Source organism: Solirubrobacter deserti, from assembly GCF_027587175.1.
GTDB lineage: Bacteria > Actinomycetota > Thermoleophilia > Solirubrobacterales > Solirubrobacteraceae > Solirubrobacter > Solirubrobacter deserti.
The window spans coordinates 52,430-105,888 of record NZ_JAPCID010000009.1; the positions used below are offsets into that span (position 1 = coordinate 52,430).

64 protein-coding genes and 1 pseudogene (2 of these 65 running past the window's edge) are annotated in these 53,459 nt (G+C 71.9%); 40 read left to right on the top strand and 25 right to left on the bottom strand.

Annotated elements, in window-relative coordinates:
- Positions 1 to 342, top strand: the 3' portion of a protein-coding gene (locus OJ962_RS07735; RefSeq protein WP_202955714.1) for a MarR family winged helix-turn-helix transcriptional regulator. 96 nt of this gene lie to the left of the window's left edge; 342 of the gene's 438 nt are visible here — the last part of the coding sequence; its start codon lies beyond the left edge, outside the window; the stop codon is at positions 340 to 342.
- Here the strand turns inward: OJ962_RS07735 and OJ962_RS07740 are convergent.
- On the bottom strand, positions 325 to 1,161 hold the full coding sequence (locus tag OJ962_RS07740; RefSeq protein WP_202955715.1) for an amidohydrolase family protein: 837 nt from the start codon (positions 1,159 to 1,161) through the stop codon (positions 325 to 327). The two genes, OJ962_RS07735 and OJ962_RS07740, sit on opposite strands and share 18 nt — an antisense overlap.
- Before the next feature lie 33 nt (positions 1,162 to 1,194).
- On the opposite strand from OJ962_RS07740, the gene OJ962_RS07745 reads away from it, so the two are divergent.
- The 3 genes from OJ962_RS07745 to OJ962_RS07755 are packed head-to-tail and all read left to right on the top strand — an operon-like array spanning position 1,195 to position 5,395.
- Positions 1,195 to 1,845: a GntR family transcriptional regulator gene (locus tag OJ962_RS07745; protein ID WP_202955716.1), complete on the top strand. Its 651-nt coding sequence runs from the start codon at positions 1,195 to 1,197 to the stop codon at positions 1,843 to 1,845.
- Positions 1,842 to 3,194, top strand: coding sequence for a serine hydroxymethyltransferase (locus OJ962_RS07750; protein ID WP_202955717.1), 1,353 nt, complete (start codon positions 1,842 to 1,844; stop codon positions 3,192 to 3,194). Before OJ962_RS07745 ends, OJ962_RS07750 begins: the two co-directional genes overlap by 4 nt.
- Positions 3,195 to 3,205: 11 nt before the next feature.
- A complete protein-coding gene (locus tag OJ962_RS07755) occupies positions 3,206 to 5,395 on the top strand; it encodes a 1-deoxy-D-xylulose-5-phosphate synthase N-terminal domain-containing protein (RefSeq protein ID WP_202955718.1) in 2,190 nt (729 codons plus the stop codon).
- On the opposite strand, the gene OJ962_RS07760 is transcribed toward OJ962_RS07755, so the two are convergent.
- Entirely contained in the window at positions 5,360 to 6,580 is a 1,221-nt protein-coding gene (locus OJ962_RS07760; protein WP_202955719.1) for a GGDEF domain-containing protein, read from the bottom strand. The two genes, OJ962_RS07755 and OJ962_RS07760, sit on opposite strands and share 36 nt — an antisense overlap.
- A gap of 127 nt (positions 6,581 to 6,707) precedes the next feature.
- Between OJ962_RS07760 and OJ962_RS07765 the strand changes: the two genes are divergently transcribed.
- Positions 6,708 to 6,869 (top strand): hypothetical protein, encoded by a 162-nt coding sequence (locus OJ962_RS07765; RefSeq protein ID WP_202955720.1) that lies wholly within the window; start codon positions 6,708 to 6,710, stop codon positions 6,867 to 6,869.
- On the opposite strand, the gene OJ962_RS07770 is transcribed toward OJ962_RS07765, so the two are convergent.
- Positions 6,866 to 7,471, bottom strand: a complete 606-nt coding sequence (locus OJ962_RS07770) for an NUDIX hydrolase (protein ID WP_202955721.1) — start codon at positions 7,469 to 7,471, stop codon at positions 6,866 to 6,868. The two genes, OJ962_RS07765 and OJ962_RS07770, sit on opposite strands and share 4 nt — an antisense overlap.
- 24 nt (positions 7,472 to 7,495) lie before the next feature.
- Between OJ962_RS07770 and OJ962_RS07775 the strand changes: the two genes are divergently transcribed.
- From OJ962_RS07775 to OJ962_RS07790, 4 genes are read left to right on the top strand one after another with little or no spacing between them, the layout of a single operon-like run.
- On the top strand, positions 7,496 to 7,675 hold the full coding sequence (locus OJ962_RS07775; RefSeq protein ID WP_202955722.1) for a rubredoxin: 180 nt from the start codon (positions 7,496 to 7,498) through the stop codon (positions 7,673 to 7,675).
- Positions 7,676 to 7,685: 10 nt separating this feature from the next.
- Entirely contained in the window at positions 7,686 to 9,218 is a 1,533-nt protein-coding gene (locus tag OJ962_RS07780) for a spermidine synthase (protein WP_270006279.1), read from the top strand.
- Entirely contained in the window at positions 9,215 to 9,832 is a 618-nt protein-coding gene (locus OJ962_RS07785; RefSeq protein ID WP_202955723.1) for a fused MFS/spermidine synthase, read from the top strand. Before OJ962_RS07780 ends, OJ962_RS07785 begins: the two co-directional genes overlap by 4 nt.
- On the top strand, positions 9,811 to 10,506 hold the full coding sequence (locus tag OJ962_RS07790; protein ID WP_202955724.1) for a 3-keto-5-aminohexanoate cleavage protein: 696 nt from the start codon (positions 9,811 to 9,813) through the stop codon (positions 10,504 to 10,506). Before OJ962_RS07785 ends, OJ962_RS07790 begins: the two co-directional genes overlap by 22 nt.
- Here the strand turns inward: OJ962_RS07790 and OJ962_RS07795 are convergent.
- Positions 10,497 to 10,679: a DUF2188 domain-containing protein gene (locus tag OJ962_RS07795; protein ID WP_202955725.1), complete on the bottom strand. Its 183-nt coding sequence runs from the start codon at positions 10,677 to 10,679 to the stop codon at positions 10,497 to 10,499. The genes OJ962_RS07790 and OJ962_RS07795 overlap by 10 nt on opposite strands.
- A gap of 180 nt (positions 10,680 to 10,859) precedes the next feature.
- Here OJ962_RS07795 and OJ962_RS07800 point away from each other — a divergent pair, with 180 nt between their 5' ends.
- Positions 10,860 to 11,375 (top strand): hypothetical protein, encoded by a 516-nt coding sequence (locus tag OJ962_RS07800; protein ID WP_202955726.1) that lies wholly within the window; start codon positions 10,860 to 10,862, stop codon positions 11,373 to 11,375.
- A 47-nt stretch (positions 11,376 to 11,422) separates the two neighbouring features.
- Here OJ962_RS07800 and OJ962_RS07805 read toward each other — a convergent pair whose 3' ends face one another.
- From OJ962_RS07805 to OJ962_RS07815, 3 genes are read right to left on the bottom strand one after another with little or no spacing between them, the layout of a single operon-like run.
- On the bottom strand, positions 11,423 to 12,628 hold the full coding sequence (locus tag OJ962_RS07805) for an aminotransferase class I/II-fold pyridoxal phosphate-dependent enzyme (RefSeq protein WP_202955727.1): 1,206 nt from the start codon (positions 12,626 to 12,628) through the stop codon (positions 11,423 to 11,425).
- 55 nt (positions 12,629 to 12,683) lie between these two features.
- Entirely contained in the window at positions 12,684 to 13,436 is a 753-nt protein-coding gene (locus OJ962_RS07810; protein WP_202955728.1) for an enoyl-CoA hydratase/isomerase family protein, read from the bottom strand.
- On the bottom strand, positions 13,436 to 13,648 hold the full coding sequence (locus OJ962_RS07815) for a biotin/lipoyl-binding carrier protein (RefSeq protein ID WP_202955729.1): 213 nt from the start codon (positions 13,646 to 13,648) through the stop codon (positions 13,436 to 13,438). Before OJ962_RS07815 ends, OJ962_RS07810 begins: the two co-directional genes overlap by 1 nt.
- Before the next feature lie 211 nt (positions 13,649 to 13,859).
- On the opposite strand from OJ962_RS07815, the gene OJ962_RS07820 reads away from it, so the two are divergent.
- Positions 13,860 to 14,588, top strand: coding sequence for a lysophospholipid acyltransferase family protein (locus OJ962_RS07820; protein ID WP_202955730.1), 729 nt, complete (start codon positions 13,860 to 13,862; stop codon positions 14,586 to 14,588).
- On the opposite strand, the gene OJ962_RS07825 is transcribed toward OJ962_RS07820, so the two are convergent.
- From OJ962_RS07825 to OJ962_RS07845, 5 genes are all read right to left on the bottom strand, one after another.
- Positions 14,552 to 15,955 carry a DHA2 family efflux MFS transporter permease subunit gene (locus OJ962_RS07825; protein WP_202955731.1) on the bottom strand — a complete coding sequence of 468 codons (1,404 nt, stop codon included), beginning with the start codon at positions 15,953 to 15,955 and terminating at the stop codon, positions 14,552 to 14,554. The genes OJ962_RS07820 and OJ962_RS07825 overlap by 37 nt on opposite strands.
- Before the next feature lie 68 nt (positions 15,956 to 16,023).
- Positions 16,024 to 16,407, bottom strand: coding sequence for a cupin domain-containing protein (locus OJ962_RS07830; RefSeq protein ID WP_202955732.1), 384 nt, complete (start codon positions 16,405 to 16,407; stop codon positions 16,024 to 16,026).
- Positions 16,404 to 17,231, bottom strand: a complete 828-nt coding sequence (locus OJ962_RS07835; RefSeq protein ID WP_202955733.1) for an SDR family NAD(P)-dependent oxidoreductase — start codon at positions 17,229 to 17,231, stop codon at positions 16,404 to 16,406. The genes OJ962_RS07830 and OJ962_RS07835 overlap by 4 nt, the downstream gene beginning before the upstream one ends.
- A gap of 53 nt (positions 17,232 to 17,284) precedes the next feature.
- On the bottom strand, positions 17,285 to 20,161 hold the full coding sequence (locus OJ962_RS07840) for a M14 family metallopeptidase (protein WP_202955734.1): 2,877 nt from the start codon (positions 20,159 to 20,161) through the stop codon (positions 17,285 to 17,287).
- A 28-nt stretch (positions 20,162 to 20,189) separates the two neighbouring features.
- Positions 20,190 to 21,374 carry an acyl-CoA dehydrogenase family protein gene (locus tag OJ962_RS07845; RefSeq protein ID WP_202955735.1) on the bottom strand — a complete coding sequence of 395 codons (1,185 nt, stop codon included), beginning with the start codon at positions 21,372 to 21,374 and terminating at the stop codon, positions 20,190 to 20,192.
- 38 nt (positions 21,375 to 21,412) lie between these two features.
- Here OJ962_RS07845 and OJ962_RS07850 point away from each other — a divergent pair, with 38 nt between their 5' ends.
- The 7 genes from OJ962_RS07850 to OJ962_RS07880 are packed head-to-tail and all read left to right on the top strand — an operon-like array spanning position 21,413 to position 28,240.
- Positions 21,413 to 22,195, top strand: a complete 783-nt coding sequence (locus tag OJ962_RS07850; protein ID WP_202955736.1) for an enoyl-CoA hydratase/isomerase family protein — start codon at positions 21,413 to 21,415, stop codon at positions 22,193 to 22,195.
- On the top strand, positions 22,180 to 22,950 hold the full coding sequence (locus OJ962_RS07855; RefSeq protein WP_202955737.1) for an arginase family protein: 771 nt from the start codon (positions 22,180 to 22,182) through the stop codon (positions 22,948 to 22,950). The genes OJ962_RS07850 and OJ962_RS07855 overlap by 16 nt, the downstream gene beginning before the upstream one ends.
- Complete coding sequence (locus OJ962_RS07860) at positions 22,951 to 23,916, top strand: sensor domain-containing diguanylate cyclase (RefSeq protein WP_202955738.1); 966 nt, start codon at positions 22,951 to 22,953, stop codon at positions 23,914 to 23,916.
- Between the two features lie 6 nt (positions 23,917 to 23,922).
- The gene (locus OJ962_RS07865) at positions 23,923 to 25,434 is read left to right on the top strand and encodes an acyl-CoA carboxylase subunit beta (protein ID WP_202955739.1); all 1,512 of its coding nucleotides are present in this window, start codon (positions 23,923 to 23,925) and stop codon (positions 25,432 to 25,434) included.
- Positions 25,435 to 25,453: 19 nt separating this feature from the next.
- Complete coding sequence (locus OJ962_RS07870; RefSeq protein ID WP_202955740.1) at positions 25,454 to 26,620, top strand: diguanylate cyclase domain-containing protein; 1,167 nt, start codon at positions 25,454 to 25,456, stop codon at positions 26,618 to 26,620.
- A gap of 10 nt (positions 26,621 to 26,630) precedes the next feature.
- Complete coding sequence (locus OJ962_RS07875) at positions 26,631 to 27,488, top strand: BKACE family enzyme (RefSeq protein WP_202955741.1); 858 nt, start codon at positions 26,631 to 26,633, stop codon at positions 27,486 to 27,488.
- Positions 27,485 to 28,240, top strand: coding sequence for a thioesterase family protein (locus tag OJ962_RS07880; protein ID WP_202955742.1), 756 nt, complete (start codon positions 27,485 to 27,487; stop codon positions 28,238 to 28,240). Before OJ962_RS07875 ends, OJ962_RS07880 begins: the two co-directional genes overlap by 4 nt.
- Here the strand turns inward: OJ962_RS07880 and OJ962_RS07885 are convergent.
- From OJ962_RS07885 to OJ962_RS07895, 3 genes are read right to left on the bottom strand one after another with little or no spacing between them, the layout of a single operon-like run.
- Positions 28,179 to 29,474 (bottom strand): cytochrome P450, encoded by a 1,296-nt coding sequence (locus OJ962_RS07885; RefSeq protein ID WP_202955743.1) that lies wholly within the window; start codon positions 29,472 to 29,474, stop codon positions 28,179 to 28,181. The two genes, OJ962_RS07880 and OJ962_RS07885, sit on opposite strands and share 62 nt — an antisense overlap.
- A gap of 45 nt (positions 29,475 to 29,519) precedes the next feature.
- Entirely contained in the window at positions 29,520 to 30,698 is a 1,179-nt protein-coding gene (locus OJ962_RS07890; RefSeq protein WP_202955744.1) for an SLC13 family permease, read from the bottom strand.
- Between the two features lie 52 nt (positions 30,699 to 30,750).
- On the bottom strand, positions 30,751 to 31,380 hold the full coding sequence (locus OJ962_RS07895) for a DUF2804 family protein (protein WP_202955745.1): 630 nt from the start codon (positions 31,378 to 31,380) through the stop codon (positions 30,751 to 30,753).
- Positions 31,381 to 31,443: 63 nt separating this feature from the next.
- On the opposite strand from OJ962_RS07895, the gene OJ962_RS07900 reads away from it, so the two are divergent.
- From OJ962_RS07900 to OJ962_RS07925, 6 genes are read left to right on the top strand one after another with little or no spacing between them, the layout of a single operon-like run.
- Positions 31,444 to 32,268, top strand: coding sequence for a carbon-nitrogen hydrolase family protein (locus OJ962_RS07900; protein ID WP_202955746.1), 825 nt, complete (start codon positions 31,444 to 31,446; stop codon positions 32,266 to 32,268).
- Entirely contained in the window at positions 32,265 to 32,861 is a 597-nt protein-coding gene (locus OJ962_RS07905; RefSeq protein ID WP_202956082.1) for a TetR/AcrR family transcriptional regulator, read from the top strand. Before OJ962_RS07900 ends, OJ962_RS07905 begins: the two co-directional genes overlap by 4 nt.
- Before the next feature lie 11 nt (positions 32,862 to 32,872).
- Positions 32,873 to 33,007, top strand: a complete 135-nt coding sequence (locus tag OJ962_RS07910; RefSeq protein ID WP_255526001.1) for a hypothetical protein — start codon at positions 32,873 to 32,875, stop codon at positions 33,005 to 33,007.
- On the top strand, positions 33,004 to 33,639 hold the full coding sequence (locus OJ962_RS07915) for a hypothetical protein (RefSeq protein ID WP_202955747.1): 636 nt from the start codon (positions 33,004 to 33,006) through the stop codon (positions 33,637 to 33,639). Before OJ962_RS07910 ends, OJ962_RS07915 begins: the two co-directional genes overlap by 4 nt.
- A complete protein-coding gene (locus OJ962_RS07920) occupies positions 33,640 to 34,095 on the top strand; it encodes a phage holin family protein (protein WP_202955748.1) in 456 nt (151 codons plus the stop codon).
- Entirely contained in the window at positions 34,092 to 34,337 is a 246-nt protein-coding gene (locus OJ962_RS07925; protein WP_202955749.1) for a DUF3618 domain-containing protein, read from the top strand. Before OJ962_RS07920 ends, OJ962_RS07925 begins: the two co-directional genes overlap by 4 nt.
- Here OJ962_RS07925 and OJ962_RS07930 read toward each other — a convergent pair.
- Both OJ962_RS07930 and OJ962_RS07935 read right to left on the bottom strand, forming a co-directional pair.
- A complete protein-coding gene (locus tag OJ962_RS07930; RefSeq protein WP_202955750.1) occupies positions 34,320 to 35,486 on the bottom strand; it encodes an AI-2E family transporter in 1,167 nt (388 codons plus the stop codon). The genes OJ962_RS07925 and OJ962_RS07930 overlap by 18 nt on opposite strands.
- A gap of 77 nt (positions 35,487 to 35,563) precedes the next feature.
- Positions 35,564 to 36,436, bottom strand: coding sequence for a DegV family protein (locus tag OJ962_RS07935; protein ID WP_202955751.1), 873 nt, complete (start codon positions 36,434 to 36,436; stop codon positions 35,564 to 35,566).
- A gap of 115 nt (positions 36,437 to 36,551) precedes the next feature.
- Here OJ962_RS07935 and OJ962_RS07940 point away from each other — a divergent pair, with 115 nt between their 5' ends.
- From OJ962_RS07940 to OJ962_RS07965, 6 genes are read left to right on the top strand one after another with little or no spacing between them, the layout of a single operon-like run.
- Complete coding sequence (locus tag OJ962_RS07940) at positions 36,552 to 36,914, top strand: YciI family protein (protein WP_202955752.1); 363 nt, start codon at positions 36,552 to 36,554, stop codon at positions 36,912 to 36,914.
- Between the two features lie 32 nt (positions 36,915 to 36,946).
- The gene (locus OJ962_RS07945) at positions 36,947 to 38,131 is read left to right on the top strand and encodes an RNA polymerase sigma factor (protein ID WP_238931969.1); all 1,185 of its coding nucleotides are present in this window, start codon (positions 36,947 to 36,949) and stop codon (positions 38,129 to 38,131) included.
- Positions 38,132 to 38,150: 19 nt separating this feature from the next.
- A complete protein-coding gene (locus OJ962_RS07950) occupies positions 38,151 to 38,549 on the top strand; it encodes a hypothetical protein (RefSeq protein ID WP_202955753.1) in 399 nt (132 codons plus the stop codon).
- 12 nt (positions 38,550 to 38,561) lie between these two features.
- On the top strand, positions 38,562 to 39,407 hold the full coding sequence (locus OJ962_RS07955; RefSeq protein WP_238931838.1) for an ABC transporter ATP-binding protein: 846 nt from the start codon (positions 38,562 to 38,564) through the stop codon (positions 39,405 to 39,407).
- Positions 39,404 to 40,258, top strand: a complete 855-nt coding sequence (locus tag OJ962_RS07960; RefSeq protein WP_202955755.1) for an ABC transporter permease subunit — start codon at positions 39,404 to 39,406, stop codon at positions 40,256 to 40,258. The genes OJ962_RS07955 and OJ962_RS07960 overlap by 4 nt, the downstream gene beginning before the upstream one ends.
- 27 nt (positions 40,259 to 40,285) lie before the next feature.
- Entirely contained in the window at positions 40,286 to 40,639 is a 354-nt protein-coding gene (locus tag OJ962_RS07965; RefSeq protein ID WP_202955756.1) for a PRC-barrel domain-containing protein, read from the top strand.
- Here OJ962_RS07965 and OJ962_RS07970 read toward each other — a convergent pair whose 3' ends face one another.
- Positions 40,640 to 41,239, bottom strand: coding sequence for a class I SAM-dependent methyltransferase (locus tag OJ962_RS07970; protein ID WP_202955757.1), 600 nt, complete (start codon positions 41,237 to 41,239; stop codon positions 40,640 to 40,642).
- Positions 41,240 to 41,464: 225 nt separating this feature from the next.
- Here OJ962_RS07970 and OJ962_RS07975 point away from each other — a divergent pair, with 225 nt between their 5' ends.
- Complete coding sequence (locus OJ962_RS07975) at positions 41,465 to 42,160, top strand: hypothetical protein (protein ID WP_202955758.1); 696 nt, start codon at positions 41,465 to 41,467, stop codon at positions 42,158 to 42,160.
- Here the strand turns inward: OJ962_RS07975 and OJ962_RS07980 are convergent.
- Both OJ962_RS07980 and OJ962_RS07985 read right to left on the bottom strand, forming a co-directional pair.
- Entirely contained in the window at positions 42,151 to 42,810 is a 660-nt protein-coding gene (locus OJ962_RS07980; protein WP_202955759.1) for a response regulator, read from the bottom strand. The genes OJ962_RS07975 and OJ962_RS07980 overlap by 10 nt on opposite strands.
- Positions 42,807 to 43,886 (bottom strand): sensor histidine kinase, encoded by a 1,080-nt coding sequence (locus tag OJ962_RS07985; protein WP_202955760.1) that lies wholly within the window; start codon positions 43,884 to 43,886, stop codon positions 42,807 to 42,809. Before OJ962_RS07985 ends, OJ962_RS07980 begins: the two co-directional genes overlap by 4 nt.
- Before the next feature lie 136 nt (positions 43,887 to 44,022).
- Here OJ962_RS07985 and OJ962_RS07990 point away from each other — a divergent pair, with 136 nt between their 5' ends.
- A complete protein-coding gene (locus OJ962_RS07990; protein ID WP_202955761.1) occupies positions 44,023 to 44,733 on the top strand; it encodes a hypothetical protein in 711 nt (236 codons plus the stop codon).
- Here OJ962_RS07990 and OJ962_RS07995 read toward each other — a convergent pair.
- Entirely contained in the window at positions 44,655 to 45,350 is a 696-nt protein-coding gene (locus OJ962_RS07995) for a type 1 glutamine amidotransferase (protein WP_202955762.1), read from the bottom strand. The genes OJ962_RS07990 and OJ962_RS07995 overlap by 79 nt on opposite strands.
- Between OJ962_RS07995 and OJ962_RS34360 the strand changes: the two are divergent.
- Positions 45,349 to 46,778, top strand: a pseudogene (locus OJ962_RS34360) (amino acid permease). The gene OJ962_RS07995 and the pseudogene OJ962_RS34360 sit on opposite strands and share 2 nt — an antisense overlap.
- Here OJ962_RS34360 and OJ962_RS08010 read toward each other — a convergent pair.
- The 3 genes from OJ962_RS08010 to OJ962_RS08020 form a co-directional block, all read right to left on the bottom strand.
- Positions 46,662 to 47,270 (bottom strand): serine hydrolase, encoded by a 609-nt coding sequence (locus OJ962_RS08010; protein ID WP_202955763.1) that lies wholly within the window; start codon positions 47,268 to 47,270, stop codon positions 46,662 to 46,664. The pseudogene OJ962_RS34360 and the gene OJ962_RS08010 overlap by 117 nt on opposite strands.
- A gap of 109 nt (positions 47,271 to 47,379) precedes the next feature.
- Complete coding sequence (gene grxD / locus OJ962_RS08015; protein ID WP_202955764.1) at positions 47,380 to 47,784, bottom strand: Grx4 family monothiol glutaredoxin; 405 nt, start codon at positions 47,782 to 47,784, stop codon at positions 47,380 to 47,382.
- Complete coding sequence (locus OJ962_RS08020; protein ID WP_202955765.1) at positions 47,781 to 48,011, bottom strand: BolA/IbaG family iron-sulfur metabolism protein; 231 nt, start codon at positions 48,009 to 48,011, stop codon at positions 47,781 to 47,783. The genes grxD and OJ962_RS08020 overlap by 4 nt, the downstream gene beginning before the upstream one ends.
- 73 nt (positions 48,012 to 48,084) lie before the next feature.
- On the opposite strand from OJ962_RS08020, the gene OJ962_RS08025 reads away from it, so the two are divergent.
- From OJ962_RS08025 to OJ962_RS08055, 7 genes are all read left to right on the top strand, one after another.
- On the top strand, positions 48,085 to 48,438 hold the full coding sequence (locus tag OJ962_RS08025; protein ID WP_202955766.1) for a HesB/IscA family protein: 354 nt from the start codon (positions 48,085 to 48,087) through the stop codon (positions 48,436 to 48,438).
- A 63-nt stretch (positions 48,439 to 48,501) separates the two neighbouring features.
- Positions 48,502 to 48,753, top strand: coding sequence for a hypothetical protein (locus tag OJ962_RS08030; protein ID WP_202955767.1), 252 nt, complete (start codon positions 48,502 to 48,504; stop codon positions 48,751 to 48,753).
- 20 nt (positions 48,754 to 48,773) lie between these two features.
- A complete protein-coding gene (locus OJ962_RS08035) occupies positions 48,774 to 49,175 on the top strand; it encodes a hypothetical protein (RefSeq protein WP_202955768.1) in 402 nt (133 codons plus the stop codon).
- A 47-nt stretch (positions 49,176 to 49,222) separates the two neighbouring features.
- Entirely contained in the window at positions 49,223 to 49,936 is a 714-nt protein-coding gene (locus tag OJ962_RS08040; RefSeq protein WP_270006281.1) for a hypothetical protein, read from the top strand.
- A gap of 19 nt (positions 49,937 to 49,955) precedes the next feature.
- Positions 49,956 to 50,576 (top strand): glutathione S-transferase family protein, encoded by a 621-nt coding sequence (locus OJ962_RS08045; protein ID WP_202955770.1) that lies wholly within the window; start codon positions 49,956 to 49,958, stop codon positions 50,574 to 50,576.
- Positions 50,577 to 50,586: 10 nt separating this feature from the next.
- The gene (locus OJ962_RS08050; RefSeq protein ID WP_202955771.1) at positions 50,587 to 51,051 is read left to right on the top strand and encodes a group II truncated hemoglobin; all 465 of its coding nucleotides are present in this window, start codon (positions 50,587 to 50,589) and stop codon (positions 51,049 to 51,051) included.
- 15 nt (positions 51,052 to 51,066) lie between these two features.
- Positions 51,067 to 52,341 (top strand): hypothetical protein, encoded by a 1,275-nt coding sequence (locus OJ962_RS08055; RefSeq protein ID WP_202955772.1) that lies wholly within the window; start codon positions 51,067 to 51,069, stop codon positions 52,339 to 52,341.
- A 28-nt stretch (positions 52,342 to 52,369) separates the two neighbouring features.
- Here the strand turns inward: OJ962_RS08055 and OJ962_RS08060 are convergent, their stop codons facing one another.
- Positions 52,370 to 53,459, bottom strand: partial view of a TolB-like translocation protein gene (locus OJ962_RS08060; RefSeq protein ID WP_202955773.1) — the 3' portion only. It continues 275 nt past the right edge of the window; 1,090 of the gene's 1,365 nt are visible here — the last part of the coding sequence; its start codon lies beyond the right edge, outside the window; it ends in the stop codon at positions 52,370 to 52,372.

Here is a 53,459-nt window from a genome sequence, read left to right on the forward strand (position 1 = left end):
GCGCGGCCCGCGCACGGGTACGCGTTCCAGGCGATCGGCGCCGACGGGACGACGGCGAGCGAGCTCGGGCAGCGGCTCGGCGTGACCAAGCAGGCCGCGGGCCAGATGGTCGACGAGCTGGCGCGGCTCGGCTACGTGACGCGCGGGCCGGACCCGAGCGACGGACGGCGGCGGCTCATCACGCTCACGCCCCGCGGGATCGACTGCCTGCGCGCGTCGGCGGACATCTTCGACGAGCTGCTCGCCGAGTGGCGCGCGCGGGCAGGTGACGTGGACGCGGCGATCGCGGCGCTCGACGCCCTCGCCGCGCTCTACGGCGGCCGGCTACGACCGATCTGGTAGGCCGAGCAGCTCGGCGGCGTTGTCGTGCAGCACGGCCTGCGCGACGTCCTCGGGAAGCTCGAGCCGGTCGAGCTCGGCGAGGCACACCTCCGGGTCGAACATCGGATAGTCGGTGCCGAACAGGAACTGGCGGCGCAGGCGGCGCGGCATCTCGCGCTTGACCTCGTCGGGCAGGTAGCGGTACTTCCAGCCGCTGATGTCGAGGTAGACGTTGGACTTGTGCAGCGCCATGGCGACCGCTTCCAGGTGCCAGGGCCAACCGACGTGCGCGAGCACGATCTTCGTGCCCGGGTGCCGGGCGGCGATGCGGTCGAGCAGGATCGGCCGCGCGAGGTCGATGCGCAGGCCCTGGCCGCCGGGCTCGCCGGCACCGAGGCCGCTCGTCCCCGCGTGCGTGAGCAGGATCAGGCCGAGTTCCGCCGCGGCGTCGAAGAACGGCAGGAAGCGGTCGTCGCCCGGGTCGAAGGCCTGCAGCGTCGGGTGCAGCTTGAGTCCGCGCAGCCCCAGCTCCGGGAAGCGCGACAGCCGCTCGATCGCGTCCTCGCGGTTCGGGTCGACCGAGCCGAAGCCCACGAAGCGCCCGGCCGACCGCGCGCAGATCTCCGCGATCTGCGCGTTGTCGAGCGTCCGGCCCTGCGCGTCCCACCCGAGCAGCACGCCGCCGAGGTCCAGTCGCTCATACACGGCGATGAACTCGTCGAGCGTGGTCGCCTGTGGCCGCGACCCGAAGTAGCGCTCGATCGAGTCCGCGTAGTGCCCGACGCAGCCGCACACCCAGTCGCCCGTCGGCAGGTGCACGTGCATGTCCACTCCTCGCATCGGCGCATCCTATCTGGCATACTGATATTTCAGATGCCAGTACCAGCAGGACAGGGCCCGGTCGAGCGCGACCTCCTCAAGGACCAGGCGTACGCCGCGATCCGCGACGCGATCGTCGCCGGCACCCTGACGCCCGGCGAACGGCTGCGCGACCCCGAGCTGTGCGCGTGGCTCGGATTGAGCCGCACGCCCGTCCGCGAGGCGCTCAACCGGCTCGAGCAGGACGGCCTGGTGGAAACCGCGCCGCAGCGCTTCACGCGCGTGACGCCACTGGACCGCCGCGCGACGCGGGACGCGTTCCCGGTCGTGGCCGCGCTGCACGCGCTCGCGGCCGAGCTCGCGCAGCCCCGGACGACCGCCGCCGACACGGAGGAGATGCACGCGGCCAACGAGCGGTTCGCGCAAGCACTGCGCGACGGCGACGTGGACGCCGCGCTGCAGGCCGACGACGACTTCCACGCCGTCTTCGTCACCGCCTCCGCCAACGCCGAGATCCCGCGCGCGCTGGACCGGCTGATGCCGCGCATCCGCCGGCTCGAGCGGCTGCGCTTCGGCTCCCTGCAGGGCCGCGCCTCCGCCAGGGAGCACGCACAGATCCTCACGGCCACGCCGCAGGACGTCCCCGACCTCGTCAAGCAGAACTGGCTCTCGCTGGGAGCCCTCATCGACCGGAGCTTCGAATGACCGCCATCGCCCCGCCCGACATCCACGACGCGGAGACGCTCGGCGCCGCCCGTGCGCTGCTGGACGCGGCCGCCGATCCGGAGGCGATGCAGCAGGAGGTCCTCAAGGCGGTCCAGCGCAACGAGACCTGGCGCGGCAACGAGTGCGTGAACCTGCTCGCCCCCGAGGCGCTCGTCAGCCCGACCGTGCGCCGGCTGCTCTCCGCCGAGATCGGCCAGCGCGCGGCCGAGGGCCACATCGGGCCGGTCAACCGCTGGTTCGCGGGCACCAAGCACATCGACGAGGTCGAGGCGCTGTGCGTCGAGCTGCTCAAGCGCCTGTTCAAGAGCAACTACGCCGAGCACCGCCTGGTCGCGAGCATGATCGGCAACATGGCCGTGTACGCCGCGCTCACGCAGCCCGGCGACACGGTGATGACGATCCCGCAGCCCGTCGGCGGCCACAGCTCCAACCGCTACGACGGCCCGGCCGGCATCCGCGGCCTGAACATCGTCGACGTCCCGTTCGACGCGCACGAGCTCGAGGTCGACCTCGACGCGTTCGCGAAGCGCGCCCGCGAGGCCCGCCCGAAGCTCGTCGCGCTCGGCGCGTCCATGACGCTGTTCCCGCTCCCGGTGCGCGAGATCAAGGACATCGTCAGCGAATGGGACGGCATCGTCTTCTTCGACGGCGCGCACCAGCTCGGCCTGATCGCCGGCGGCCAGTTCCAGGACCCGTTGCGCGAGGGCGCGGACATCATCACCGGCTCCGCGGGCAAGACGTTCAGCGGCCCGCAGTCGGGCGTCGCCGTCTGGAACGACCCGCAGCTCACCAGGCCGCTGCTGGACGCCGTCTTCCCCGCGCTCGCCGCGACCCACCAGGTCAACCGCGTCGCCGCGCTCGCCGCGGCCGCGGCCGAGCTGCTCGCGTTCGGGCCCGCGTACATGGCGAACATCGTCAAGAACGCGCAGGCGCTCGCGCATGCGCTGCACACCCGCGGCGTGCCCGTCCTCGGCGCCCACAAGGGCTACACGCGCACGCACCAGGTGATCGGCGACGTGCGCGAGTTCGGCGGTGGCCTCGAGGTCGCCCACCGGCTGGCCAAGGCGAACATCATCACCAACAAGAACCTGCTGCCCGACGACACGCCGCAGGACTGGGACCGCCCTTCCGGCCTGCGGATCGGCACCACCGAGGTCACCCGCCTCGGCATGGGCGAGCTGGAGATGCAGGCGATCGCGGACATGATCGCCGGCGTGTTGGTCGAGGGTCGCGACCCCGAGCACGTGAAGGCCGAGGCGCTCGAGCTGCGCACCGGGTTCCAGACCGTGAAGTACTGCTTCAGCAGTAACACAAGGTCCTCCCTGTAACTTCCCGGGCAGTGGAGCCGGACCTGGAGACGCTCAAGCGGGTCGAGCAGCGGGTGCTGTGGCTGGCGACGAGCATCGTCCACCACGCCAACCGCGTGCGCCCGAACCCGTCGGGCGTGAAGGTCGGCGGCCATCAGGCCTCCAGCGCGAGCATGGTGAGCCTGATGACCGCGCTCTACTTCGCGGTCCTCGAGGCGCCCGACCGGGTCAGTGTGAAGCCCCACGCCAGCCCGGTCCTGCACGCGATCAACCACCTGCTCGGCCGGCTGGATTCCCGGTACCTCACCACCCTGCGCCAGTTCGGCGGCCTGCAGTCGTACCCGAGCCGCACCAAGGACCCGGACCCGGTCGACTACTCGACCGGGTCCGTCGGCCTGGGCGCGACCGCCCCGATCTGGGGCGCGCTCGCGCACCGCTACGTCGCCGGTCACTTCGACGTCCCGCGCGGCGGCCGCCAGATCGCGCTGATCGGGGACGCCGAGCTCGACGAGGGCGCGTGCTGGGAGGCGATCGCCGACCCGATGGTCGCGCGGCTGGGCGAGGTGATGTGGGTGGTCGACCTCAACCGCCAGTCGCTGGACCGCGTGGTGCCCGACATCGCCGCCGGCCGGCTCGCCGCGATGTTCGAGGCCGCCGGCTGGCACACGGTGATGGTCAAGTACGGGCCCAAGCTGGCCGAGCACCACGCGCTCCGCGCCCGCATCGACGCGATGCCCAACGAGGAGTACCAGCGCCTGCTGCGCGCCTACGCGCCCGAGCTGCGGCGCCGCCTCGAGGTCGACACGGACGGCCTCAGCGACGAGGACCTGCTCGCCACCTTCCGCGACCTCGGCGGCCACGACCTGCAGAGCCTGATCGACGGCTACCGCCAGGCCGACGCCGTCCAGGACCGCCCGAGCGTCGTCTTCGCCTACACGATCAAGGGCTGGTCGCTGCCCACCGAGGGCCACCCGGCCAACCACTCCGCGCTGCTCAGCCACGAGCAGTACCGTGAGCTGGCGGCCAAGCTCGGGGAGGACGCCGACGACCCGTTCAAGCCGCTCGACGGCGCCGCCGCCGAGCTGTGCCGCACCGTCGGCGTGAAACTGCGCCGCACCGACACCCCCACCGCGCCCGCGCCCGAGGTCCCGCGCGACGTCGGCCGCAAGCACACCGGCAAGGCCTCGACGCAGCAGGCGTTCGGGCGCTTCTTCGTCGACCTCACGCGCGAGGCGCCCGCGGTCGCCGAGCGGGTCGTGACCGTGAGCCCCGACGTCGGCACCTCCACCAACCTCGGCGGTTGGATCAACAAGGCCGGCATCTGGAACGTCGGCGACCGCATCGACTGGTTCGCCGACGACACCGACACCCTCGTGCGCTGGCGCGAGTCCGACCACGGCCGTCACATCGAGCTCGGCATCGCCGAGGTCAACCTCGTCGGCCTGCTCGGCGAGCTCGGCGCCACGTGGTCGCGCGACGGCCAGCCGCTGCTGCCGGTCGGCACGATCTACGACCCGTTCGTGTCCCGCGCGCTGGAGCCGTGGTCGTTCGGGATCTACTCCGGCGGCCAGTCGATCCTCGTCGGCACGCCGTCCGGCGTCACGCTCGGGCCGGAGGGCGGCGCGCACCAGTCAGTGATCACACCGAGCATCGGCATCGAGCAGCCCGGCTGCGTCGCCTACGAGCCGGCGTTCGGCCAGGACTTCGAGTGGTGCTTCCTGCACGCGCTCGCGCAGCTCGGCAAGCCCGGCGGTTCATCGGCCTACTTCCGCCTCTCCACCCGTCCGATCGACCAAGCGCTCCACACCGGCACGCGGGAGGGTGCGATCGCGGGCGGCTACAAGCTGCGCGCCAACCCGGACGCCAAGGTGAGCATCGCCGTCATGGGCGCGCTCGTCCCCGAGGCGCTGCAGGCCGCCGAGGAGCTCGGGAACGCGGAGGTCGTTTGCATCACGAGCGCCGACCTGCTGTTCCGCTCCCACCAGGCGCGCTCCGGCTTCGGCGACGGCGAGCCGCGCACGCTCGCCGGCCTGTTCCGGCCCGGCGTCCCGATCGTCAGCCTGCTCGACGGGCACCCGCACACGCTCAGCTTCCTCGGCTCCCCGATCACCTGCCTGGGCGTGCAGCGCTTCGGCCAGGCCGGCGACATCCTCGAGCTCTACGAGCACCACGAGATCGACGCCGAGTCAGTGGTGGGCGCTGCCCTCGACCTGATGAGCTAGCCGCTTCTCGTCGTACATGCGGCGGTCGGCGAGGTCGACCAGGTCCTCGACGTCCTCGTGGCCGTCGAGCGTCGCCATGCCGATGCTCGCGCCGAGCCGGTTGCGGCGCCCCTCGGCGGTCATCTCGCGCCCGACCTGCGCCACCGCGTCGCGCATCTCGTCCGCGACGTGCAGTGCCTGGCCGGGGTTGACGTGGAGGATCAGCGCGGCGAACTCATCGCCGCCGATCCGGCCCAGGACGTCGCTCGAGCGCAGCCGCGTCCGCAGCGCCCGGTGCACGCGCACCAGCGCCTCGTCGCCGGCCTGGTGGCCCCAGCGGTCGTTGATCTCCTTGAAGCGGTCCAGGTCGACGACCGCGATCGCCGCCGACTCGCCGTACCGCCGCGCCCGCGACGCGGCGCGTTCGGCCTCGGCGAGGAAGTGGCGCCGGTTGTAGGCGCCGGTCAGCGGATCGCGGATCGCCAGCTGGGTGAGCCGGCGGTCGTCCTCGGCCAGTCGCTCGACCGCCTTGCTGACCACGAACGCCAGCCCGGCGACCGCGGCGAGCGTCATCACCCACGCCGCGACGCTCGGTGCCCACCATCCCGCCCGGGCCGCGGCCGTCGCGAGCGCACCCGAGAGCACCGGGATGCCGAGCACGGGCGGCACCATCCGGCGCGCGAAGCGCCCGCTGAGCGTGCGGTCGAAGAGCGTGCCGACCGGGTGCGCCAGGACCACGCCGAACGCGATCAGCATCGCGCACAACGCCGCGGACCAGGACATCTGGACGGACCGCGACACGCCGTAGAAGAGCGGCACGCCGAGCAGGAAGCCGATCGTCGCGGCGCCGCCCAGCGCGCCGGCGGCGATCGCGAGGCGGCGCGTGATCGGCCAGCCGTGTCCGTCGAGCGCGATCGCCACGCCGAGCAGGACGAGCGCCGCCGCCGTGAGCGCCGATATGCGGACGTCGGCGCCGAGCAGCGTGCGGTTGACCCACGTGCCATCGGCGAGCAGCGCGTCGAGCAGCCCGACGGTTCCGGCCACGCACGCGAAGGCTCCGGCGGCGACCTTCAGGCGGGCCCGGTCGGGCATCGCCCAGGTGCCGAGCGCGGCGCCGAGGAAGCCGACGCAGGAGAGGGGCGACATCGGCGCGAGCGTGTCGGTGCGTGTGGCAACCTGCAGGCCCGCGCTCCACGCCAGGAGCATGGTCCCGGCGATCAGCGCAACGCTGCACGAGACAATTTGACGCGCTCTGGGCGCGTCAATCCAATGATTCTCCTCCAACGTCATAGACCTTCCACAAATGGGAATACCCCAGTGAGAGACGTTTGACGTGCTGCCCACGCTCCTCACCGTCATAACCGCGGCGCTGCTGGGTGGCGCGATCGCAGCCGAGATCACGGCCGTGGTGGTGCTCGCGGCGGCCGCGCTCGTGCTGATCGGGCTCGCCAACGGCGTGCGCGAGCTCGCGCACTTCTGCGACCGCGAGCGTTAGCGCTCGTCGTCGAGCACGATCCGGGCAGCCTCGCCCTGACCCTCGACGCGCGGCTTGACCGGCCGCACCTCGTGCGTCGACGCCCATTCGATCAGCGCGTCGGCGGACCCGAAGCGCGCCACCTGCTCGAGCGTCTTGATGGTCGGGAACACCATCAGCAGCTCGCCGGCCTCCGCGCCCGCGAGCGCGCGGTCCGGCTGAAACCAGCGCGCGTCGACGATCTCTGACCCGTCGATCTCGACCTCGGCCCCGTCCGGGGCGACCGCGACGAAGAACCAGGTGTCAAACCGGATCGACACCTCCTCGGGCGTGATCCAGCGCGCGAAGGGGACGAGCGCGGCGGGATCGGGCAGCGTGATCCCGACCTCCTCGCGCACCTCGCGCAGAGCCGCGGCGCGGTGGTCCTCGGACGCGTCGACAGCGCCGCCGGGGAACACCCAGGCGCCGCCCATGAAGCGCGCCTTGGGCGTGCGCTGGGCCAGCAGCACCTCCAGCCGCTGGGCGCCGCCGCGCACCACGAGCACCGTCGCGGCCTGCCGCGGCGTGGTGGGGACGCCGGTCTCGTTGAGGATCGTTCCGGGCTCGGGACCGTCTTGCGCCATCAGGCCAGCCTAATATGCGCCCGCATGAGCACGGACACGGACCGGCAGTGGATCTGCGAATCCTGCGGCTTCATCTATGACCCGGAGGAAGGCGATCCCGACGGCGGGATCGACGAGGGCACCGCCTTCGAGGACATCCCGACGGACTGGTATTGCCCGGTCTGCGGCGCCAGGAAAGCGGATTTCTCGCCCTTCGAGGGCTAGCCTCAACTCCGTGGCAGCCCTCGAGTCCCGAGGCGCTGAGCGGCGCCTGCGGCTGCCGCTCGAGGCGCTGGTCTTCTCCGTCGGTTTCAGCACCCTGGGTGCCGAGATCGCCGCGACGCGCCTGCTCGCGCCGTTCTTCGGGACCTCGACGGTCATCTGGGCGAACACGATCGCGGTCGTGCTGCTGGCGCTCGCGGCGGGCTACAAGCTCGGCGGGACGCTGGCCGACCGCCGGCCGTCCCCGCGGGCGCTGTGCCTGTGCGTGCTGGCGGGCTCGGCGCTGCTCGCGGTGGTGCCGTTCATCGCCCATCCGTTCCTGTCGCTGAGCGTGGACGCGTTCGACGAGGTGTCGGTGGGCGCGTTCGCCGCCTCGCTGTTCGGGACGCTGGTGCTGGTGGCCGTGCCCCTGCTGCTGCTCGGCACGGTCTCGCCGTGGGCGACGCGTCTCAAGCTCGCGTCGGTCGAGGAGGCGGGCGCGGTGTCCGGGCGCCTGTACGCGCTCTCCACCGTCGGCTCGCTGCTGGGCGTGTTCTTCGTCGCGCTGTGGGCGATCGAGGCGATCGGGTCCCAGCGCACGTTCCTGGTGCTGGCGCTGGTGCCCGCGCTGGTCGCGGCGGTCTCGCTCTTCGATCTCGAGCTGCTGCTCGTGCCCGCCGCGCTGGCCGCGGCGCTGCTCATCCCGCCCGGCACGACCAAGCCCGCCGCGGACGCGCGCGTGCTCTACGAGGTGGAGACGCCGTACCAGTACGCGCGGGTGGTCGAGCGCGACAGCGACCGCGCGCGGATGCTCGAGCTCAATGAGGGCCAGGCGATCCACTCGCTGGCGCGGCCCGGCACCGTGCTGACCGGCGGCTACTGGGACGGCTTTCTGACGATGCCGTTCGCGACCGGCTCGGGGCGCCCGCCGGCGCGGATCGCGGCGCTCGGCACGGCGGCCGGCACCGTCCCGCGCGCGTACGCCCGGTACTACCCGGAGACGGTGATCGACGCCGTCGACATCGACCCCGAGCTGTTCAAGATCGGCCACCGCTACTTCGGTTTGGAGGCGAGGCCGCAGCTGCGCGAGCACACGCAGGACGCGCGCCCGTTCCTGCGCCAGACCGAAGAGCGCTACGACGCGATCTTCGTCGACGCCTACCGCCAGCCCTACATCCCCTTCTACCTGACCACGAAGGAGTTCTTCGAGCTCGTGCAGGACCGCTTGAACCCGGGCGGGTCGGTGATCGTCAACATCGGCCATCCAAATGACTCGCCCGCGCTGGAGGAGGCGATGAGCACGACGATGGGCGCCGTGTTCGAGCACGTTGTGCGCGACCCGATCCGGTCGCAGAACTCGCTCGTGATGGCGTCGGACGTGCCGCTCAGCGCGGGCGCGATCGCGCGCGCGCCGGTGTCCTCTGACTTGACGCAGCTCGCGCAGGACAGCGCGGCGCGGATCGAAGGGCCGCTGCGCGGCGGGTCCGTCTTCACCGACGACCGCGCGCCGGTCGAGTGGCTGATCGACGCCTCGATCGTCTCGTACGCGGCGGAGGAGAACGGATGAGCGCGGCCGCTGTCCGGAGGGCGCCGGCGCCGTGGGGGTTCGTCGAGCTCGTCAAGTTCGTCTCCGGCATCACGACGCTGGCGGCCGAGCTCGCCGCGGCGCGGCTGATCGCGCCCGCGTTCGGGGCGTCGACGATCGTCTGGGCGAATACCATCGCCATCGCCTTGGCAGCGTTGGCGATCGGCTACTGGCTCGGCGGCCGCCTGGCGGACCGCCATCCCACCGCGCGCGCGATGGCGCGCGGCGGGCTCGCGGGCGCGGTCATGGTGGCGCTGATCCCGCTCGTCGCGATCCCGCTGCTCGGGGTGACCGAGGACTCGCTCGGTGAGTTCGGCGGCTCGTTCCTCGTCCAGTTGCTCCTGGTCGCACCGCCGCTGGTGATGCTCGGCGCGTTGACGCCATGGTCGATCCGGCTGCGCGTGGACTCGCTGGACGGCGCCGGCGACGCGACCGGCCGCCTGTACGCGCTGTCGACCGCGGGCGGGCTCGTCGGCAACTTCGCCGCCGCGCTGGCGCTGATCCCGCTGGTCGGCACCACCTGGACGTTCATCATCGCGGCGGGCCTGCTCGCCCTCACCTGCGCGCCGAAGGCATGGTCCTCCAAGCCTGCCTGAACGGGGACCGGACGTCCGGCGTCCCGCGCTCGCCCCAGGAGCTGGGCGCGGAAGCGCGGGCGTGCGTCGCGGCGGGCGCGCAGTCGATCCACGCGCACCCGCGCGACGGCGACGGACACGAGACGCTGGATGGCGCGCACATCGCCGCCGCCGTGCGCGAGCTGCGCACCTGCGGCGTGGAGATCTCGCTCTCGACCGGCCTGTGGATCACCGCCGGCGACGTCGACGCCCGCCTGCGCGCCGTGCGCGGCTGGACCGACGTCCCGGACCTCGTCTCGCTGAACCTGAGCGAGGAGGGCTGGCACGAGCTGGCCGGCGTGCTCACCGGGCACGGCATCGGGATCGAGGCCGGCGTCTGGACCGCGGCCGACGCCGAGCGCCTGCTCGCCAGCGGGCTGGACGTGCGCCGCATCCTGGTCGAGCCGCGCACCGAGAGCTCCGCCGAGGCGGTCGCGATCGCCGACGAGATCGACCTCGCGCTCGACGAGGGCGGCAGCACCGTGCGGCGCCTGCACCACGGCGTCGGCCCGGCGACCTGGGCGGTCCTCGACGCGGCCGTCCCGCGCGGGCACGACATCCGCGTCGGGTTGGAGGACGTCACCACCCTCCCGGACGGGCGCCGCGCTCCCGACAACGCGGCGCTCGTGGTCGAAGCCGTGCTGCGCTACCGCTGAACCAGCGCGCGCACCCGGTGGTAGCGGTCGTGCAGGAAGATCGCCGCCTGCTCGGCCTTGGCCTGGCGGCGGGCGGCCTGTTCGGCCTCGGAGAGGGTGGCGAACCACGCGCGACCGACGGTCCACCCGCCCGTGGTGGTGTGCGGGACGACATGGAGCTCAGCTACGGCCATGAGGACATTGAAGGCGTCCGCAGGCGGCCGCCATGTGGACCGTCGGCCAAAATCTCGCCGGAACCGCTGGACACGCGGGCCGGGGCGCCACACCCATAGGGGTGTGGCGGACCGCACAGGGCCAAAGATCGGGGAAGTTCCCCGACGCAGGCGGGCCTGGGCGGGGCCGAAGATGCGGCCATGAAGATCCTCCCCCGAATCGCTGCCCTGATGCTGGCGTCCGCGGCCATCGCGTTCACGATGGCCGGCACCGCCTCCGCCAACACGCCGATGATGATCGTCGCCGACGGTGGCTCGACGATGAAGATCCACGACGACGAGAACGTGGCCTGGGAGGCCACGATGTGGGAGTACAAGACGTTCAGCCTGAGCGGGCTCGTGTTCGGCACGCTCGGCGCCGGCAACGCCGTCTTCAACCACAAGCACGCACGCTGCTGGGGCAACGAGGTCCGCGGCGAGCTGATCGTCGACGCGCACCGCTGGAGCAATACGAACGCCGCCACGATCACCGCGCACATCGACCTCTACGAAGGCGCGAGCTGCTCGACCACCGACCACGACGGCCAGTCCCCGTTCGTCACGTTCACGCTCAAGCCGGGTGAGGCACGGACGGTGCAGCTCCGGGCGGACAACAACGACGAGGGCGACGCCGACCACGCCGCCGCCAAGGTCACCTTCCGGGCCGTCCCCCTCTAAGCGGCCCCTGTGGAACACCGGCACATCGCCCGTTCTTCAGCGACCTTCTAGGCGGCCAGCTGAACCGCCGCCACGGGCACCCCGGCTCCCGGCCGGAACCCTGCGCGCAGCGCGGCGCGGCCGAGCACGGTGGCCGCGTCGCGCAGCTCGTCCCGCTGGTGCGAGGCCATCACGGACACCCGGACCCGCGCCGTACCCTCGAACACCGCCGGCGGGCGGACGGCCTCGGCGAAGACGCCCATCTCCAGCGCGAAGTCGACCATCCGCGCCGCGCGCTCGGCGTCGCCGACCACGAGCGGGATCACGTGGGCCGCGGCGCCGCTGACGTCGAAGCCCTCGCGCGCGAGGCCGTCGCGAAGCGTCTCCGCGTTCGCGCGCAGCTTCGCCACGCGCCGGGGCTGCGCCTCCAGCAGGTCCAGCGCCGCCATCGCGGCCGCCGCGGCCACCGGCGGCAGCGCCGTGGAGTGCAGCAGCGTGCGCGCGGAGTGCACGAGGAAGCGCGCGGTCACGTGGTCGCACGCGACGAAGCCGCCGTAGGAGCCGAGGGCCTTGGCCAGCGTGCCGGTGATGACGTCGACCTCGCCCTCGAGCCCGGCCTCGGCGACGGCGCCGCGGCCGTCGGGCCCCAGCGCGCCCAACGCGTGTGCCTCGTCCACCAGCACGCGCACGTCGTAGCGGTGCGCGAGCTCGACGATCTCGCGCAGCGGCGCGACGTCGCCGTCCATGCCGAACATGCCGTCGGTGGCGATCAGGGTGGCGCGGCCGTCGCACTGGCGCAGCGCCCACGCGAGGTGGTCGGCGTCCGCGTGACGGTAAGGGACCACCTCGGCGCCGGACAGCCGGCAGCCGTCGACGATCGAGGAGTGCGCGAGCTCGTCGTGCAGCACGACCTCCCCGCGGCGAGCGAGCGCGGCGATCACGCCCATGTTCGCGAGCGCGCCGGACCCGAACAGCAGCGCCGCGCGCTGGCCGGTGAACGCGGCGAGCCGCTCCTCCAGGCGCCGGTGCAGCGTCATCGTGCCGCACGAGACGCGCGCCGCGCCCGCGCCGACACCCCACCGCATGGCCGCGTCGGCGGCCGCTTGCCGGACCTTCGGATGGTCGGCCAACCCGAGCGCGTTGCCCGAGCACAGCAACAGCACCGGCCGCCCGTCGAGCACCACGCGCGGCCCCTGTGGTCCGGAGACCATCCGCATGCGCTGGTGCAGGCCGAGCTGGTTGAGCTCGTCCAGGCGGTCCTCGAGATCCAGCATCCACGATCCTCGGTCGAGTGACGTTGCGCGGAAGCTACGGCCTCAGCCGGACGACTTAGCGACCAGGCCAGCGCGGTGGGCGTTTCTCTACAAAACTGCGCACGCCCTCGGCGAACTCCGCCGACGTGAACGCATCACGCCGCAGCGCGTCGAGCTCCTCGACCAGCACCGGATCGAGCGGCGGGATCAGCGCCTGCAGCACGCGCTTGTTCCCACGCACGGACACCGACGACAACGCCGCGATCTCGCTCGCCAGCTCGACCGAGCGGGCGTCCACGTCGTCGACGACCTCGTTCACCAGGCCCCAGGCCAGGGCCTCGTCCGCGCTGACCGGCCGCGCCGTGAGGAACAGCTCGCGCGTGCGGGCGGAGCCGATCGCGTCCACGAACCGCCGCAGCCCCGTGTGCGAGTAGACCACGCCGAGCCGCGCCGGCGGCATCCCGAGCCGCGCGCCCGGCGCGCACACGCGCAGGTCGCAGGCCACCGCGAGCTCCAACCCGCCGCCGAACGCGTGCCCGCCGAGCGCGGCCACGATCGGCACGGGCACCGCGTCCAGGGCCGCCATCGCCGCCTCGAACGGGTGGATCAGCACGTCCGCCAAGCCCTCCGGCGTCAACCCGCCGAGGTCGTAGCCGGCCGAGAAGGCGTCACCGGCGCCGGTCACGATCACGCAGCGCGCGTCGACCTGCGGCAGCTCCCGCGCCAGGCCCTCGAGGATCGAGACGTCGAGCGCGTTGCGCTTGGCGACGTTGTCGAGCGTGACCCGGACGACGCCGTCGGCCGGGAAGTCGAAGTGCAGCTCGCCCACTACTCGAGGACCACCAGCGGGTCGCCCTCCTGGACGGACTGGCCCTCGCTGACCAGGATCTCCGCGACGGTGCCGTCGTCCTCGGCCTCGACGGGCATCTCCATCTTCATCGACTCGAGGATCACGACCGCGTCGCCCTCGGACACGGCATCGCCGACCGCGACCTCGATCTTCCACACGGTGCCCGTGATGTTCGCCTCGATGCGCGTCACGGGCCGCACGATATAGACACCGTGTCGATTGTGATCGCACCGATTCCGGACGCGCGGTCGATGGGGAGCAGGACCCCTCCCCGGCACCATGGTCCTTGCTGTTCGTCGCGATCTCTCCTCCCGCGGCGCACGGCGAACCGGCGAAGGAAGCGGCGGGCGGGGCACCTGGACGGCCCCGCCCGCTGCGACCGGACCGCCATACTCTGCGTCCATGAGCCAGCCCGAGCTCGTGGAGATCAAGGAGACGCAGTACAAGGATCCGCGGCCGAAGGAGCACTTCGACCGCTTCCACGAGCGCACGCGGACCCGGCAACCCGACTTCATGTACGAGGTCGTGCGCATCCTGATGACGCTGATCGGGTGGGTGTTCTTCCGCGTGAGCCACACGCACCCGGAGCGCGTGCCGGCCGTCGGCCCCGTGATCCTGGCGCCCAACCACTTCTCGTTCCTGGACCACTTCTTTCTCGGCGTGGCGCTGCGGCGCAAGGTCCACTTCATGGCCAAGTCGCAGCTGTTCAAGCCGCCGATGCAGTTCGTCTACACGCACGGCGGCGTCTTCCCCGTGCGGCGCGGCTTCGCCGACGAGGACGCATTCATCACCGCGACCACCGTCCTCGAGCGGGGGAACACGATGGCGATGTACGCCGAGGGCGGCCGCTCGCGCACAGGGGAGCCCGCCAAGAAGGCCAAGCGCGGGATCGGGCGCCTGGCGCTGCTGAGCGGCGCGCCGGTGGTGCCCGTCGCGATCGTCGGCTCCAGCCACGTGCGCAACTGGAAGCGCGGCCAGTTCCCGAAGGTGCGCGTGTTCTACGGCGAGCCGTTCGCGTTCGAGCGCGTCGAGGCGCCGACGCGTGACCAGGAGCAGGCCACCGCCGACGCCATCTTCGCCGAGGTGCGCGCGCTCTACGAGGTCGCGACCAAGCCCGGCTCGGCGACCTGAGCCGTCGTCGGCCGCGGCTTTCCGGGCACCAGCAGCGCGATCAGCGCACCCGCGGCCAGCACCGCGGCGCCGACCCACGCGGCGGACGTCATCCCGTCGACGTACGCCTGCGGGGACGCGTAGGAACCGGTCGCGGCGAACACGGACGCGAGCACCGCCACGCCCAGCGCGCCGCCCACCTCGCGGATCGCGTTGGTCGCCCCGCTCGCCTGCCCCGCCTCCTCCGGCCGCACGGCCGCGAGCACCGCATTGGCGGTCGGCGCGAACACGAGCGCCATACCCGTGCCGGCGAGGATGAACGGCGGGACGAGCGACGCGTAGGCTGTCGTGGGCGACGAGACCGAAGCGATCCACGCGATCGCGACCGCCTGCAGCGCGAGCCCGGCGAACATCAGCGGGCGCGAGCCGATGCGGTCGCTGAGCAGGCCGGCGATCGGCGCGACGATCATCGGCATCGCCGTCCACGGCAGCGTGCGCAGGCCGGCCTCCAGCGGCGACAGGCCCTGCACCACCTGGAAGAACTGGGCGAGCAGGAAGATCGACCCGAAGACGCCGAAGTACATCGCCAGCGACACGCCGTTGGAGGCGGCGAACGCGCGCGAGCGGAAGAACCGCAGCGGCAGCATCGGCGCCGGCGACCGCCGCTCCCAGGCGACGAACGCGGCCAGCAGCAGCGCGCCGCTCGCGAGCGAGGCGAGCACGGTGCCCGACGTCCACCCGAGCGTCTCCCCGCGCACGATCCCGAACACGACGCCGAACAGGCCGAGTCCGGCGAGCACCAGCCCGGGCAGGTCGAGCCGGTTCGCGGGCCCGAAGGACTCCTCCAGCCGCGTCACGGCCAGCGGCAGCAGCGCCAGGCCGATCGGCACGTTGATCCAGAAGATCCACTGCCACGAGATGCCGTCCACGACGGCGCCGCCGATCAGCGGCCCGAGCGCAACGCCGAGGCCGGAGATGCCCGACCAGAGCCCGATCACGAGCCCGCGCTTGCCGGGCGGGAACGCTTCGGAGAGCAGCGTGAGCGTGAGCGGCGTGACGATCGCCGCGCCGACGCCCTGCAGCGCCCGCGCGGCGATCAGCGCGCCGGTCGAAGGAGCGAGGGCGGCGAGCGCGCTGGCCACCGTGAACAGAACGAGCCCGCCGACAAACACGCGCCGGCGGCCGAAGCGGTCGCCGAGCGCTGCGCCCGTGAGCAGCAGCACGGCGAACGAGAGGGTGTAGGCGTTGACCGTCCACTGCAGGTCCTCCAGGCTGCCGCCGAGGTCCGTGCGGATGGACGGGAGCGCGGTCGTGACGACGAGGTTGTCGAGCACGACCATGAAGAGGGCGACCGAGACGATCGCGAAGGTCCAAGCTGAACGCGACATGGAAGTAAGTGAAGACTCACTTCCACTCCGCGTCAAGAGCGTCGGTGCGCCAAGTTAGTGGCGACTTACTACGTCGGCTGATCCGCCCATGGCACCTCGACGGAGTCCTCGGTCGGCGAGTCACGCGCGACGACGTACTCGGCCGGCTCGGAATCCGACGTGTTCGTCACCGTGTGCGTCTCGCGCGGAGGCACGTAGAGCATGTCGCCGGCCTCGACGATCAGCGCCTGTTCGAGCTGGTCGCCGAAGCGGATCTCGATCGAGCCGGAGAGCATGTAGAGCGCGCTCTCGCAATTGTCGTGGTAGTGCGGACGGCCGCGCGCGCCGGCGGGCACGCGGAAGATGCCCATGTAGAGGTTGTGCGCACCCGTCGTGGCCTGGGAGATCTCGGTTCCGCCCACCACCCCGCGCGGGACGTCGCGCTCCTCCCCGGAGGGCTTGACCAGCTTCATGACGTCATCCCCGTGAACTGGCCGCCGGTGACGTTGAGCACCTGGCCGTGGACGAAGTTCGACCACGGCGAGCAGAGGAAGAACACGCCGCCGGCGGCCTCCTCCGGCGTGCCCGGTCGGCCGATCGGGATCAGCGCCGGCGCCATCGAACGCATCTGCTCGGGGATGCCGAGCTGCACGGTCTCGCCGTCGATCTCCATCGTGTTCTCGGCGTCCTTGGTGGCGGTCAGGCGCGTCTCGATCCACCCGAACGCGACCGCGTTGACGTTGATCTTGAACTGGCCCCACTCCTTGGCCAGCGTCTTGGTCAAGCCGACGACGGCGGACTTGCCCGCCGAGTAGTTGGCCTGGCCGGCGTTGCCCATCGTGCCGCTGATCGAAGACACGTTGACGATCTTGCGGAAGACCTCCACGCCCTGCGCGCGCTCGGCCTTGGCGGGCTCGCGCAGGTGTGGCGCGGCCGCGCGGACCACGCGGAACGGGACGACCGTGTGGATGTCGAGCATGCGCTGGAACGCGTCGTCGGACAGCTTGTGCACCGGCGCGTCGATCGTGTAGCCCGCGTTGTTGACGATGATGTCGATCCGGCCGAAGGCGTCGATCGCCGTCTGCACCAGCGCCTCCGGCGAGCCCGCCTTGGTCAGGTCACCGCCATAGACCGCCGTCTCGCCCGCGATCTCGGACGCCGCCTGCTCGGCGAGGTCGGCGTCGAGGTCGTTGATGATCAGCTTGGCGCCGTGCTCGGCGAGCAGCTCGGCCGTCGCGCGGCCGATGCCGCGTGCCGAGCCGGTCACGATCGCCACCTTGTCGTCCAGGACTCCCATGGCCCGGACGATATCGGGGGTCGGCGAGATACGCGGACCCCCGACTATCGGAACTACGGGTTCGTGGTCGAGAGCGTGAACGTCAGCGTCTTGCTGTACGTGCCCGTGCGCAGCGGATCGGTCCGCTTGATCAGCTGCTTGTAGGCGACGTCGACGTTCTCGTTGGACACCGGGCCGGTCCACGCGGACTTCGAGAGCTCCACGCGCAGCGGCTCGGCGAGCGAGAACGCGCCGTTGGTCAGATGGCCGGGCGAGGCCACCGTCAGCGTCGCGTCACCCGCCGACGAGACCACGCCGGCCTTCGAGGTCGCCGTGTAGTCCTGCTCGACGCCCGGCACGAACGGGCCAAGCGGCGTCGCCGGGGTCAGCGTGAGCGACAGCGTCGGCGCGACGGACCCGCCGACGGGCGCCGTCGTGGACGTGTACGGGTTCACGCCGAGGTGCTTCATCGCCTCGAACACGAGCGACTTGCGCTTCGCGCGGTCGGCGACGTTCTCGAGGCCGAAGCCCCACAGCAGCGTGTCGTCGGTCGAGACGCCGGCGAACGTCGTCGCACCCGAGATCGCGTGCGTGCCCTTCGAGGACGCGAACGACGGGAACTGCGCGGGCGGCAGCGCCGACGAGGTCGGGGTGAAGCCCGGCAGGTAGGACTGGTCGGTCAGGCCGAACGAGGCCGTGAATGGCGCGAGGCCGGTGATCGTGCGGGTGGCCGGGTTCGACACGCTCGCACGCTGGTTGGCGCCCATCCAGTACTGCATGAAGTCGTTCTTGACATACACGCAGTTCTCCACCTGGCCGACGGGGTCGTTCTCGGTCGAATTGGCGGGGCACTGCGGCAGCGGCGGGACGCGCCCCAGCGGGTTGTAGGAGTACTCCTGCCACGCGCCCTGGAGCGCGCGCTGGCCGGTGACGAGCACCTTGCCGCCCTCGTTGATGTAGTCCCGGACGGCGATCAGCTGGTCGTCGAACAGCTTCGCGACACCGACGGTCTGGCCGGGATCGCGCACGAAGTCGTCCTGGCCCGTGTACCAGAGGACGGCCTTGTAGTGGCTGAGCACGCCGTGCAGGTCCGCGTGGTTGCGGGTGGACGCGTCGATGTCGTAGACGTCAGCCGGGATGCCGGCGTCGGCGAGCGCCTCCAGATACGTCGCGAGGTACGTCGGACCGGTACCGGGCGCCGCGTTCGGCGACACGCCGCTGTAGTCCTCCGCGCTCAGCACCAGGACCTGGCTCCCGCGGCCGAGCGATGACGCCGCGAAGGTGAACGGCTCCGAGCTCTTCCCGCCGGCTTCGAACCACACCTTGACGCTGTCGCCCGCCTTGAAGCCCGTCACGGACCCGCGCACGTGGTGGTAGTAGACGCCGGACTCGCCGTAGCGCTCGCCGCCGTCGAACTCCGAGGTGGCGCCGCTCTGCACGGCACCGCCGTTGACCTGCCACTTGACCGTCACCGCGCCGAGCGCGCGGCGCGCGTTGACCTCGACCCGCTGCGAGCCGGCGCCGTACGACGTCGGGAACGCGTCCGTGACGAAGTCCGGGGCCTTGGCGCCGATGTGCGACGACGGCTGGTCGGGCGTTCGCGCCGACTTGGCCAGGTCGAGCATGAAGTTCTTGTTCTTGAGCCAGACGTTCTCGACGTCGGCCTCGCGGTCCTGGAACACGAAGCCGCCGGGCGGGTCGCTGCCGGGAACCTGCGTGCCGCCGACGGGCGCGCCGGAGCCGCCGTCGAGCTCGATCGTGTAGCCCAGGATGCCGTGCTGCATGTACATCGTGTCGGTGACCTCGCCGTTGGTGATGTAGAGCTCACCGCCGACGTCCGGGTCGTACGTCGGGACCGCCGGATTGCGGTCGGTGCCGGCCAGCGACTCCATCAGCGGGTTGTCGCCGCTGTAGGTCTCGACCTGCCAGCCGAGGGGGTACAGCACGAGGTTCGCGTACGAGTGGTAGTCGATGTAGAACTCGGGCTTGATGCGCGCCATCAGCTCGTGGAAGGCCTTGACCTCGGACTCGGACTCGGGCTCGGTGCCGCGGTAGCTCGCGGCCGTCAGCGCGCTGCTCGAGCCTTCGTTGTCGTAGCGCCACTTCTCCGAGAAGTTGCGGTTGGTGTCCACGCCGTCGGCGTTCGTCAGCACGCCGTCGTTGTTGTTGTCGCGCAGGGTCTTGCGCCACAGCCGCGTGCCGCGGTTCTGGAACGTGTAGTCGTAGCCGTCCGGGTTCACGACCGGGATGAACCACACCTCGGTGGAGGCGAGAACCTCCGGAACGCCGGACGCGGCGTCGCCAGAGTGCTCGAGGAAGTACTGGTAGCCGCGGCGCACGACCTCGGCTGAGATCCACTCACGCGCGTGCTGCGCGCCGTGATACATGACGCCGGGCTTGGCGCCGTCCGCGGTGGTGTTCGCATCGGTCGTGAGCTTGTAGGCGATCAGGTCCTGGCCGAGCAGCGACTTGCCGTACACGACGCGCTTGACCAGCGTCGGGTGGGCGGCGGCCAGCGTGTCGTAGAACGTGCGCAGGTTGACGGGCTGGCCCTGTGCGTCGACCGCACCCGCGCACGTCGTCGGGCACGGCGCCGGCTTGAGGTTGAGCGGGCGGAACACGTCATAGCCCCACGTCGGGTCCGCGAGCGGGCCGTCGGCCGCACGCGCGGCGTAGCGCCGCTTGTTCTCGCCGCCGAGCGGCGTGATGTCGAAGCCCTTGGCCTCGAGCGCATCCGCCTCCGACGGCGTCGCGACGATGCCGGTCCGGCCGGGCGCTTGCGCACCCTCCGTCAGGTCATGCCCGAGGGGGCCGAGCGCCTTGAGCTCGGCGTCCGTCCCGGTGACGATGTATTGGTTGTATGGCTCGACGGGGTCGGCAGCCAGTGCGGGCTGCGCGGAACCGAGCGAGACCATGGCGCCGACCATGGCGCCGAGGTAGACCCTCCGCATTGCGCGAAGCTACAGGAAGCGGTGCGGCCTATAAACCGTACGAACGGCCAACGACGTCGAGCATGATCTCGTCCGTGCCGGCGCCGATCCGGTTCAGGCGCAGGTCACGCCACGCGCGCTCGATCTGGTATTCGCGCATGTATCCGGCGCCGCCGTGGATCTGCAGGCACTCGTCGGCGACCTCGCAGCACATCTGGGAGGCGTCGAGCTTGGCCATGGAGATCTCGCGCACGGGGTACTCGCCGTTGGCGAAGCGCCAGGCGGTCGAGTACACGAGCTGGCGCGAGCGTTCGATCTTGGTCGCCATCGCCGCGAACTTGTGGCGGATCACCTGGAAGTGGCCGATCTCGCGCCCGAACGCCTTGCGCTCCAGCGCGTAGGCGAGCGTGCGGTCGAACGCTCGCTGGGCGCCGGCGACGCAGCCCGCGGCGCCGATCAGCCGCTCGCCCTGGAGCTCCCACATGATGTGGTAGAAGCCTTTGCCGAGCTCGCCGAGGACCGCGGTGTCGGGCACGCGGACGTCGTTGAAGGCGAGCAGCGCGGTGTCGCTCGCGTGCATCCCGAGCTTCTCGAGCTTCTTCTCGCGGATCACGCCGGGCGCGTCCATGTCGACGATGAACAGCGTGAAGCCGTCGTAGCCGGCGTCCGGGTCGGTCTTGGTCACGAGCACGATGAAGTCGGCGCGGTGACCGTTCGTGATGTAGGTCTTGGAGCCGTTGATGACCCATTCGTCGCCGTCGCGCACGGCGCGCGTCCGGATGCCGGACACGTCGGAGCCGGCGTCGGGCTCGGTGATGCCCAGACAGGCGATCTTCTGGCCGGCGATCGCGGGCACGAGGTAGTCCTGCTTCTGCTGTTCGGTGCCGAACTGCAGGATCGGCGGCGTGGCCATGTCGGTGTGCACGGCGACACCCATCGCCAGCCCGCCGCTGCCCGAGTGCGAGAGTTCCTCGGCCAGGACGAGATTGAAGAAGTAGTCGCCGCCCTGGCCGCCGTACTCCTCGGGCATCGAGAGCCCGAGGAACCCGAGCTCGCCCATGCGCGGGAACACCGAGCTCGGGAAGGTCGTCTGTTCCCACTCCTCGGCGTGCGGCGCGAGCTCCTTCATCACGTAGCTGTGGAGCGACTCGCGCAGCGCCTCGTGCTCGTCGTTGAAGATGAAGTGACGCCGCGGCGCGGCGTGATCCGGTTTCAGGACATTCGCGGCGGCCATAGCGGGAGACTACGGAGTGCGGATAGGCTCGGCAGCAGATGGGTCTCACCACTTTGCGATACGACGTCCAGGATCACGTCGCGACCATCGCCATGGACCGTCCGGAGGCACGCAACGCGCTCTCGGACGAGTTGCTCGACGACCTGCTGGCGGCGTTCGCGCAGGCGCGCGAAGACGCAGTCGTGCGCGCCGTCGTGCTCACCTCCACGCACGAGAAGGTCTTCAGCGCGGGCGGCGATCTGAAGGGCTTTGCGGCCGATGTGCCGCTCATCGGCAAGCACTTCGCGACCGCGAAGTTCGTCCAGCTCTTCCAGGCCATCGGCGCCCTGGGCAAGCCGACGCTGTGCGCCGCGAACGGCCACGTGCTCGCCGGCGCGCTCGGGCTCGCGCTCGCCTGTGACCTGATCGTCGCGAAGCAGTCCGCGCGCTTCGGGACGCCCGAGATCAACGTCGGCGTGTTCCCGTTCATGATCATGGCGCTGATCTACCGGAACGTCGGGCGTAAGAAGACGAACGAGTTGCTGCTGCTCGGCGAGCAGATCAGCGCCGCCGAGGCCGAGCGGATCGGGATCGTCAACAAGGTCGTGCCGGACGCGGAGTTCGAAGCCGCCGTCGCCGGCTGGGCGAGCGCCCTCGCGGCCAAGTCGCCGCTGCTGATGCGCATGGGCAAGGACGCGATGTACCGCCAGCAGGACATGCCGTTCGCCGACGCGCTCGAGTACCTGCAGGCGCAGCTCAGCTTGGCGTTCTCGACCGACGACATCCAGGAGGGCGTGAAGGCGTTCATGGAGAAGCGGGAGCCGGTGTGGACCGGCCACTGAGCGTCACCGCGCTGCGCTGCCGCACGTCCGACCGCACGCCCGGCGCGTCGCGCGGGGCGGAGGCGCTCGCGCTCGCTCTGGACCCGGACGCGCGCCTGGTCGGCACCTTCGGCGAAGCGCGGATCGCCAACTGGGACGACGACCTGCGCGACTCGCACGGCTGCCTGCTCGAGGCGGGAGGTCAGGTGGAGGACATGCTGGTGGCGGGCGCGTTCCCGGTCCTGACGACGTCGGACTGCTCGATCTGCATGACGACCTTCCAGGCCATCACCCGCCATGAGCCGGACGCGCGCGTCCTGTGGCTCGACGCCCACGGTGACTACAACACGCCGGACACGACGCCGTCCGGCTTCCTCGGCGGCATGTGCCTGGCGGCGTCCTGCGGCGTGTGGGACGCGGGCTTTGAGCCGTCGATCGACCCGGGCCGCGTGCTGATGTCCGGCGTGCGCGACCTCGACGCCGGCGAGCGGGTGCTCGTGGACACGACCGGCGTCAAGAACGTCCGGCCGTCCGAGGTGGCGCAGCGCCTGGCCGGCCAGAAGGTCTACGTCCACCTGGACCTCGACGTGCTCGACCCCGACATCCTGCCGTCGCAGTTCGCCGTGCCGGGCGGCCTGAGCGACACCGGGCTGCGGACGCTGCTGGCCGAGGTCAAGCGTGAGTGCGAGGTGATCGGGCTCGAGGTGACCGCCTTCGAGTATCCCGAGCCCGCGAACGTGGAGCTGGTCGAGTCGATCGTGCGAGCGGTGCTCTAGGTGACCGGCGTCGGGGACCCGCGGCGCCTGGCGGCGCTGGCCGAGACGGGCCTGCTCGACGGCTCGTCGGTGGCCGCGTTCGACCGCGTGACGCGGCTGGTCGCCGAGGTCCTGCAGGTCCCCGTCGCGCTGTTCACGCTCGTCAGCGACGACCGCCAGGTGTTCAAGAGCTCGGTCGGCGTGGGCCACGTGCGCGAGACCCCGCTCTCGCACTCGTTCTGCAAGCACGTCGTGGAGTCCGGCGCGCCGCTCGAGGTCGTGGACGCGCGCGTGCACCCGAAGGTCCGTGATAACCCCGCCGTCGAGGAGCTTGGCGTCGTCGCCTACCTCGGCATGCCGCTGACGACCTCGTCCGGCGAGCGGATCGGCGCGTTGTGCGCGATCGACCACGAGCCGCGCCAGTGGACCGGCCGCGACAACGGCGTGCTGGAGGACCTCGCGGGCGCGGCGATGGCCGAGGTCGAGCTGCGCCGGGCCAACCGGGCCGTCGCGGCGGCGGCGGCCGAGCTGCACTTCGCGGCCACGCACGACACGCTCACGCGGCTCGGCAACCGGCGCGCGCTCTTCGACGATCTCGGCCAGCTGCTCGCGGACGGCCACCCGGCCTCGTTCGCGCTCTTCGACCTGCACGGGATGCGCGGCTACAACGACCGCCACGGGCATGTCGCCGGGGACGCGCTGCTGGCCCGGCTCGGCGCGCGCCTGGAGAGCCTGCTCGTCGGCCACGGCCACGTGTACCGGCTCGGCGGCGTCCAGCTGTGCGCGCTGATGGACGCGGGCTCCGAGGACGTCGTCCGCATGGCCGCGGCCGCCGTCGCCGATCGCGCGAGCGGCGTGCGTTGCCGCTCGGTCACCGTCCAGCTGCCCCGCGAGGCGCCCAGCGTCGCGGCCGTCCTGCGCCTCGCCGACACGCGGCTGGCAGGCTCCGTGCCGTCAGGGAATCCCTCGGAGCGGGCTGTCCTGTGAGCCGGCATGTTGCGACCGCTGGCCGCTGAACTCGAGGAACGCAGAGCCGCCGCCCGGTTGGGCGGAGGCGAGGAGAAGATCGCGCGCCAGCACGCGGCGGGCAAGCTGACCGCGCGCGAGCGGATCGCGCTGCTCACCGACGACTTCACGGAGCTGGGCGTGCACGCGCGCCCGCACTTCTCCCAGCGCGCGATGGACGGGCGCGAGGCGCCTGCGGACGGCGTCGTCACGGGCTGGGGGCACGTGGACGGGCGCCCGGTCGCGATCGTCGCCTACGACTTCACCGTGATGGCCGGGTCGATGGGCATGACCGGCGAGCTCAAGGTGACGCGGATCCGTGAGCTGGCGCTGACCAAGCGGATCCCGATCGTGTGGCTGCTCGACTCCGCCGGCGCGCGCGTGCAGGAGGCGGTCGGTGCCCTGTTCGCCGGCACGGGCCACCTGTTCCGCGAGGAGTCGATCATGAGCGGCGTCGTGCCGCAGGTGGCCGCGGTGATGGGCCCGTGCGCGGCGGGCACGGCCTACATCCCGGGCCTGGCGGACTTCGTCCCGATGGTGAGCGGGCAGGGGTCGATGGCGCTGGCGGGCCCGCACCTCGTGCGCGCGGCGATCGGCGAGGAGGTCACGCCGGAGGAGCTCGGCGGGGCGCGCGTGCACTGCCGCAAGTCGGGCGTCGGCGACCTCGAGGTGGCCGACGACGCCGAGTGCATCGCGCGCATCAAGGAGTACCTGTCGTTCTTCCCGTCGCACTGCGAGCAGGCGCCACCAGTGCGCGAGCCGGGCGCCGAGCTCGACCAGGAGCCGCTGCTGGACGTGCTCCCCGAGTCCAACCGCAAGCCGTACGACATGTACGACGTGATCAAGACCATCGTCGACGACGGGTCCTACTTCGACCTCAAGCCCAAGTGGGCGAGGACGATCATCACCTGCCTGGCGCGCATGGGCGGGCAGCCGGTCGGGATCGTCGCCTCCCAGCCGCGCCACCTCGGCGGCATCCTCGACAACGACTCCGCCGACAAGGCCGCGCGCTTCGTGAACCTGTGCGACGCGTTCGGCATCCCGCTCGTGTTCCTGGTCGACGTGCCGGGCTTCATGGTCGGCACCAAGGTCGAGCAGGCGGGGATCATCCGGCACGGCGCGAAGATGCTGCACGCGGTCTCGAGCGCCACCGTCCCGAAGGTCACGGTCGTGCTGCGCAAGGCCTACGGCGCCGGTTACTACGTGATGAACGGGCGCGCGTACGAGCCCGACCTGATCGTCGCGTGGCCGTCGGCCGAGATCTCCGTGATGGGCGCCGAGGGCGCGGCGGAGATTCTGTTCCGCGACGCGCCCAACAAGGCCGAGATGATCGAGACCTACCGCGGGCTGATCGACGTCTACGTCGCCGCGGGCAACGCGATGATCGACGACGTCATCGATCCGCGCGAGACCCGGCCGACCATCATCCGCGCGCTCCAGCTCGCTAAAAACAAGAAACTGGAGCGCCCATACCGCAAACATGGTGTAGTGCCGGTCTGAGTGGGTAAGTGGATCGCGCGTGACTGACCGACATGTGCTCGATGCCGTGCCCGTCGCGCTGCAGGTGTGGGCCCTCGCCGACGGCGCGCTCACCCGCTCGTGGGCCAACGCCGAAGCACGCCGCCGCATCGCGTTGCCCGACGATCCGGAAGCGCTCGCCGCCGCCTGCCGCGCACAGGAGCCGGCGCTGCTGGAGTGGGCGGCCGGAGACGCGTGGTGGCGCGTGCAGCTGACGCCGCTCGGCGCGCGGTCCGTGCTGGCCGCGTTCGCCGACATCACCTCGCACAAGGCGCACGAGCGCTCGTTGCGCGCGTCCGAGGAGCTCAACCGCGAGATCCTCGCCGGCCTGCAGGAGGGCGTCATCGTCGTCGACATGGACGGCTGCGTCGTGGTGGCCAACGAGGCCGCCGCGGACGTCTTCGGCGTGGCCGTGAGCGAGCTGTCGGGGAGCGTGCTGAGCGGCATCCCGGTCGACCTGCTCGACGATCGCGGGCACCTGCTGGGCGAGGACCGGCTGCCTTTGCTGCGCGCACTGAAGGGTGAGGAGGTGACGGGCCAGGTGATGCGCTGCGTGCGCCGCGACGGCTCGTTGCTATGGGTCGAGGTGCACGCGAACCCGCTGTTCGACGGGCACGGCCGGCAGTACGGCGCGGTCGCCTCCTACGACGACGTGACCGCGCGGGTGGAGCAGGACCGGCGCACGCGCCACGAGGCCGACACCGACGCGCTGACCGGGCTCGCGAACCGGCGCGCGCTGGAGCGGACGCTGGAGGCGGCGCTGCGGCGCGCCGAGGCGCGCGGCCGGGCGGTCGGCGTGATCATGCTCGACCTCGACGGCTTCAAGGCCATCAACGACACCCACGGGCACGCGGCCGGCGACACGGCGCTGCGCGAGGTGGCGCTGCGGCTGCGGCGCTGCGTGCGCGAGCGCGACCTCGTCGCCCGGCTGGGCGGCGACGAGTTCGTGGTCGTGCTGACCGACCTCGACGACCCCGCGCGCGCGGTGATGCACTCCGTCCAGCGGGTGCGCGAAGCGCTGGCCGCGCCGTTCGATCACATGGAGCTGCGGGCCGCGGTCGGCATCGCGCAGTTCCCGGGCGACGCGGCGGGCGCCGCTGACCTGCTCGCGCACGCCGACCGCGCGATGTACGTGAACAAGGGCGCGCGCAACGGCTCGTTCCGATAGAGGTACCGGGGTGAGCGACCCCGTGATCTTGACGTGCGCCGTCTCGGGGGCGCTGGCTTCGCGTGAGCAGTGCCCGGCGATCCCGTACACGCCGGCCGAGTACGCGGCCGAGGCGCGGCGCGTGGTGGACGAGGGCGGCGTGATGGTGCACCTGCACGCGCGCCGGCCGGACGGGACGCCGTCGCACGCGATCGAGGACTTCCGCGCGATCACGGACGCGATCCGGGGCGAGGTCGGCGACGCGCTCATCATCAACTACTCGACCGGCGCGTTGGGCGTGCCGATCGAGGTGCGGCAGGCGTACCTGAAGGAGCTGCGGCCGGACGTCGGCGCGCTGAACATGGGCTCGATGAACTACGCCAAGTACTCGGCGCGGCGGAAGGACTTCGTGTTCAAGGCCGTGTTCGAGAACTCGTTCGACACGATCGGCGCGCTGCTGGCGACGATGGTCGAAAGCGGCATCCGGCCCGAGCACGAGTGCTTCGACTCGGGCCATGTGGCGTCGCTCGATCCGTTGCTCGACATGGGTGTCCTGAAGCCGCCGCTGCAGGTGTCGTTCGTGATGGGCGTGACGGGCGGGATCCGGCCGACGGCGCGCAACGTCGCGCACATGGCCGAGCAGGTGCCGGACGTGCCGCACCAATGGGGCGTGATCGGCATCTCGCGCGCGCAGTGGGGGCTGCTGGCCGCGGCCCTGTCGCTCGGCGGGAACATCCGCGTCGGGCTCGAGGACAACTTCTACCTCCCGGACGGGGCGATGGCCCGGTCCAACGGTGAGCTGGTCGCGCGGGCGGCGCGGATGGCGGTCGACTCGGGGCGGCGGCTGGCGACGGTCTCCGAGGCGCGGGCGATGCTGGGGCTCGCGTGAGCTTCTACGTGGACCTGGGCGAAGGGCGCTTCCGGGCGACGAAGCGGACCTCCGGGCCGTGGGACCCGGCGCACCAGCACGCCGGACCGCCTTCGGCGCTGATGCTGCGGGCGTTCGAGCGGCTGGCGTCCGAGCTCGTGATCGCGCGGATCACGATCGAGATCCTCGGGCCGGTGGCGATCGGGGAGATGGACGTGCGCGTCGAGGTCGAGCGGCCGGGGCGGTCGGTCGAGCTGCTCGCGGGGTCGATCGCCGTGGACGGCCGCGAGGTGCTGCGCGCACGGGCCTGGCGGGTGCGGCCGGCTCCCGCGGGCACCGTCGAGGAGGCTCCCGTCGACCTGCCCGAGCAAGAGCACGTGCCGCCGGCCGCGCTGGGCGAGACGTTCGGCTACGCGCACGCGGTCGAGTGGCGGTGGGCCCGCGGCGGGTGGCTGGACCGCGGGCCGGCGACGGTCTGGACGCGCATGAAGATCCCGCTCATCGAAGGCGAGGAGCCGTCGCCGCGCCAGCGCGTGACGGTCGTGGCCGACAGCGGGAACGGCGCGTCCAACGTGCTCGACTGGGCGCGCTACCTGTTCATCAACACCGAGCTCACGGTGCACTTCGTGCGCGAGCCGGTGGGCGAGTGGGTCCTGCTGGACGCGGCGACGCAGATCGCCGAAGGCGGCGCCGGGCTGGCCTCGTCCGTGCTCAGCGACCGGACGGGACCGGTTGCCCGCGGCGCGCAGGCGCTGCTCGTCGCGCCACGATGACGCGGCCGTCGGCCTTCGGGGCGAGCGTGATCGAGCGGTGCTTGGTGTCCTCGGCGGAGGTCGTGCCCGGCTGCAGCTCCACCACGGCGTCGGCGATCGCGCGCAGCACCCAGCGCATCTCGAACAGCGCGAAACTCGCGCCCAGGCAGCGGCGCACGCCGCCGCCGAACGGGATCCACGTGTAGGTGCCGGGCGGCTTCTCCAGGAAGCGCTCCGGGCGGAATGCGAGCGGGTCCGGGTAGATGTCCGCGCGGGTGTGGATGAGGTGGATCGACGGCACGACCGCGACGCCCGCGGGCAACGTGTAGCCGGCGATCTCGTACGGCGCCTTGAGCAGGCGGATCACGCCCGGGAGCACGGGGCGCAGCCGCAGCGTCTCCTTGCACACGGCGTCGACGTAGTCGTCGTCGCCCTCGCGCAGCCGCGCCCAGGCGCCCGGGTGGCGGGCGAGCCGCTCGAGCGCCCACGCCAGCGCCGTGGCCGTGGTCTCGTGCCCGGCCACGAGCAGCGTGAGGAGCTCGTCCTTGAGTGTCGCGTCGTCCATGTCGGTGCCGGCCAGCAGCATCGAGAGGATGTCGGCGTGCTCGGAGAGATCCGGGTCGGCGCGGCGGGCCGTGATCAGCTCGCCGAGCAGGGCGTCGATCGGCACGCGGACGCGGTCGAAGACGGCCGTGTTCGCGCGCTTGCCGCCGAGCACCGACAGCACGAGCACGCTGGTCCGGCCGACGAACTCGAGCAGGCCGTGCAGCGCGTCGCGCAGGCGCTGGTCCCGTGAGCCGAAGACGGCGCGCATGATGATCTCGAGCGTGAGCTCCTGCGTGCGCAGGCGGGTGGCGAGCGGCGTCCCGACCGGCCAGCCCGCGACCTCCTCATTCGCGATGGCGCGGATCATGTCGCCGTAGGCCTGCATGCGCTCGCCGTGGAAGGGCGGCAGCAGCGCCTTGCGGTGCTGCATGTGCTCGGAGCCGTCCAGCAGCAGGACGCTGCGCGCGCCGAGCAGCGGCTTGAGGATGTTGTTGCCCTCACCCGCGTGCAGCACGTTCGGGTCGCCGGTGAAGACCTGCTTGACGTGATCGGGATGGCCGAGCATGACCCAAGGGGCGCGCTGCTCGACGTGGATGGTGAAGACGTCGCCGTAGCGCTCGCGCAGGCGGCGCGAGTACGGGCCGGGGCGCGTGAGCCAGCCGACGGTCTGCGCGAGGTGGGGGCGCGGCGGGCCAGGCGGGAGCGTCATCGCACTCGCGAAGCTACCGGTTGTCCGTGCCCGTGTGTGTGACGCTCACACCGTCAGCCACAGCGCGACGGTGCCGAGGACGAGGATCGGCGGAACGGACAGCACGCCCAGCAGATGGAACTCGCGGTGGCTGACCTGCTCGCCCTGCTGGTGCAGGACGCGGCGCCACAGCAGCGTGGCCAGTGAGCCGGTGTAGGTCAGGTTGGGGCCGGCGTTGACGCCGATCAGCACCGCGAGCACGATGTGCGGCCCGGCGGCGGCCGCCGCGGGGAGCAGGACGAGCAGCGCCGGGACGTTGTTGAGCGTGTTCGCCAGCGCGGCGGCGAGGAACGTCGCGCCCAGCAGCGCGAGCAGTCCGGTCCCGCTCGGAAGGACGTCCGCGGCGATGTCGGCGAGGCCCGCGTCGGCGAGCGCGCGCACGATCAGGCTCAGGCCGAGCACGAACGCCAGCAGCGGGAAGTCGATCGCCCTGATCCGCGGCACCATCGCCAGGGCGCCGAGCGCCGCGGGCCACGCGGGGTCCAGGTGCAGCGGCTCGGCGACGACGAAGCCGGCCAGCGTGAGCGCGAGGATGACCAGCGGGCGGCGCGGGAGCGGCGGCGGGGCGGCGTCGGGCGTCGTGCCGGGCGCCGCGAGCGCCGTGCGGAACACGCGCCGGATGACGATCCACTCGATCGCGATCGCGACCGCCGTGGGCAGCGCCATGTGCGCCGCGAAGCCCGCGAACGAGAGCCCGGTGGCGCTGAACGCGAGCAGGTTCGTGAGGTTGGAGACGGGCAGCAGCGTCGAAGCGCTGTTGGCCAGGTGTGAGCACGCGTACACGTGCGGGCGCCCGGCGAGCCGCGCCTTCGCCGCCGCGGCGAACGCGGCGGGCGTGAGCAGGACGACGGTCGCGTCGAGGCCGAGCACGGCGGTCACCGCGACCGCAGCCCCGAACACGTAGCCGAGCAGCCGCGGGCCGGACCCACGGGCGCGCGCCGCCATCCGGGCCGCCAGCGCGTCGAACAACCCCGCCCGCTCGCACCCGTCGCCGAGCACGAGCAGCGAAGCCAGCACGATCAGCGTCGACGCCAGCGACTCCGCCTCGTCGAGCGCCGCGTCCGGCTCGAGCACGCCGAAGACGAGCAGCAGCGCCGCGCCCACGAGCGCCACGAGCGCCTCGGGCGCGCGCCGCCCGATCGCGGCGGCGATGGCGGCGACGAGCGCCGCGGCAGCCGCGATCACGCGTACACCGGCGGTGTGGTGCCGGCGCGCGGCCGGCCACCACGCGGCCGGGTCACCAGAGCGCCTCGTGGCGCTCCATCACGCCGAAGCCCTGCGCGAGCTCGCCGGCGATCGGCAGCGACCCCGTGAACGTCCCGAACGGCTGCTCGTAGTCGGAGGCCAGGACGAGGTAGTTCTCCTTCGCGGCGCGCGTGGCGAGCGCGGTGAAGCGCAGGTCGGCCACCCCTTCGATGCCGTCGAACCGCGGCGGGTCCACGCGGTGCGGCGTGCCGTTCACCCACACGGTGTTCTCGCCGGGATGCATGCCCTCGACGAGGTTCCAGACCACGGCATCGCCGCCGGTCGTCACGCCCGCGCCCGCCGACCACAGCCACGACGTGCGGCGCGGGTGGCGGCCGTGGGACTCGTCGAGCAGGCCCGGCGCGTCGAGCTCGCGGCCGAGCACCGTCCCGCGCACGCGCAGCGGCGTCTTGCGCGTCCAGGTCGGTCCCGTCTCGGCCTCGATCGGCTCGCCCTCGTCGAGCTGCAACGCGAACGGCGCGCGCGTGCCCTCGTGCAGCGTCTTCCCGTCCCAGACGGCCCACCACGAGCGGCGCACGAGGCCCACGCGGGCCTGCGCGACGCACAGCATCATGTCGGGCGCGAAGGCGCCGATCCAGCGCCAGGACTTGCGGAGCGGCATGGCGTCCACACGATATGCTCCGGCACCGGATTGACTGGTTAGTCAACCGAAGGAGACATTGCCTTGCGCGCCGCCGCCGTCCAGCTGCAGTCGACCCCCGACCGCGACCGCAACCTCGAGACCGCCGACCGTCTCACGCGCGCCGCCGCGAAGGCGGGGGCGGAGCTCGTCGTACTGCCCGAGAAGTGGCCCGCGCTGGGCACGCCGGAGCAGACGATCGCGGCCGCCGAGCCGCTCGACGGTGCCGTCGCGCAGTGGGCGAAGGCCACGGCGCGCGAGCTGGGCATCGACCTCGTGGCGGGCTCGTTCACCGAGCAGGGCGAGCCGCGGCACAGCAACACCTCGTTGCACGTCGGCCCGGACGGCGAGGTCCACGCGACCTACCGCAAGATCCACATGTTCGACGTGGAGGTCGGCGGGCGTGTCTACCAGGAGTCCGCGCACGAGGCGCCCGGCGAGGAGATCGTCACGTCGGACACGGCGGCGGGGCCCACGCTCGGCCTCTCGATCTGTTACGACGTCCGCTTCCCCGAGCTGTACCGCATCCTCGCGGTCAAAGGCGCGCAGATCATCGCCGTGCCGGCCGCGTTCACGTTCGCGACCACGCGCGACCACTGGGAGATCCTGCTGCGCGCCCGCGCGATCGAGGGCCAGGCGTTCGTGGTCGCGGCCAACCAGGTCGGCGAGCACGCGCCGGGCATCCGCTCCGGCGGGCGCTCGATGATCGTCGACCCGTGGGGCGTCGTGCTCGCGACCGCACCGGACACGGAGACGTTCGTGGTCGCCGACCTCGACCTCGAGCGCCAGGCCGAGATCCGCCGGACGCTGCCGTCGCTGGCCAACCGGCGCCCCCAGGCGTACGCGTGGCCCGACGAGGTCACGGCGTGACGAAGGCCGCGCCGGTCGACAAGCGGCGCCTCATCCTCGACGCCGCCGTGCGCGTGTTCGCGCGCGAGGGGTTCCACAAGTGCCGCGTGTCAGACATCGCCGACGAGGCGGGCGTGGCCTACGGGCTCGTCTACCACTACTTCAAGTCCAAGGACCAGGTGCTCGACACGCTCTTCCTCGAGCGCTGGGAGGTCCTGCTGGAGGCGATCCGCCACACGGACGCGACCGACCTCCCCGCCGAGCAGAAGCTGCACCAGATCGCGGGCTTCATCATCGACTCCTACCGTCACGATCCCGACCTGATGAAGGTGATCATCGTCGAGGTCACGCGCGCCGCGAACTCGTTCGGCGCCGTACACATCGGCAAGATCGGCGAGGCCTACGCGCTCATCCGCGGCGTGGTCGAGAAGGCGCAGGAACGCGGTGAGTTCCGGGCCGAGATCCCGGCCGAGTTCGCCGTCATGTCCTTCTACGGGGCGATCGAGCAGGTGTTGACGGGATGGATCTTCGGGCTGCTCGACGAGAGCGAGGCCGAGTACGAGGACGCGAAGGTCCACATCGTGCAGACCATCTGCGGCGGCCTGGCCGCATAGACTCCGCCGCTATGGACAACGATCTCGTCAAGCGCCTGGCCTGGTCTGGCCTGCTCGCCGGCACCGGGGCCCTGGCCTCGATCGTGACGACGCGGCTGGCCGCTGTGGTTTTCCGCCGCATCTTTGGGGAAGATCCGCCGGAGTGAGTAAGGACGACCCCCAGCGCACCCAGGAGTGGGACGCCCCGCCGGACATCGAAGAGCCGGGAGTGCCCGCCCAGGCCGGCAGCGTCTCCGCCGGCTCCACGGCCAAGGAGGCCGAGGAGGCCGCCGCCGCCCGTGAGGCGCAGGCCCAGGCCGAGCGCACCAAGGCCGAGGCCCGCGGCGCCGAACTGCGCGCCGAGCTGCGTGAGACGGACGCGCGCCGCGCCGAAGAAGAGACGGCCAAGGCCCAGGAGCAGGCCGAGTCCGCTCGTCGCGAAGAGGAGAAGCAGACCCGCAAGCAGCGGCGCGCGCGCCAGGAGGCCGAACGCGCCGAAGCCGAGGCGCGCCGCGCGCGCGAGCAGGCCGGGAACGCGGAGCGCCTCGCCGTCAAGGGCTCGACGCCCGGCAAGGAGCCGCCGGCGGCCGTGAGCGGCGCGAGCGTGATGAGCCCGGGCCTGGGCTCGGAGACCGACCCGGCCGCGGCCGCGTCGGCCGCCGGTGCCTACCGCCCGCCGGTGGAGGCGCCGCGCGCCGGAGGCGAGCCAGGCCCGCTGGACCGCCCGGAGGTGGTCGCGGGGCTCGTCTTCGCGGGTGCGTTCCTGGCGGCCCGCATCTTCAAGAGGCTGGTCGACTAGATGCCCGATCATCAGACGTCCGAGCTCGCGAAGGCGATCACCGAGGTCACCGAGAAGGCGCAGCTGCTGGTCCGCGAGGAGATCGCGCTGGCCAAGGCCGAGGTGACCGAGAAGGTCTCCGGCCTGGTCAAGGGCATCGCCGTCGGCGCCGCCGCCGGCATCTTCGTGCTCGCCGGCCTGATCTACTTCCTGCACTTCCTCGCGCTGCTGATCGCGGACGTGCTCGGGTCCAACCCGTGGCTCGGCTACCTGATCCTCGCGGGCGTGCTGTTCCTCTTCGGCGGCATCGCCGGCTTCATGGCCGCGCGCTTCTTCAAGAAGGGCACGCCGCCCACCCCGCAGATGGCGATCGAGGAGGCCCAGCTGATCAAGGCGACGCTGCAGAACCCCCACCCGGCCACGCCCGAGGGCGTCGTGGCGCCGACCACGCCGGGCAAGGTGGAGGCCAAGCGATGAGCGCCCAGCGCACGCCGGAGGAGATCCGGCGCTCGATCGAGGCCAACCGCGCCGAGCTCGGCCTCGCCGTCGAGAACCTCCGCGGCGAGATCACCAAGGCCACCGACTGGCGCTCGCAGCTGGCCGCGCACAAGCGCGAGGTAATCATCGGCGCGGCGGTCGCGGGCTTCGTGCTCGGCGGCGGCATCGCCGCGATGACCGGCCTGCTCACAGGCCGGCGTTCTTCACGGCGTCACTACTGAGCCGCCCGCCGGCGGGGGAACGTCTTCGGGCGGGACCGCGCCGGCGGTGAGCTCCGCTCGCGCCTGGTCGCTGCGGTACTCCCACCACTCGCGGATGCCGATCTGCACGGAGGCGGCGACCGGGATCGCGACCAGCGCGCCCAGGACGCCTAAGAGCGTGGAGCCGAACAGCACGGCGACGAGCACGATGAACGGGTGCACGTTGACCGCGCGCTTCTGGATCTGCGGCTGGATCAGCGTGTTCTCGACCTGCTGGTAGATGATCGAGTAGATCGCCCACACGATCGTCGCCGTCGGGAAGTCCGCGAACACGGTGACGACGCCCACGAGCACCGCGCCGATCGTCGCCCCGATCAGCGGGACGAGGTCGGCGAAGAAGATGATGATCGCCAGCGCCGCTGCGAACGGGACGTCGAGGATGATCAGGACGATGTAGGCGCTGACGGCCGCGACCGTGGCCTGCGCGAGCACGCCGCCGACGTAGCCGCCCACCGCCTTGCCCATGTGGTTGGTGGCCGAGCGGATGCGCGCGGCGTGCCGCGGCGGTCTGAGGTCGATCGCGCGCTGCACCCATTTGTGCCCGCTGCCGAGCAGGAACGCGGTCAGCACGAGGATCGTGAACAGCGCGAACAACGAGTTGACGACCCCAAGACCGATGTCGCCGAGCACGTTCGCGGCGTCCCCGATCCGGCCTGGCAGCGTTTCCGCCTGCTCCTGTAGCTGGCCCGTGATGTTGTAGTCGGCCTCGAGGCTGCGCAGCCGCTCGTTCTTCTCGACGTAGTTCTGGACGTCCTGCGCGTATTGCGGGAGGTTCTGGATGAGGTTGTTGGTCTGCGTGACCAGCGGCGGCACGATCAACGCGCCGATGCCGATCGGTATCAGGAGCAGCGCCAGGTACACGATCGTGATCGCGAACCCGCGTTTCATCCACTGGTCGAGCCAGTTCACGGGGCCGCTCAGCGCCACCGCGAGGAAGATGGCGATCAGCACCCAGCTGATCGGCTTGCGCAGCAGGTACACGAGCCACAGGGCGAGCGCGAAGAAGACGACGATGAACAGCGTCCGCAGGACGATCTGCGCCGACAGGTGAGGGACCACCCGGACCAGCGGCGGTTCCTTGCGGTCTGGGGGATCGAGGGGGACGCCCACCGCGCACGGCTTTCTCGATCCGCGGTGCGAATCCTCCAAGGGCGTGGTCGCGCGCACCCGGCAGGAGCGGCGCGGGGCTACATCGGGCCCAGGAGTTCCGTGCGCAGCCCGGCGACGCCGAGGATGCCCGGGCCGGTGTGCGTGCCGATCACGGGGCCGATCTCCGAGACCATCTCGGGGTCGCGCCCGAAGATCTCGCGCCCGCGCTCGGCGAGGCGCTCCGCTTCCGCGGGTGCCTGGATGTGCTGGATCGCGAACGCGTCGCAGCCGTTCTCGTGGCGCTGCTCGAGGTGGGCGACCAGGCGCTCGAAGGCGCGGCCGGCGGTGCGCACGCGCTCCACCGGCTTCATCTCGCCCTCGATCGTGAGAATCGGCTTGACCTTGAGTGTCGCGCCGATCCAGGCGGCGGCCGCGCCGATGCGCCCGCCGCGGCGCAGGTACTCGAGCGTGTCCACCATCACGAGGATCTGCAGGTCCTCACGAAGCTTGTTCGCCGCTTCGACGGCGCCTTGCAGGTCGGCCCCGCGCTCGACGGCGTTGGCCGCCGCGACCGCCATGAAGCCGTGGCCGGCGCTCCCGGTCTGCGAGTCCACCACGACCATCTGCTCGGCGGGCATCCCGCGTTCGATCAGCAGCTCGCGGGCCTGCTCGGCGGCGCGCACGGTGCCGGAGATGCCGCCGCTGAGGTGGACGGAGAGCACCTCGTCGCCGGCCTCGACCAGTGGCTCGTAGACCTCGAGGAAGTCGCCGAGCGAAGGTTGCGAGGTGGTCGGCAGATCACCCGCGCTGCGCAGGAAGTCGTAGTAGGCGTCGTAGTCGGGGAGGTCGATCTCGCGATCGGTCCTGCCGTCCCAGTTGACGTACAGGGACACCAGGTGGATCCCGTGCCGCGCGATCACGTCGGAGGGGAGGTACTGCGTGGTGTCGGTGACTACCGCGATCCTGGACATCGCCGGAGGAACCCTAACGCGACGACCGGACGAGCGTTTGCGCGCCACGAATGTCAAGCACGAGGATCCCGGACGTCGTAGGGTCGACAAGCGACCCAACTGGAGGGCACCACCCATGAAGTTCCTCGCGATCATCTACAACGACGAATCCATCTACGCCGACGCGACGCAGGAGCAGATCGCCGCGTCCTTCGAGGCGCACGGGGCGTTCGCCGGGGCGGCCGGCGAGGCGGGCGTGCTGCTCGGCGGCGAGGGCCTGGAGCCCACCGCGGCGGCCACCACCGTGCGCGTGCGCGACGGGGAGCGCATGCTCACCGACGGTCCCTACGCCGAGACCAAGGAGCAACTCGGCGGCTACTACCTGCTCGAGTGCAAGGACCTCGACGAGGCCCTGACGTGGGCGGCGCAGATCCCCGAGGCCAAGTTCGGCGCGGTCGAGGTGCGCCCGGTCATGGACTACGACGGGTACGAGGGCTGAGCGCCGGGCCACAAGCGGTTCTGGTCGACCGCCTGTTCCGGCGCGAGTCGGGGCAGGCGGTCGCCGTGCTCACGCGCGTCCTCGGCGACCTCGACCGCGCCGAGGAGGCCGTGCAGGACGCGTTCCTGGTCGCGCTCGAACGCTGGCCGCGCGACGGGCTGCCGGACAATCCGGCGGCGTGGATCGTCACCGCCGCGCGCAACCGCGCGCTCGATCGCATCCGGTCCGAGAAGCGTTGGATCGGGCGGCGCAAGGCGCTCGAGGCCGAGCTGCGCACGGTCGGCGAGGAGGCGCCCGAGCCGGACGCCGACGAGCCCGTGAGCCCGATCGTCGACGACCGGCTGCGGCTCATGTTCACCGTCTGCCATCCCGCACTCGCCCCCGAGGCGCGCGTCGGGCTCACGCTGCGCACGCTCGGCGGGCTGAGCACGGCCGAGGTCGCGCGCGCGTTCCTGGTCGCCGAGCCGGCGATGGCGCAGCGCATCTCCCGCGCCAAGCGCAAGATCGCGTCGTCGGGCATCAAGTACGAGATCCCGCGCGACGCCGACCTGCCCGAGCGCCTGCGCAGCGTCCTCACGACGCTGTACCTGATCTTCAACGCGGGCTACGGCCCGCCCGTGCGCAGCGAGTTCACGGCCGAGGCGATCCGGCTCGCGCGCCTGCTCGTCCAGCTGATGCCCGACGAGGGTGAGGCGGTCGGCCTGCTCGCGCTGATGCTGCTGCAGGACTCGCGCCGCGCCGCGCGGGTGGACGCGGACGGCCGGCTGGTGCTGCTGCGCGACCAGGACCGCAGCCTCTGGGACCGCGAGCAGATCGCCGAAGGACAGCGGTTCGTGGCGCGCGGGTGGCAGCTCGGCCGGCTCGGCGTCTACCTCATCCAGGCGTCGATCGCGGTCGAGCACGCGCGCGGTTCGGACTGGACGCGGATCGTCTGGCTCTACGACCAGCTGTGGGCCGTGTCGCCGACGCCGGTCGTGGCGCTCAACCGCGCTGTGGCCATCGCCGAGCGCGACGGGCCGGAAGCGGGCCTGGACGCGATGGACGCGATCGGCGACCTCGACGGCTACCACCTCTTTCACGCCGCGCGCGCCGACCTGCTCCGCCGCCTCGACCGGCTGGGTGAGGCCCAAGCGGCCTACGGCGCCGCGCTCGGGCTGTGCGACAGCGAGGTCGAGCGGGAGTTCCTGAGCCGTCGGATCGCGGAGCTAGGCTCGTAGCCAGATGCGCGTCGGCTGGATGTTGCTCATCTTGGCCGCCGCGCTGGGGGTCGGCAGCGCCGTGGCCGTGGAAGAGGCGCAGTTCTTCTTCTTCGTGCTGCCCGCGATCTTCATGCTCGCGATGGCGATCGCCGCGCTGCTGCTCGCGCCGCTGATCGCCGGACGGGGGTTGACGGGCCGCCCGCCGAAGCCGCCGTGGCCGATCATCGCCGTCGCCCTCGCGGTCGGGGCGCTGATCGTCTTCCCCGTGAAGGCGGACCTCCCGCGCGAGGGACGGGTGTGCGAGGACAGCACGGTCGCGCTGCCCGAGCAGGTGCTCAACGAGCTCACCGACGACGAGGACGCGACCGTCGTGTACGTGAACACGTGCACCACCGGCGGAGTTGAAGATTCCGTGCAGAACGGCGGGTCGGGCTGAGAATCGGGCAGGATGGCCGGCGTGCCTGACGCACTCGCTGTCGAAGACCTCCGCAAGCGCTACGGCGCGAACGAGGCGCTCAAAGGCGTCGACCTGACGGTCGGCGAAGGGGAGCTGGTCGGCCTGCTGGGGCCGAACGGCGCCGGCAAGTCCACCCTCGTCAAGATCGCCTGCGGCCTGGTCCAGCAGACGAGCGGGAGCGCGGCCGTGGCGGGCGCGCCCGCCGGCTCGCTCCCAGCCAACCGCTCGCTCGGCTACCTCGCCGAGCTGTTCCGCTTCCCCGACTGGCTGGCCGCGGATGAGCTGCTGCAGCTGCACCAGAAGCTCGTCGAGTCGCGCGGCGGCGCGGCCGAGCGGCGGGAGCTGCTCGAGCTCGTCGGGCTCGGCGAGGTGCCGGACCGGCGCGTGGGGCAGATGTCGAAGGGCATGCAGCAGCGGCTCGGGATCGCACAGGCGATGCTCGGTGAGCCGAAGCTGCTGATGCTCGACGAGCCGACCAGCGCGCTCGACCCGGCGGGCCGGCGCACGGTGCGCGAGCTGCTGGAGACGCTGCGCTCGCGCGGCGTCGCGGTGCTGCTCAACTCGCACCTGCTGTCCGAGGTGGAGCTGGTGTGCGATCGCGTGGTGATGATCGCGCGCGGCGAGGTGGTCGCGGCGGGCGCACCGGAGGAGCTCTCGCGTGCGGGCGGCGTGGAGGTCACCACCGGCCGCGGCGTGCGCCACTTCGCGCAGGCCACGCGTGAGGAGCTGCCCCGGATCGTGCGCGAGCTGGTCGCCGAGGGCGAGGACGTGTACGAGATCCGCGTGCTGCGCTCGTCGCTGGAGGACGTGTACCTCGAGCTGGTGGGCGGGCGATGAGGGGCGCCGGGATCGTCGCTGGCGTCGCCCTGCGCGAGTCGGTGCGCCGGCGCGTGTTCGTGGTCGTGGCGCTGCTCACCGTCGCCTTCCTCGGGCTGTACGGGCTCGGCGTGTGGCGCGTCTCGCGCGAGGTGACCGAGTTCGGCGACTTCCAGTCGGGCGTGGACGGCGACGTGGTCGCGGGCGCGACGCTGCTCGGCCTCTCGATGTTCGCGACGCTGTTCCTCGGCGCGATCCTCGCCGTCTTCCTGACGCTGAACGCCGTGCGCGGCGACGCCGAGCGCGGGCTGCTGCAGCCGTTGATCGTGCGCCCGCTCGGGCGCGGGACGTTCCTGCTCGGGCGCTTCGCGGCCACCGCGGGCGTGTGCGTGACCTACACGGTGTTCGTGTTCCTGGCTTCGGTCGTGATCACGAACCTGTTCATCGACTGGTGGCCGGACCGGCTGTTCGTTCCGGCGTTCCAGATGGCGGTCGCCGTCGCGGTGCTGGCCGCCCTCGCGCTCGGCGGGTCGGTGTTGCTGTCGAGCACCGCGAACGGGATCGCGATCTTCATGCTCTTCGGCGCCGGGCTCACGGCCGGGCTGCTGGGCCAGATCGGGGAGGCGCTGAGCTCGGAGACGCTGCAGGACGTGTCGCAGGTGACGTCCTGGATCCTGCCGTTCGAGGCGCACTACCAGAACGCGCTGAGCCAGATCACGGCCGACACGTTCGGCTTCTCGCGCTTCGCGATCGACCTCGGCCCGTTCGGCGGCGCGCAGGAGTTCGGCTGGTTCCTCTGGCCGTTCACCGCGCTCTATCTCGGCGCGATCGCATTCGGCGCGCTCGCCGCCTTCCGCCGCCGCGACTTGTGAGCCGCGGCGTGGGGTAGAGCAGCGGGCATGATCGCAGTGGAGAACATCGCGGACTGGCGCGGTCAGGAGGTCGTCGACCCCAACGGCGAGAAGCTGGGCAAGCTCGACGAGGTCTACTACGACGGCGAGACCGACGAGCCCGCCTTCCTCGCGGTCAAGACCGGCCTGGTCTCCAAGTCGGTGACGCTCGTGCCGCTGGTGCGCGCGACCGTCGGGCGCGACTACGTGCGCGTGGACCGGCGCAAGGCCGTCTTCAAGAAGGCGCCGAGCTTCGACACCGACAAAGAGCTCACGCTCGACGACGAGGCCGCGACCTACGAGCACTACTCGATGGACTACACGCCGGCGGGCACCGGCGCGCGCCGGCTCGCCAAGCGTTGATCACCGCCGGATCGCGATGAAGCGGCTGCCCGTCGCGGGGATCTCGCCCGCGGCGATCAGCCTCTCCTCCTCGGCGCGGTGCTCCAGCCCGAGCTTGTGGCGGTACAGGTAGGCGCCGGGCACGGGCTCGGAGACGTCGAAGTGCACCGCGAGCGCCTCCCGCAGGCGCGGTACCGAGGCGATGTGGTCGCGCATGTGGGCGACGAAGTGCGCTGGGTCCTCGTCCTGCTTGCCCACCTTGTCCAGCCACCATCGGGCGGCCCGCTCGTCGAGGGCGGCGACGTCGTACTCGTCGACCACCAGCCGCGCACCGGGGCGCAGCAGCCGCTCGGCGAGGTGGCACAGCGAAGCCTCGAGCGGCTCGACGTGATGCAGCGACGTCATCGCCACGGCGGCGTCGAACGGCTCCGACGGCGCGAGCTCGAGCAGCGGGACCGGCAGTACGTCGCCCTCGCCGACCGGGTCGATCGCGGTCACGTCGTACCCGGCACCGCGCAGCACCTGCGCGAGCGCGCCGTCCCCGGCGCCGATCTCGAGGACTCGGGCGGGCGCGGGCGGCAGGGCGGCACGGACATAGGCGATGGCGTCAGGAGCAGGCACGGCCGGCCACGATAGGCGGCCGCCGCGGGTTCGCCAAGTGCACTTGCCAGCAAGGCAAGTTTCCTAAAGAGGGACTGTCCCCCTTTAGGTTCGCCACGCCGACGGACCGCCAAATCCCTTGCTGCGCCGCCGTGTTTCCTAAAGAGGGACTGTCCCTCTTTAGGTTGACCAGGTCGCACCGCGTGGGTGATGACCGCGCCCGGGAAGCGGCCGTAGCGTCGGCCCATGCTGTCCGATCCCCGCCGCTTCTCCCGTCTGGTCGCCGCGTTCTCGCTGATCGCCGCGCCGCTGCTCGTCCTCGCCGGCATGGCGGCGACGCCGTGGGAGGACGAGAACACCACCGCCGCCTACCACGACGCGCTCGCCGGCCATCCTGACCAGGCCGAGATCGCCGCGATGCTGTTGCACTTCGGCTTCCTGGCGCTGCTGCCGGCGTCACTCGGGCTGATGCACCTGGCGCGCGGCGCGATGCCCAAGCTCGCGCACGTCGGCGGGCTGCTCGCGATCTTCGGCCTCGCGACGCTGCCCGGCCTGCTGGTCACGGACTTCTACGACCTCGCGCTCGCCGAGGCGCTGCCGCGCGCGCAGTCCGTGCCGATCTCCGACGCCACGCAGGAGAGCTGGGCGGCCGCGGTGCTCGGCCTCACGGCCGCGTTCCCGACGATCATCGGCATGATCGTGCTGGCGGTCGCGGCGTGGCGCGCGGGCGCCGCGCCGGGCTGGACCGCACTGCTGGTCGCGCTCGGGTGGCTCGCGCCGATGGCCGGGCCGATCGGGCTCGCGTTCTCGGTCGCGGGCGCGATCCTGCTCACGATCGGGCTCGGTTGGATCGGACTCAAGGTGGCGCGGATGGACGACCAGGCATGGTCCGAGCGCGCGTTCGTCCGGGCCAAGCCGAAGCCCGAGCCCGCCTACGCCTGACCCGGCTCGACGATGCCGTGCTCGTAGGCGAACACGACGGCCTGGACGCGATCGCGCAGGCCGAGCTTCATCAGCACGCGCGCGACATGGGTCTTGACCGTCGCGTCGCCGATGATCAGCTCGGCCGCGATCTCCTGGTTGCTGAGCCCGCGCGCGAGCAGCGTCAGGATCTCGTGCTCGCGCCCGGTCAGCTCCGAGAGCTCGCGCGGCGGCGGCCTGACGGCGGCGCGGCGGCCGAAGGCGGCGATCACCCGACGGGTCACGGCGGGGTCGATCAGCGCGTTGCCCGCCGCGACGGTGTGGACCGCGGCGATCAGCTGCTCGGGCGGGGAGACCTTCAGCAGGAAGCCGGACGTCCCGGCCCTCAGTGCCTCGTAGAGGTACTCCTCCTCGTCGAAGGTGGTGAGCACGAGCACCTTCGGCGGCGCGTCCGTGGCCAGCAGGCGACGCGAGGCCTCGAGCCCGTCGAGCACCGGCATGCGGATGTCCATCAGCACCACGTCCGGCTTGACGTTGCGGGCGACGCGCAGCACCTCCTCGCCGTCACCCGCCTCGCCCACGACCTCGATGTCCGGCTCGGCGTCGAGCACCATCTTCAGCCCGGCGCGCACGAGCACCTGGTCGTCGGCGACCACCACCCGCACCGTCATGCCGGCAGCCTCGCGTGCACGCGGAAGCCCGCGCCGCCCGGCAGCGGCCCGGCCTCGAGCTCGCCGCCGAACAGCGCGGCGCGCTCGCGCATCCCGACGATGCCATGCCCCGAGCCCGCCGACGGCGCGTGCCCCGGGCCGTCGTCGCGCACCTCCAGCTGCAGGTCGCGCCCGTAGCGGACGCGCACGTCGACGCGGGCGCCCGGCGCGTACCGCAGCGCGTTCGTGAGCGCCTCCTGCACGATCCGGTAGGCGGACATGTCCAGGCCGGGGGCGAGCGTCGCGGGGTCGCCCTCGATGTTCAGCGTCGCGTTCAGCCCGGCTTCGCGCACCTGCTCGACGAGCGCCTCGACACGGGCGAGGCTCGGTTGCGGCGCGAGCTCGGCGCCGTCGTCGCGCTTGCGCAGGATCCCGAGCATGCGGTGCAGCTCGACGACGGCCTGGCGCCCCGTCTCCTCGACGCCCGCCAGTGCCTCGCGCTCGCGTTCGCGCGCCGGGTCGTCCCCCAGCAGCCGTCGCACCGCGCCCGCCTGGAGCACCATCACCGAGACGCTGTGAGCGACAGCGTCGTGCAGCTCGCGCGCGATCCGCGCCCGCTCGTCCGCGACCGCGGTCTGTGCGTGCTGCTCGGCCTCCGCGCGGCGGGTCTCATGCCCGTGCAGCAGCCGCCCGAGCGTCCACGCGAGCACGTAGAAGCCGCACTGCGCGCCGGCCTGCGCGAGCTCCATCTCGCGCCCGGAGGCGAAGTCGAGCCACACGTACGCGACGCCGATCCCGAGACCGATGGCGGCGGTCCGCAGCTCGAGCTGGTACCCGACGGTGAACAGCAGCAGCAGCTCGGCCAGGAACGGGGAGAGCGGATCGGTGTCATAGGTGGCGTCGTGCGCCATCACCTGACCGAGCACGATGGCGGTCAGGGCGAGCAGCGGCGACCGGCGCCGGAACGCGACCGCCGCGCCGTTGACGACCGCCGCGGCGAGCCAGCGGCCCGTGTGGTCGCGGGCCAGCGCCTCCAGCACGCCGAGCGCGAGGATGGCGACCCCGATGGCCAGGTCGATGAGCTGGACGCGACGCACGATGGCGCGCACGCTACCGGCGGGCGAGGCGCCCATCGTCGTCCGCGCGGATGATCCACGGGTCCGCCGCGCGGGTGACCGCGAATCGCCGCCCCGGGGGAAGACCGCTCACGGATCCCGGCGTAGCTTCGTCGGCATGCTCTCCGACCCCCGCCGCTTCTCCCGTCTCGTCGCCGCGTTCGCCCTGATCGCCGGGCCGCTGATCGTGCTCGCGGGCATGATCGCGACGCCCTGGGAGGAGGAGGCCACGACCGCCTCCTACCACGACGCGCTGGCCGCCCACCCGGGCCAGGCCGAGCTCTCCGCGACGCTCCTGCACTTCGGCTACGTCCTGCTGCTCCCGGCCGCGCTCGGGCTCATGCACCTCGCCCGCCGCGCCTCACCCAGGCTCGCGCACACCGGCGGCCTGCTCGCCGTCCTCGGCCTCGCCACGCTCCCCGGCCTGCTCGTGACCGACTTCTACGACCTGGCCCTGGCCGAGGCGCTGCCGCGCGCCGAGTCGGTCGCGATCGCCGACGCCGCGCAGGAGGGCTGGGCCGCCGCCGTCATGGGCCTGTCCGCCGTGTTCCCGATGCTGATCGGGCTCGTCCTGCTGACGGTCGCCGCGTGGCGCGCCGGCGTCGCGCAGGCCTGGATGACCGTCGGGATCGCGGTCGCCTGGCTGCTGCCGTTCGTCTCCGGCACCGGGCTGGTGCCGGCCGTCGCGGGCGCCTCGCTGCTGCTCGCGATCCTCGGCTCGATCGGCGTGAAGGTCGCGCGGATGGGCGATCAGGCGTGGGCCGAGCGCGCGTTCTCGCGCACGACGCGCGTGAAGGCGCCGAAGATCGCGGTCGAGAGCGCCGCCTGACCGGCCAGGTGGCGGGCGTCCGCGGCGCGGGCGTCCGCCACCGTGGTGCCGGCCTCGCCCACCGCCTCCGGCCAGCCGGCGTACCAACCGTCCAGCGTCACCTCGTCCACCTCCGGGTGGAACTGGACGCCCCACGCGGAGCCGCCCACGCGGAAGCCCTCCGCGCGCCCGCCGTCCGGCCGCGCGTAGACCTCGACGGCGCCGGGCGGCGGCTCGAAGCCGTCCTGGTTCCAGTGCAGCGCGTGCGCGCCGGGCGGGATCGCGCCCAGGACCGGATCCTCCGCGATCACCGTCAGCGGATGCCACGTCAGCAGCCGCCGCTCCAGCCGCAGGTTCTCCCCGCCGGTCGCGCGCGCCAGCAGCTGCGCGCCGAGGCAGACGCCCAGGAACGGGATCCTGCGCGTGACCGCCTCCGCGATCAGCTCGACCTCGGGCGCCAGTGCCGGGTCCCATGCGGCCTGCTCGCCGCCGAACGACACGAGCCCGTCGAGCCCGGCCAGGTCCGGCAGCACGCCGCCGAAGTGCTCCTCCACCGCACCGAGCGGCGCGGCGGCGTTCCCGAAAAAGGGCTGTTGCAGGTGATGGATGACGGCGATGCGCGGGTACTGGGCGTTCATGGATTCAGGGGGTCTGCAGAGCGGCCTCAAGCGCCGCCACGTGACGATGATCTCGCTCGGCGGGGTCATCGGCGCCGGGCTGTTCGTGGGCTCGGGCGCCGTGATCAACCAGACCGGGCCGGCTGCGGTGCTCTCCTATCTTGCCGCAGGCCTGCTCGTGATCCTCGTGATGCGCATGCTCGGGGAGATGGCGGTGGCCCGCCCGCGCACCGGCTCGTTCGCCAGCTACGCGGGCGAGGCGCTCGGGCCGTGGGCGCGCTTCACCGTCGGCTGGCTGTACTGGTACTTCTGGGTGATCGTGCTGGCCGTCGAGGCGGCGGCGGGCGCGGCGATCATCGAGGAGTGGCTGCCCGGCGTGCCGATCTGGGCGTCCAGTCTCGTGCTGATGATCCTGCTCACGGCCACGAACCTGATCTCGGTGCGCTCCTTCGGCGAGTTCGAGTTCTGGTTCGCGTCGATCAAGGTGGCGGCGATCGTGGCCTTCATCGCGGTCGCGCTCGGCTACGTGATCTTCGGCGGTGGGGTGGCGCCGCTCACCAACGAGGGCGGCTTCGTCCCCGAGGGCGGCGTGACGATCCTGTCCGGCATCGTGATCGTGATCTTCGCCTTCGTCGGCGCGGAGATCGCCACGATCGCGGCGGCGGAGTCCGACGAGCCGGGCGAGTCCGTGCGCAAGCGACCAACTCCGTGATCACGCGCGTGCTCGTGTTCTACGTGCTGGCGGTGTTCCTGATCGTCGCGATCCTGCCGTGGAACTCGGCCGAGCTCGGCAAGTCCCCGTTCGCGGCCACGCTGGACGAGATCGGCATCCCGGCCGCGGCGCAGGTGATGAACGTGATCGTCCTCACCGCGGTGCTCTCGTGTCTCAACAGCGGGCTCTACGTTGCTTCGCGCATGAACTTCTCGCTCGCCCGTGAAGGCGACGCGCCGCAGTGGATGGTCGCCTTGAACGGGCGCGGCGTGCCCGCGCGGGCGATCATCATCGCCAGCTCGATCGGCTTCCTGTCGGTGATCGCGAACGTGATCTCGCCCGACAAGGTGTTCCTGTTCCTGCTCAACACCAGCGGCGCGGTCGCGCTGTTCGTCTACCTGCTGATCGCGTGCTCGCAGCTCGTGCTGCGGCGCCGGCTCGAGCGCGAGGACCCGGAGGCGCTGAAGATCCGCATGTGGGCGTACCCGTACCTGACGTACTTCGCGATCGCGGCCATCGGCGTCGTGATCGCCTCGATGGCGTTCGTGGAGGACGTGCGCTCGCAGCTGTGGCTCGGGCTGCTGAGCGTCGGCGTCGTGCTCGCCGCCTACTTCGTCAAGTCACGCGTGCAGCACACGCGCGGCGACGCCGGCGAGGGTGGCCGCCCCGTACGCGACCGACGGTTCGTCGCTGGTCAGGACCGCGAGCGCGACCCGTCGTCCGTCCCGCTCCAGTAGCGCGGCCTGGTGGGTGAGGCCCTTGCGCCACCCGCCCTTGAAGAGGACCGTGAAGCCGCGCCGCTCGGCGACGGGCGCGATGCCCCAGCGCTGGCCGCGCGTGACGCCGGCCAGCAGCTCGCGCGCGTAGGCGCGGTGGCGCGCGGGCAGGAGCCGGTCGAGCCGCAGGAAGAACCGGGCCTGATCGGCGGCCGTGATGCGGGCCTCGAAGAGCGCGCCGACGGGCTGGAAGTGCGTCATCCGGGCCGCGCGGGCCACGGCGTTGAGCGACGCGTCCCCGTACGTCTTGTAGACCTCGCGCGCGGCCTTGTTGGACGAGCGCACGATCATCGGACGCAGCCGCTCGTCCTCGTGCGGGGCGAGCGGGCGGTCGGCGGCGGCCCGCAGGACGGCGACGAGCAACATCGCCTTGGTCATGCTCGCGCTGCGGAACTGCACGTCGAGGTCGTGGCCGCGGATGCGACCATCGGCGCCGGCGACGGCATACGCCACCGTGCCCGCGCGCGTCTCGGCGAAGCGGTTGGCCTGCGCGCGGCCCTCCGTTCCCGTGGTGAGCGGGCCCGCGGCCGCGAAGCTCGCGGCCGCGGTCGCCAGAAAGGCGCTAGACGAGGTCGTTCTTGATCTGGAGGGGCGGGGCGCCCGGCTCCGCGGCCGCGGGGGCCTCGGCCGGCGCGTCCGGCTTGGGCTCCAGGCCAAGGGTCTCGCGCAGCTCGCCCGACTCGTACATCTCCGTGACGATGTCGCAGCCGCCGATCAGCTCGCCGTTGACGAACAGCTGGGGGATCGTCGGCCAGTTGGAGATGGCGGAGAGCTCCTGGCGGATGCGCGGATCCGGGAGGATGTCCACGGCCGCGTAGGAGGCGCCGAGCGCGTCCAGGGCCGCGACCGTGCGGGCGCTGAAGCCGCACATCGGCTGCTCCGGGCGGCCCTTCATGAAGAGGATCACTTCGTGCTCGGAGATCGCCTTGGAGATCTCGTCGCGGATGGGGTTTTCGGTGGCGCTCATGCTTCCGCCTTCGTGACGAGGGATAGGGCGTGGATCGGACCGCCGATGTCGGCGCCGAACACCGCATACACGCGGCGATGCTGCTCGATGCGGCTCATCCCGGCGAACTCCGGCGCGATGACGATGGCGCGGAAGTGGTCCTCCGTGCCCGTGAGGTCCGTCACCTCGGCCGTCGACCCCGGGATCGCGGCCTCGATGCGCTGCTTGAGGTCGTCCGTGGAGGGCATTCACCCGAGAGGGTAGCGGTCGCTACACTTCGGGAAGTATTGGCTGGGAAACCCGCACGGGAGTACTGACAAAGTGATCACCTTCACCGAAAAGGGCGCCGAGAAGGTTCAGGAGTTCCTGGCGTCCCAGAGCACCGACGTGCAGACGTCGGGCCTGCGCGTGGGCGTCCGCGGTGGCGGGTGCTCCGGCTTCCAGTATGCGCTCGCGTTCGACCAGGAGCGCCCGGGTGACGAGGTCTTCACCGACCACGGCCTGCGGATCCTCGTCGACGGCCCGTCGCTCCCGTACGTCAAGGGCGCGGTCGTCGACTACGTCGAGTCCATGCAGGGCGCCGGCTTCAAGGTCGACAACCCGAACGTGATCGCGGCCTGCGGCTGCGGCTCTTCCTTCCGCGTGGCGGAGGAAGAGGAAGTCTCCGCGGTCTGACGATTCCCTTAATGGCGCGCCGCGCGGTGCGTGGCGCGACCGCTCACGGGTACCAGAGCGGGCATGCTTCGTTCGCTGGTACCCGCCGTCCTCGTCCTGCTCACCGGTCCCGCCGCGGCGCACGCCGCGCTCGCTGACCGATACGTCCCGTTCTACGACGCGGCCGACGGGGTTCGCGCGGGCCGGGACGAGGTGCGCTTCGACGCCAAGGCGGCGGCGCTGTACCGGCGCACGCTCGCGGGCCGCCGGGTGACCGTGCGCTGCCAGACCGTCCCGGCCAGGACATCGACCTCGGCGGCACCACCCGGCCGCTGAAGCCGCGCAACCGCCGGATCGTGCTGCCGCGCAACGGCGAGGTGTGCGCGCTCGCCACGCCGCGCCGGACCGCCGAGCGGGCGTGCCTGCCGCTGGACCGGACGGGCGAGCAGTGCCTGCGCGTGATCCTCGCGCGGTCGGACGCGGCCCGCGCGTACGTCGCGGACTTCTCGCGCACCGTCGAGCTCTCGCTCGTGCTCGCCGCCGCGGACCCGTTCGACATCGGCCCGGAGGTGGTCGCGCTGCCCTCGCCCGACGCCGCCCCGGCTGCCGGGCAGGTCGGCGTGTGGCTCCAGGGCGGCTCGCGCGCCGTCGCGGTGCTGGATTCCGCGGGCGTGCGGCGCTTCGCCCGAGTGGACGGCGGCGTCTTCTCCACCAACGTCGAGGCGTTCGTGGACATCGCGGACCTCACGTTGTTCTAGCCGAACGTCCCATTGATGAGCGAGCGTGCGCGGCTTCAATGGCCCGCATGCTCCGCTGTGCCGTTCTCGCGTGCCTGCTCACGTTCGTGCTCGTGCCGTCCGCCCACGCCGCGATCGGGGACGAGCTCATTCCCTATGTGGACGCGTCCGACGACGTCCACGTCGGGACGCCGAGCAGGCACGCGGTGACCGTCCGCTTCGGACCACGGGCGGCGAAGCTCTACCGGTCACTGCGCGGCGGCCCGTACTCGTCGGGCTGCATCGCCGAGCGGCGGCGAGGAACCTCGAGCGGTGGGCACAACGAGCTGCCGCGCAAACGCTCTCGAGTCACGATCGCGGTGACGCCTGGAGCCGACGTGTGTTTCGTCGCGACCGCGGCGCGCGCGTCGGACGGCGGCTGTATCAACCCACGGACCGTCCGGGACCGTGAGTGCGTGCGGTTCGTCGTCGCCCTGAGCGATCGCGGCCGGGCGATCGTCGACGAGATCAAGCGGACGTTCGAGATCGGAGGGCTCTTCTTCGAGGACGAGGTGCCGTTCGCGGAGCTGCAGCAGATCCTCGGCGGCGACCTGGTCACGCTGGCCACCCCGGACGCGTTGCCGCCGCCCGGGACCGTCGGCGTCTTCGACGACGGGAACGTCCGCGTCGTCGCGGCGCTGCTCGCCGACGGGACTCGCTGGTTCGCGCGCCGGGACGGCGGGGTCTACAGCACCAACGTCCCGCGTCTGTTCGGGGACCGGGACACGCTCACGTTGTTCTGAGGCGTCGCGTTGGAGGCGTATGCGCCTCTACGACTACGCGGCCTCCGGGAACTGCTTCAAGGTCCGGCTCCTGCTCGGGATGCTGGGCGTCGAGTACGAGCGGGTCCCGGTCGACATCTTCGCCGGGGACACGCTCACCTGCGAGTACGCGATGATCAACCCCGTGCGCGAGACCCCCGTGCTCGAGCTCGACGGCGGCGAGCGGATCACGCAGTCCAACGCGATCCTCTGGTACCTGGCGGAGGGGACGGTGTGGCTGCCGGACGGACGGCTGGAGCGCGGGTGGGTGGCACAGTGGCTCGCGTTCGAGCAGGAGCGCGTGATGGGCGGGCTCGGCGGGCCGCGGTTCCTGCTGGCGACCGGACGCGCGACCGAGGCGCAGGTCGCCCGGCGGCTCGCCACCGGGCGCGGCGCGCTCGAGGTGCTCGACGCGCACCTCGCCGCCCGCGACTGGCTCGTGGGCGAGGCGGCGAGCATCGCCGACCTGTCGGTGTTCGCGTACACGAGCGTGGCACCGGTCGAGGTGCCGGCCAACGTGGAGGCATGGCTGGAGCGGGTGCGCGCCCTGCCGGGGTTCGTCGACGACTTCGTCCCCTATCCGGAGAACGCGCAACTCGGGGCGGGAAGCTCGATCTACTAGCGTCCGCGGTGTGAGCGAGACGCCGACGATCTATGAGTGGGCCGGCGGGCGCGACGCGTTCGCGCGCTGGCTGAACGCGTTCTACGACCTCGTCGAGGACGACGAGGATCTGGCCGAGCTGTTCGGCGGCGCCGTGAGCGAGGCGCACCGCGAGCATGTCGTCACGTGGTGGTGCGAGGTGATGGGCGGGCCGGCGGAATACACGGCGCACCACGGTGGCTACGAGCACATGCTCGGCCACCACATCGGGCTCGGGATCACGGCCGAGCAGCGGCTGAACTTCGTGACGCTGCTCTCGCACGCGGCGGACCTGGCGGCGCTGCCCGACGATCCGGAGTTCCGGGCCGCGATCATGGGATACGCGGAGTGGGGCACGCGCCTGGCGCTGCAGAACTCGCAGCCGGGCGCGGACGTGGCCGAGCACGCGCCCGTCCCGCGCTGGGGCTGGGGCGTGGCGCCGCCGTACATCCCGTAGGTAGCCTCGAAGGGGATGCGGCGACCCGCGCTTCTCCTCGCCCTCGCGGTCGCCGTGTTCGTGGTCGTCGTGGTGGCCTCGGCGCGCGAGAAGCCCGAGCCGCGGGTGCAGGCCACGCCGACGCCCACCGCGAGCCCCAGCGCTTCGCCCGCGCCGACGCCGTCCCCGATCCCCGCCGCCGGGCGCGGCCTCGCCGTCGGCATCACCGAGTTCAACCCGAACCTCGTCGCCGCCGAGCCGGCGGTGCCGGAGCCGTGGGAGTCGGTCCGGCAGGCGATCGGCGCGCTCAAGCCCGAGTTCTTCCGGCTCGTGATCGACTGGCACCACCTGCAGTTCTTCTCGGCCGAGCAGCCCGCCGACCTGGAGAAGCCCGAGACCGGGTGCATGCGGGAGGTGCAGCCGTGCCTGGGCTGGGCGGGCGTGCGCCAGCAGCTGCGGGCGCTCGCGTCGCGCCAGCGCGAGGGCGGCTGGCAGACGCTCGTGGTGATGACCGGCACGCCGGAGTGGGCCGCGCAGCCGCCGTCCGGCTGCGAGCGCGCGAAGGCGACGCCGCGGGCCCGCGCGCCGCGCCCCGAGACGCTGCCCGCCTATCGGCAGCTGATCCTCGACGTGCTCCGCGTGGCCGAGGAGGAGGGCGCGACGCTGCGCTTCTGGAGCCCGTGGAACGAACCGAACCTGCCGCCGTTCGTCTCGCCGCAGCGCGCGGAGTGCGACCCGGCCTCGCCGAGCCTCGCGCCCGCCGTCTACGCCGAGCTGGCACGCACGCTGCAGAGCGCGCTGGATGAGGCGCCGGGCGAGCAGCAACTGCTGATCGGCGAGACCGCGGGCCTGCTCGAGGACACCAAGCTCGTGACCAGCGTGGGCCAGTTCATCGAAGGGCTGCCGCGGGATCTGGTGTGCGCGTCGCCCGTCTACACGCAGCACGCCTACATCGGCGGCGACGACCCGGTCGAGCAGGCGGCGACCGCGCTCGCCGCTCACGACTGCCCGGAGCCGCACACGCTCTGGATCACCGAGACGGGCGTCGGGCCGGCCCCGGAGGAGTACTCGGCGGTGGAGAACCCGGCCGCCGCGGGCTGCCGGGACCTGCACGAGCGGCTCGTGCGCTGGTACGAGGATCCGCGCGTGACCGTCGCCTTCCAGTACACGGTCCGCGAGGACGACAAGTTCCCGGTCGGCCTGTTCTCCACCGACATGACCGAGCGGCGCCCCGCCCTGGCGGAGTGGACCGCGTGGGGCGGGGGACGAGCGGCGACCGCGCCGCCGCCCGCCTCCGCCTGCGCAACCTAAAGAGGGACAGTCCCTCTTTAGGGGGTGCTTAGCGGACGTTTACCTTCATCGTCTTGGTGACGGGGGCGCCGGAGACCGGCTTGAACGTGACCTTCACGGACAGCTTGCCCTTCTTGGACACCTTCAGCTTGAGCTTGGCCGTGCCGGCCTTCTTCACCGTCTGGGAGGCCTTGCCGACGATCTTGCCGCGCAGCGTCGCGACCGCGGAGAGCTTGCCCTTGCCGGTGACCTTGACCTCGAGCGTGACGCCCGACTTGCGCGTCGGCGTGCCCGCGACCTTGGCCGGCAGCGAGACCTTGGCGGGCTCGGTCGGCTGGGTCGGCTGGGCGGGCTGAGCCGGCGGGGCCGGCTGCGTCGGCGTGACCGGCCGCGGCGCGGGAACGTCGGCGGGACCCCAGTCGGGCTCGGTCGCGCCGGCGACGAGCACGGCCGGCTGCGGCGTGGCGCCGTCGGTGGTGCACTCGTTGGCGAAGTTCGGGACGTTCGCGATCTTCAAGCCGGCGCCGTCGTTGAACGCCATGCGGCTGCCGTCCGGCGACCAGGTCGGCTGCCCGTAGGCGCCGCCCTCCGGGCCCTCGTAGCGGTAGCAGCGGACCACGTCGGAGCCGATCGGGTTGCCGTCCTTCCACGCGCTCGGGAAGCCGCGGACCATGTACACCGTCAGCGTCGAGTCGTTCTCACCCGTCTGGGCGGCGAGCTTGCGCTTGTCGCGCGTGATCTCGGCCCCGCTCATGTGCGGGTTGTTGACGATGTCGCTGAACCACGCCATCACCATGTTGCCCTTGCCGTTGCCGCCGTCGGAGATGCGGTCCAGCAGCAGGTCGTGGTTCGGGAGCTTGGTCGGGTTGGCGAGCAGGGTCATGTCGTTGTCGACCCACGACGGGTGGCGCCAGCCGGAGTGGTAGCCGATCGCGTCGCCGGTCTTCCAGTCCGTCATCCGGTCCGACCACGTGTAGCCCGTGCCACCCTCGTTGAGCGCGACCAGGCACTTGGGCGGGTAGCAGTTCGGCGTCGTGGTCTGGGAGAGCCAGTAGTAGGTGTAGGCGACCTTCGTGCCGTCCGGGGAGATCGCGGGGTCGTACGGGCCCCAGAACTGCTTGGAGCCGGCCGGGCGGGTG

Coding starts and splice junctions, on each gene's coding strand:
- OJ962_RS07840 (WP_202955734.1), bottom strand. CDS start 20,161: ATGCGGAGGGTCTACCTCGGCGCCATGGTCGGCGCCATGGTCTCGCTC.
- OJ962_RS08055 (WP_202955772.1), top strand. CDS start 51,067: ATGCGGCGACCCGCGCTTCTCCTCGCCCTCGCGGTCGCCGTGTTCGTG.
- OJ962_RS07910 (WP_255526001.1), top strand. CDS start 32,873: ATGGACAACGATCTCGTCAAGCGCCTGGCCTGGTCTGGCCTGCTCGCC.
- OJ962_RS07975 (WP_202955758.1), top strand. CDS start 41,465: ATGCTGTCCGATCCCCGCCGCTTCTCCCGTCTGGTCGCCGCGTTCTCG.
- OJ962_RS07820 (WP_202955730.1), top strand. CDS start 13,860: ATGAGCCAGCCCGAGCTCGTGGAGATCAAGGAGACGCAGTACAAGGAT.
- OJ962_RS07980 (WP_202955759.1), bottom strand. CDS start 42,810: ATGACGGTGCGGGTGGTGGTCGCCGACGACCAGGTGCTCGTGCGCGCC.
- OJ962_RS07940 (WP_202955752.1), top strand. CDS start 36,552: ATGAAGTTCCTCGCGATCATCTACAACGACGAATCCATCTACGCCGAC.
- OJ962_RS07825 (WP_202955731.1), bottom strand. CDS start 15,955: ATGTCGCGTTCAGCTTGGACCTTCGCGATCGTCTCGGTCGCCCTCTTC.
- OJ962_RS07835 (WP_202955733.1), bottom strand. CDS start 17,231: ATGGGAGTCCTGGACGACAAGGTGGCGATCGTGACCGGCTCGGCACGC.
- OJ962_RS07830 (WP_202955732.1), bottom strand. CDS start 16,407: ATGAAGCTGGTCAAGCCCTCCGGGGAGGAGCGCGACGTCCCGCGCGGG.
- OJ962_RS07790 (WP_202955724.1), top strand. CDS start 9,811: ATGGTCCTCCAAGCCTGCCTGAACGGGGACCGGACGTCCGGCGTCCCG.
- OJ962_RS07805 (WP_202955727.1), bottom strand. CDS start 12,628: ATGCTGGATCTCGAGGACCGCCTGGACGAGCTCAACCAGCTCGGCCTG.
- OJ962_RS07925 (WP_202955749.1), top strand. CDS start 34,092: ATGAGCGCCCAGCGCACGCCGGAGGAGATCCGGCGCTCGATCGAGGCC.
- OJ962_RS07745 (WP_202955716.1), top strand. CDS start 1,195: ATGCCAGTACCAGCAGGACAGGGCCCGGTCGAGCGCGACCTCCTCAAG.
- OJ962_RS07965 (WP_202955756.1), top strand. CDS start 40,286: ATGATCGCAGTGGAGAACATCGCGGACTGGCGCGGTCAGGAGGTCGTC.
- OJ962_RS07885 (WP_202955743.1), bottom strand. CDS start 29,474: ATGACGCTCCCGCCTGGCCCGCCGCGCCCCCACCTCGCGCAGACCGTC.
- OJ962_RS07800 (WP_202955726.1), top strand. CDS start 10,860: ATGAAGATCCTCCCCCGAATCGCTGCCCTGATGCTGGCGTCCGCGGCC.
- OJ962_RS07750 (WP_202955717.1), top strand. CDS start 1,842: ATGACCGCCATCGCCCCGCCCGACATCCACGACGCGGAGACGCTCGGC.
- OJ962_RS07920 (WP_202955748.1), top strand. CDS start 33,640: ATGCCCGATCATCAGACGTCCGAGCTCGCGAAGGCGATCACCGAGGTC.
- OJ962_RS07960 (WP_202955755.1), top strand. CDS start 39,404: ATGAGGGGCGCCGGGATCGTCGCTGGCGTCGCCCTGCGCGAGTCGGTG.
- OJ962_RS07775 (WP_202955722.1), top strand. CDS start 7,496: ATGAGCACGGACACGGACCGGCAGTGGATCTGCGAATCCTGCGGCTTC.
- OJ962_RS07990 (WP_202955761.1), top strand. CDS start 44,023: ATGCTCTCCGACCCCCGCCGCTTCTCCCGTCTCGTCGCCGCGTTCGCC.
- OJ962_RS07950 (WP_202955753.1), top strand. CDS start 38,151: ATGTTGCTCATCTTGGCCGCCGCGCTGGGGGTCGGCAGCGCCGTGGCC.
- OJ962_RS07995 (WP_202955762.1), bottom strand. CDS start 45,350: ATGAACGCCCAGTACCCGCGCATCGCCGTCATCCATCACCTGCAACAG.
- OJ962_RS07760 (WP_202955719.1), bottom strand. CDS start 6,580: ATGCTCCTGGCGTGGAGCGCGGGCCTGCAGGTTGCCACACGCACCGAC.
- OJ962_RS08020 (WP_202955765.1), bottom strand. CDS start 48,011: ATGCCCTCCACGGACGACCTCAAGCAGCGCATCGAGGCCGCGATCCCG.
- OJ962_RS07795 (WP_202955725.1), bottom strand. CDS start 10,679: ATGGCCGTAGCTGAGCTCCATGTCGTCCCGCACACCACCACGGGCGGG.
- OJ962_RS08045 (WP_202955770.1), top strand. CDS start 49,956: ATGCGCCTCTACGACTACGCGGCCTCCGGGAACTGCTTCAAGGTCCGG.
- OJ962_RS07785 (WP_202955723.1), top strand. CDS start 9,215: ATGAGCGCGGCCGCTGTCCGGAGGGCGCCGGCGCCGTGGGGGTTCGTC.
- OJ962_RS08040 (WP_270006281.1), top strand. CDS start 49,223: ATGCTCCGCTGTGCCGTTCTCGCGTGCCTGCTCACGTTCGTGCTCGTG.
- OJ962_RS08030 (WP_202955767.1), top strand. CDS start 48,502: ATGCTTCGTTCGCTGGTACCCGCCGTCCTCGTCCTGCTCACCGGTCCC.
- OJ962_RS07845 (WP_202955735.1), bottom strand. CDS start 21,374: ATGGCCGCCGCGAATGTCCTGAAACCGGATCACGCCGCGCCGCGGCGT.
- grxD (WP_202955764.1), bottom strand. CDS start 47,784: ATGAGCGCCACCGAAAACCCCATCCGCGACGAGATCTCCAAGGCGATC.
- OJ962_RS07865 (WP_202955739.1), top strand. CDS start 23,923: ATGTTGCGACCGCTGGCCGCTGAACTCGAGGAACGCAGAGCCGCCGCC.
- OJ962_RS07770 (WP_202955721.1), bottom strand. CDS start 7,471: ATGGCGCAAGACGGTCCCGAGCCCGGAACGATCCTCAACGAGACCGGC.
- OJ962_RS07955 (WP_238931838.1), top strand. CDS start 38,562: ATGGCCGGCGTGCCTGACGCACTCGCTGTCGAAGACCTCCGCAAGCGC.
- OJ962_RS07895 (WP_202955745.1), bottom strand. CDS start 31,380: ATGCCGCTCCGCAAGTCCTGGCGCTGGATCGGCGCCTTCGCGCCCGAC.
- OJ962_RS07740 (WP_202955715.1), bottom strand. CDS start 1,161: ATGCGAGGAGTGGACATGCACGTGCACCTGCCGACGGGCGACTGGGTG.
- OJ962_RS07935 (WP_202955751.1), bottom strand. CDS start 36,436: ATGTCCAGGATCGCGGTAGTCACCGACACCACGCAGTACCTCCCCTCC.
- OJ962_RS07850 (WP_202955736.1), top strand. CDS start 21,413: ATGGGTCTCACCACTTTGCGATACGACGTCCAGGATCACGTCGCGACC.